Here is a 56,170-nt window from a genome sequence, read left to right as displayed (position 1 = left end):
CACACGTGCTGGCCGCCATTGATGTGGATTTCCGAGCCGGACACGTAGGACGACTGGCCCGAGCACAGGAAATAGATGATGTCGGCCACTTCCGAGGTGGCGCCCAGCCGTCTCAGCGGAATCGTCTCGACTATTCTGTCGGTGCCGGGCGACAGGATCGCCGTGTCGATCTCGCCCGGCGCGATGGCGTTGACGCGGATGCCGTGCGGGCCGAAGTCATGCGCCATCTCGCGCGTCAGCGAGCCGAGCGCCGCCTTGGATGTCGCATAGGCCGTGCCGGCGAACGGATGCACGCGCGTCCCGGCGATCGAGGTGACGTTGACGATCGAGCCCTTGGCGGCGGCGAGCTCCTTGAACAGGCCTCTGGCCAGCATGATCGGCGCGAAGAAATTGACCTGGAAGACGTCGCGCCAGACATGCATCGGCGTCTCGATCGAGTTCATCCGGCTGCCGTCCTTCAGCTTCGGCGAGATGCCGGCATTGTTGACCAGCGCGTGCAGCTGGCCGCCATGCGCCTCCAGCCGGTGACGGATCTCCGAAATGGCGATCCCGACATCCTCCTGGTCGGCGAGGTCGACCTTGATGTGGTCCTCGGGGCCGGCCGGCCACGGGCAATCCTCGGCGAAAGCCTGGCGCGAGCAGGTGATGACGCGCCAGCCCTCGCGCGAAAAACGCTTCACTGTCGCATGGCCGATGCCCCGGCTGGCGCCGGTGAGCACGATGGTTTTTCTGCTGTCGGTCTCGGCCATGAGCTTTGTCTCCGGCCGGACATGTAGCCGAAGGCGGCGGTCATTGCGAGAGGGCGAGTTGCCGCCGCAGCCATGATCCCGGAAAGCAGGTTCCGGTTTTCGGTTTCATGATGGAATAAGAAGCTGGTCCGATCCCGTCGGACGACTTCAACCGCCGCCTAATATGTCCAGGATCGAGGTCTGACGCCTTTTCTTCGGTCCGCCGACATCGCCGGGCGGCACCGGATGCTTGATCGAGGCGGTCGATCCGCTGTCGCTCGGCATGTCGAAGCCGCCGGCGTCGACGGTCTCGGCTGGCCGGGCCTGGCGCGCGGGTCCTGGCCGTGCCGGCGTCTGGGCAACAGGCTGCGATTGAGCGGCGGGCTGCGACTGGCCGACAGGTGCGGGCGGCGCGGGCGGCGGCTGCGAGGCGTCAGCCGACGGTATCTCGTCCGGCACGATCGTATCGGAGGGCGTCGACTTCCAGGTGCCGGGCAAAGGCCGCACAGGCACGCCTTCATGCGCGGCCACCATGAATTCGTGCCAGGCCTGCGCAGGCAAGGCGCCGCCGGTGACTTTCTTCATCGGGCTGCCGTCGTCATTGCCGAACCACACGCCGGTGGTGAGATTGGCGGTGTAGCCGACGAACCAGGCATCGCGCGAATTCTGGCTGGTGCCGGTCTTGCCGGCCGACGGCCAGTTGAACGCCGCCTTCTTGGCGGTGCCGACCTCGACGGTGCCGGTCATCATCGAGTTCATCATGCCCACGATATCGGCCTTGATGACGCGCGGCGCGCTGCCAGTGCTGCCCTCGTAAAGCACCTTGCCGTTGGCGGTCGTGATGCGCTGGATGAAGTGGATGTCCGGCTTGTAGCCGCCATTGGCGAAAGGCACATAGGCCGAGGTCAGTTCCAGCGGCGTCACTTCAGAGGTGCCGAGCGCGATCGAGGTGTTGGCCTGCAGGTCCGACTGGATGCCCATGCGATGCGCGGCCTCGACCACCGCGTCGGGGCCGACCTCCATGGTGAGCTGTGCCGCCACCGAGTTGAGTGACTTCGCGAGCGCCGTCGCCAGCGTGACCTTGCCGTAATATTTGCCGCCGTAATTGTCGGGCGTCCATTTGCCGATCTTGATCGGCGCGTCGTTGCGGATGCTGTCCGGCGTGCGGCCGGCCTCCAGCGCCGCCATGTAGACGAAGGGCTTGAAGGCCGAGCCGGGCTGCCGGCGCGCTTCCGAGGCGCGGTCGAACTGGCTGGTCGAATAATCATAGCCGCCGACCATGGCGCGCACCGCGCCGGAATCGTCGATCGACACCAGCGCCCCTTGGGTGACGTTGAGCTTCTTGCCGCTCTCGTCGATCAGCCGGCGGATCGACTGTTCGGCAAGCTTCTGCAGGTTGAGGTCGACCGTTGTGTCGATGACGATGTCGCCGCGCACGTCGCCGATGAGGTCGGGAAGCTCGTCCATCACCGTATCGGCGACGTAGTTTTCCGAGCCGGTCCAATAGGACGGCGCGCGCGTCGCCGGCGCGCTCAGCGCCGTCTTGTATTCCTTGTCGCTGATCTTGCTTGTCTGGCGCATGGCCGCGAGTACGAGCTGCGCCCGCTCCTCGGCCGCCTTCGGATCGCGCGCCGGCGAAAGCTTCGACGGCGCCTTGAGCAGGCCTGCCAGCAGGGCTGCCTCCGAAAGCGACACGTCGCGCGCGCTCTTGCCGAAATAGCGCCGCGAGGCCGCTTCCACGCCATAGGCGCCCGAGCCGAAATAGACCCGGTTGAGATACATTTCGAGGATCTGATCCTTCGTGTGCTTGTGCTCGAGCCAGAGCGCCAAAAGCACTTCCTGGACCTTGCGCTCCAGCGTGCGGTCCGGCGTCAGGAACAGGTTCTTGGCCAGCTGCTGCGTCAGCGTCGAGCCGCCCTGCGAGAAATGCCCGCCGACGAGGTTGGTGACCATGGCGCGCGACAGGCCGATCGGGTCGATGCCGAAATGCGAATAGAAGCGCCGGTCCTCGATGGCGACGACGGCCTCCGGGATATAGGGCGACATTTCGTGCAGGCCGACGGCCTCGCCGCCCGACGCGCCGCGATTGGCGATCAGCGCGCCATCGACCGAGACGATCTTGATGTTCGGCGCACGGTCCGGGACCGACCACGTCGTCGCCGCCGGCATCTTGGCGCCGTAATAGACGACGACGCCGGCGGCCGCGATGCCGCCCCAGATGCACAGCACGAAGCACCAGTAGACCAGCCGGCTGGCGATGCCGAGCAGCCCGCGCCGGTTGCGGTCGCGGCCGCGGCCGCGTGATTTCGCCTTGGCGGATCTGCCCCTGGCAGCGGATTTGCGGGTGCGCGGCACGACGCGATCCTCCTCGCTCACCGAAAAGCTCTCGGAGGATTTCGCCCGCGGCGATCCCTCGAAGCTCGGTTCGATGCGACTGTCCCTGCGGTTCGCCATGCGCTCTTGCTGTCTGTCCCCGATGCCGATGGCGTTCGGTTGAAGACTAGATGCGGCGGTTTAAAGGCGGGTTAAAGCAGGGTTTATGCAGCCTTTTGAAAACCGTTGGGATTTTCTGAATTCGGCTTCTCACTGATCGCCGCGGGCAGCAGCCGACTCACCCGGCGCAGTCTGGCTCCTCACGGCGCCGGCGGCTGGCCACCGTGATCAATTCTGCTGGATCGAAATTCCCTTGTCGTCGATCTTGAGCTCGACGCCTTTCGGCCTTGTCTGCTCGCGATAGACATAGACGCCGAGCGCAATGACGACGACCACGAGAGCGCCGATGATGACATAGAGCATGTTCTGCTTCATGGCGCGTCCCCGATGCCTGCTGGAAGATCAGGCCTGTTTCACCAGCTTGATCAGCACCAGCAGGACCACCGCGCCGATCGTGGCGTGGATGATCGCGGCAAGGATCCCGCCGCCCACGGCAAAGCCAAGCCTTGGGAATATCCAGCCGGCAATCAGGGCGCCGACGATGCCGACGACGATGTTGCCGACCAGTCCGAAGCCGAAACCCTTGACGATCAGGCCGGCAAGCCAGCCGGCGATCGCGCCGATGATGATGAAAACGAGCAGGCTTTCAATTCCCATTGCCAATCCCTCCGTGAGCGGAGGACCAACGAAGCCACGCACCCCGAATCGGCCATCCGATTGTGACGGATGGAACCTATTGGAAAGCGGCCGGCCTCGCCAGCGCCAGCTTCAATCGTCGTCGGCACCAGATGCCGGACGCCAGCTCGTCGGATCGACCCTCTTTTGCGTGTCGCTGTCGGTGTAGACCCACCAGCCGCCATCGCGATACTGGCCGACGGATTCATTGACGACGCCGTCGCCGTCTTTCCACAGGATGGTGACCTTTGAGCCGTCCTTTGGGGCGCTTTCTATCGGTTTGCGCTCTGCCATATCACTCCCTCCACGAACCGGCCCCAACGTCCTTTCGACGCGCCGGGTTCCGTCAGCTATGGGCGAAGATATCTTCCTCGGCCCAGCCCATCAGGTCGAGCTTGGCGCGCGTCGGCAGGAAGCGGAAGCATGCGTCCGCCTCCTTGGTGCGGTTTTCGCGCGACAGGCGCGCCGCCAGCACCTCGCGCAGACGGTGCAGATAGAGCACGTCGGAGGCGGCATAGTCGAGCTGTTCGGGCGAGAGCGTTTCCGCCGCCCAGTCTGAGGATTGCTGCGCCTTGGACAGGCCGATCCCGAGCAATTCGTTGCAGAGATCCTTCAGCCCGTGGCGGTCGGTGTAGGTGCGGACGAGCCGCGAGGCGATCTTGGTGCAGAACACCGGCTCCGCCATCACGCCGAACGCATTGTAGAGCACGGCGATATCGAAGCGGCCGTAATGGAACAGCTTGGTGATCGCGCGGTTGCGAAGCAGGCTGACGAGATTCGGCGCTTTCTTCTGGCCAGGCGCGATCTGGATGACGTCGGCGCTGCCGTCGCCGGGCGAGATCTGCACAACGCAGAGCCGGTCGCGATGCGGGTTCAAACCCAGCGTTTCCGTGTCGATGGCAACCGCCCCGACATTGTAGCGGGTGAGGTCGGGCAGGTCGTTCTTGTGGCAACGGATATCGGTCATTCTCTTCTCCGGATCGCGGCCCGCGGCGCCGCGCATCGCTTGGGATGCGTCAGCAGCAGCGGCGCGTTGCGCTGGTCATTCGTCCTCGCCGCGATCCGGAGAAAAATCAACAGAAAGTTGAATCTCACATCTTGCGAGATTTCCGCCTCACCGGGTCAGAGCATCGAGGATGCGCGCCCAGGACCGCTGTCCCTTGTGGAAGGAGGTCAGTTCGTATTTCTCGTTCGGCGAGTGGATGCGGTCGTCGTCGAGGCCGAAACCGACCAGCAGCGATTCCATGCCGAGATAAGTCTGGAAATCGCCGACCACGGGGATGGAACCCCCACCGCCGGAGGTGATAGCCTGCTTGTCCCATTCGTCGGACAGCGCGTCCTTGGCCTTGGCCAGGAACGGCGAGTCGTAGGAAAGCTGGATTGCCGGCGAGCCGCCATGCGGATGGAATTCGACCGAGCAGTCACCGGGAATGCGCTCGCGCACGAAAGCCTGGAAGGCGGCGCGGATCTTATTCGGGTCCTGCTTGTGCACCAGCCGGAACGACACTTTCGCCGAGGCTTCCGCCGCAATCACCGTCTTGAACCCTTTGCCGGTATAGCCGCCGATGATGCCGTTGAATTCCGCCGTCGGCCTTGCCCAGGTCATTTCGAGCACCGAGCGGCCCTTCTCGCCGGCCGGAATGGAAAGACCGACCGGTCCGAGGAAAGTCTCGGCCGTTTCGCCGAGGCCTTCCCAGGATTTCAGCACTTGGCTGGGCGTCTCCTCGACGCCGTCATAGAAGCCCGGGATGGTGACGCGGCCATCCTTGTCGTGAACGTCGGCCAGCACCTTGGCCAGGATGCGGATCGGGTTGGCGGCCGGGCCGCCATAGAGGCCCGAATGCAGGTCGCGGCTGGCCGCCTTGACAGTAACCTCCTCGCCGACCATGCCGCGCAGCGACACGCAGATCGACGGCGTCTCGCGGTTCCACATGCTGGTGTCGCAGACCAGCGCGAAATCCGCCTTCAACTCGGCGGCGTTGGCTTCCAGGAACGGCTTCAACGACGGCGAGCCGGATTCCTCCTCGCCCTCGAACAGGATGGTGACGCGGCAGGGCAGATTGCCGTGAACCTGCTTCCAGGCGCGGCATGCCTCGACGAAGGTCATCAACTGCCCCTTGTCATCGGCCGAGCCCCGGCCGGTGATCACCTTGCGTCCAGGCTCGATCTCCTTGATCGACGGCGCGAACGGGTCGGTGTCCCACAATTCGATCGGATCGACCGGCTGGACGTCGTAGTGGCCGTAGAACAGCACATGCGGCGCGCCTGCCGGCCCCTCGTGATGCGCCACCACCATCGGATGTCCGGGCGTGTCGCGCACACTCGCGTCGAAGCCGATCAGCTTGAGTTCGGCGACCAGCCATTCCGCCCCCTTGCGGCAGTCGGCGCCGAAGGCCGGATCGGTAGAGATCGACCTGATGCCGAGCAGACCGAACAGCCGCTCCAGGCTCTGGTCGAGATTCTGATCGAGACGCTCAAGGACGGGGGAGATTCTGGACATGCTTTTGGCCTTTCGATTTTGGCCAGACCCTAAAGGGCCACGCCGAAAACGAAAAGCCGTGATTGTTGGACCAACCCGGTCAATCGCTGCCGCAACATAAAAGAAGACCGCCGTGGTGGAGGGGAAACCACGGCGGTCTTTACTCGAAACGATGCGGCAGCCCGGAGAGGGGGATAGGCTGCCGCAGTTTGCCCGGGATAGGCGGGGGACGGGCCTTGCTCCGGACTTCGGCGAAAACTGCCGATGACGTGTATTTGGGTCTGTGAACGTGGCGATTCAAGGGCATGAAAATTACACTTTTGTAACATGCCCGTGAGCGCCCACTTTTCGGCCGGACAGGATCTGTCAGGGGTGTTGCCCGAACGGGTGGGTTCCGCAGCCTTTGGCATGGACCGCGAAGGCTGGCCGCGCTATCCCTGCCGGCATGAAAAAAGGCGACCACCTCTTCCTCGTCGACGGCTCCGGTTACATTTTCCGCGCCTACCACGCGCTGCCGCCGCTCAATCGCAAATCCGACGGCCTGCCGACCAGCGCCGTGCTTGGCTTCTGCAACATGGTTTGGAAGCTGATGCAGGATGCCCGCAACACCAATGTAGGCATCGTGCCGACGCATTTCGCCGTCATCTTCGACTATTCCTCCAAAACCTTCCGGAGCGATCTTTATCCGGAATACAAGGCGAACCGCTCCGCGCCGCCTGAGGACCTGATCCCGCAATTCGGCCTGATCCGCCAGGCGACCGTGGCCTTCAACCTGCCCTGCATCGAGATGGAAGGGTTCGAGGCCGACGACATCATCGCAACCTATTGCCGGCTCGCTTGCGAGGTCGGCGCCGACACCACCATCATCTCCTCCGACAAGGACCTGATGCAGCTGGTCGGCCCTACGGTCGGCATGTACGACCCGATGAAGGACCGCCAGATCGGCATTCCCGAAGTGATCGAGAAATGGGGCGTGCCGCCGGAAAAGATGATCGACCTGCAGGCGCTCACCGGCGACTCGGTCGACAACGTTCCGGGCGTGCCCGGTATCGGCCCGAAGACCGCTGCGCAGCTGCTGGAACAGTTCGGCGACCTTGACGGGCTGCTGGCGCGTGCCTCCGAGATCAAGCAGGACAAGCGGCGCGAGACCATCATAGCCAATGCCGACAAGGCCCGCATCTCGCGTCAGCTGGTGACGCTGAAGAACGATGTGCCGCTGAAGGAGGGGTTGGACGACCTGGTGCTGCATGCGCCGGATGGCCCGAAGCTGATCGGCTTCCTGAAGACCATGGAATTCACCACGCTGACGCGACGCGTCGCCGAGGCGACCGCGACCGAGATCAGCGACGTCCAGGCTTCCGCCGTCATCGTCGAGCGCGCCGATGCCGCGCACGGCCCCGATGTCGGCGCCGGCGCGCCGCCAAGGCAGGCAGTGCCTCAATCAAACGGCGACGCGAAACCCGCCTCGCCAGCCACGAGGGGCGAGGACGCGCCGCCGCAGGGCGACACCCCATCGCTCCTCTCCGCGCTGCGGCTGGAACAGGCGGCGGCGCGCAAGATCGATCCTTCAGCCTATGGCGCGATCCGCGACACGGCCGCGCTGAAGGCCTGGATCGCCGAAGCCCGTGACGCCGGCATCCTCGCCTTCGACGCCGAGACCAGCTCGTCCGACCCGATGCAGGCCGATCTCATCGGCCTGTCCATGGCGATCGCGTCCGGTCGCGCCGTCTATGTGCCGCTTGCCCACAAGAACGGCAATGGCGACCTGCTTGGCGGCGGCATGCTGGAGAACCAGATCCCGGTCCGCGAGGCGCTGGCGCTGCTCAAGCCGCTGCTCGAGGACCGGTCGGTCCTCAAAATCGTGCAGGACATGAAATATGACATCGTCGTGATGAGCCGGCACGGCATCGAGGTCGGACCGTTCGACGACACGATGCTCATCTCCTACGTGCTTGATGCAGGTACGTCCGGCGGCCACGACCTCGCCTCGCTGTCGGAGAAGTGGCTGGGCCACGCGCCGGCGTCGAAGAAGGAACTGGCCGGCTCGGGCAAGAGCGCCATCGGCTTCGATCAGGTCGATATCGAGCGTGCGACAGCCTATGCTGGCGAACAGGCCGATCTGGCGCTGCGGCTGTGGCAATTGCTGAAGCCCCGGCTCGCCGCCAAGGGCCTCGTTTCCGTCTACGAGCGGCTGGAACGGCCGCTGGTGCCGGTGCTTGCCCGCATGGAGCAGCGCGGCATCTCGGTCGACCGGCAGATCCTGTCTAGGCTTTCGGGCGAGCTGGCGCAGGGCGCTGCCCGCGTCGAGGAAGAGATCTACGGCATCGTCGGCGAGCGCATCAACATCGGCTCACCCAAACAGCTGGGCGACATATTGTTCGGCAAGATGGGCCTGCCGGGCGGCTCGAAGACCAAGACGGGGCAATGGTCGACCTCGGCACAGCTGCTGGAAGACCTCGCCGCCGAAGGCCATGAGCTGCCGCGCAAGATCGTCGACTGGCGCCAGCTCACCAAGCTGAAGTCGACCTATACCGACGCGCTGCCCGGCTTCATCAACCCCGGCACCAACCGCGTGCATACCTCATATGCGCTCGCCGCGACGACCACTGGCCGCTTGTCATCCTCCGATCCCAACCTCCAGAATATTCCGGTGCGCACCGCCGAGGGCCGCAAGATCAGGACCGCCTTCATCGCCGAGAAGGGCCACAAGCTGGTCTCGGCCGACTATAGCCAGATCGAGCTGCGCGTGCTTGCCCATGTCGCCGATATCCCGCAGCTCAAGCAGGCCTTCGCCGACGGCGCCGACATCCACGCCATCACCGCGTCGGAAATGTTCAACGTGCCGGTCGAGGGCATGCCTTCGGAGGTGCGCCGGCGCGCCAAGGCGATCAATTTCGGCATCATCTACGGCATCTCGGCCTTTGGCCTCGCCAACCAATTGTCGATCCCGCGCGACGAGGCCGGCGCCTACATCAAGCGCTATTTCGAGCGCTTCCCCGGCATCCGCGACTATATCGAGGAAACCAAGGCCTACGCGCGGGAAAACGGCTTCGTGGAAACCATCTTCGGCCGCCGCATCCACTATCCGGAGATACGATCCTCCAACCCGTCGGTCCGCGCCTTCAACGAGCGCGCCTCGATCAACGCCAGGCTGCAGGGCACCGCGGCAGACATCATCCGCCGCGCCATGGTGCATATGGAGGAAGCGCTGGAGAAGGCGAAGCTCTCTGCCCGCATGCTGCTGCAGGTGCATGACGAGCTGATCTTCGAAACGGTGGAAGCGGAAGTCGAAGCGACTATTCCCGTCGTGCGCCGGGTCATGGAAAACGCGCCGATGCCGGCAGTGTCGATGTCGGTGCCGCTGCATGTCGACGCCCGGGCGGCGGATAACTGGGACGAGGCGCATTAGGCGGCATGCCGAGAGGCGCCGGCGTCAACCGGCTAGCTGATACTTACGCCGCCTCGGCCCTGCACTTCGCGCACACGCCGCGAAACTCGATCACCGCCTTCTTGGCCGCAAAGCCCGTCGAGCGCACCCATTCGTCCAACCGATGGCCGACGTCGTGGTCGGACATCTCGGTGACCTGGCCGCAATTGTCGCAGATGGCGAAGGCGGTCATCGAATGGCTGTGGTCGTGCGGCTCGGCGCAGGCGACGAAGGAATTGAGGCTTTCCAGCCGGTGCACGAAACCGGACTTCACCAGCGTGTCGAGCGCCCGGTAAACCTGCAGCGGCGCGCGAAAACCGCGCTCGCGCAACTGGTCGAGCAGCATGTAGGCGCTGAGCGGCCCGCTGGACGCCTCGAGCTTCTCGAGCACGCAGAGCTGGTTCTTGGTCAGCGCATCTCTTGCCGTCATCTTGTTCGCCCAATCGACGCTTGCACGCGCGACCGCATGCCGAGGACTTCAATTTCCCCTGAGATAGCGACCAACGAGCGATTTTGCCACTGTTTCCGCAGGCCCCTGCTGCTGGGTGCCGACGATCCGCCGGCTAGCCGCTACTTGCGCGGCGGCCCTTTGCGTTCGGCGGAGGCGGCCCACAGGTTGATGTCGGACTCGCGCGCGTAAGTATCGATCTCGGCAAGTTCGGCATCGGAGAACTCGAGCGCCTTGAGCGCGCCGACGCAATCCTCGACCTGCTCCGGACGGCTGGCGCCGATCAGGGCCGTGGTCACGCGGCCCTTGCGCAAGACCCAGGCCAGCGCCATCTGCGCCAGCGTCTGGCCGCGCTTCCTGGCGATTTCGTTGAGCGCCTTGATGTTGGCGATCGACTTGTCGTTGATGAAGGCCGGCCTGAGCGACTTGCCCTGGGATGCACGGCTGCCTTCGGGAATGCCGCCGAAATATTTGTCGGTCAGCATGCCTTGCGCCAGCGGCGAGAAGACGATCGAGCCGATGCCCAGCCCCTCCAGCGTGTCGAGCAGCCCGTCCTCCTCGACCCAGCGGTTGAGCATCGAATAGCTCGGCTGGTGGATGAGGCAAGGCGTGCCGAGCTGTCGCAGAATATCGGCCGCCTCGCGCGTGCGCTGCGAATTGTAGGACGAGATGCCGGCATAAAGCGCCTTGCCGGAGCGCACCGCGTGGTCGAGCGCGCCCATCGTTTCCTCGAGCGGCGTCTCGGGATCGAAACGGTGCGAGTAGAAGATGTCGACATAGTCGAGCCCCATCCGCTTGAGGCTCTGGTCGAGGCTCGCCAGCACATATTTGCGGCTGCCCCATTCGCCATAGGGACCCGCCCACATCTCGTAGCCCGCCTTGGTCGAGATGATCATCTCGTCGCGATAGGCGGCGAAATCGGTGCGCAGGATCTCGCCGAACGCGGTCTCCGCCGAGCCGGGCGGCGGACCGTAATTGTTGGCGAGATCGAAATGCGTGATGCCGAGGTCGAAGGCCTTGCGCACGATCGCCTGCTTTGTCCTGTGCGGCGTATCGTTGCCGAAATTGTGCCACAGCCCGAGCGAGATCGCCGGCAGCTTGAGGCCGGAGCGGCCGCATCGGTTATAGATCATCTTTTCGTAGCGGTTCTCGGCGGCGACATAGGGCATGGGAAAAATCCTCGGGATCCAAGCGGCGCCGCGAGCGCCGCTAGAGCATGAAGCCGAAAAGTGCGGAGCGGTTTTCGGGCGACTTCATGCTCGGCTCAGGGGTCAATTGAATCGATGCTTGCCCCTAACCCTTACCCCTCCCCGCCGAAACGGGGAGGGGTTGCCACCTAGTTTTTCTTGGCCAGCAGCGCCTTCGCGTCCTTGACGCCGAGCGCGGCCGGCCGCTCGCAAGTCGTCTGCATAGCGATGTATTTGCCGCTTTCGCCGGAACGCAGGATGCCGGTCATCACGTCGACGGCGTGCAGCGCCAGCTCCATCGAGCAGCGATGCGGCCGCCCTTCGGAGATCGCGATCGCCATGTCGGCCAGGCCGGCGGTGCGGTAATTGGCCATCATGCCCTGGCCGTGCATCTCGTTCGGCACGCCGAAGGGGTGGTTCCACTTCGGCAGCTTCTTCACCGGCTTGGCCGCGTCGGTGAAGCGCACCTCGCCGCCGAAGAAATTCGGATCCGGCACGAAGACGGTGCCCAATTCGCCATAGAGCTCCATCGGCGCGTGGCCATGGCTCCAGACGTCCCAGGAGGTGTTGAGCGTGATCACCGCGCCGTTGGCGAATTCGAGCAGCGCATGGATCGTGGTCGGCGTGTTGACCGGGATTTTTTCACCTGCCCGCGGTTTCGACGAGATCGTGCGCTCCTTCGCCGGGGTCGTCGCGAAGGCCGCCACCTGCTTCACCGGTCCGATCAGCTGGATGAGGTTGGTGACGTAATACGGACCGATGTCCAGCACCGGACCGGCGCCCGGCTGGAAGAAGAAGTCCGGATTGGGATGCCAGTGCTCCATGCCGTGGCCCATCACATGGCAGGTGCCGCTGGTAATCTTGCCGAGCTTGCCGCTGTCGATCAGCTCGCGCGCCAGCTGGTGCGCGCCGCCAAGGAACGTGTCCGGCGCCGAACCGATGCGCAGACCCTTCTTCTCGGCCCGATTCTTGAGATCGAGTCCTTCCTCGATCGACAGCACTAAAGGCTTTTCCGAATAGACGTGCTTGCCGGCGTCGAGCGCCTGCTTCGACACTTCGTAATGCACCGCCGGAATGGTGAGATTGACGATGATGTCGATCTCGTCGTCCTTGAGAAGGTCGTCGACCGTCTCGGCGCGCAGCTTGAACTCCTTTGCCCGCGCCTTCGCCGCATCCATGTTGATATCCGCGCAGGCGCGCATCTTGATGCCGCGGAACAGCGGCGCCAGCGAGAAATATGCCTTCGATATGTTGCCGCAGCCGATGACGCCGACGCCAAGCTTGTCTGCCATTTCAATTACTCCTGCCAGCTTTTGGCTGCCGCGATCGAGCGACGGGCATAGCGCTCGATGTCGTTGGGGTTGTCTTGTTCCATGATGAAATACCGCGCCGCGCTCTTGGCGCGCAATGTCTTGAAAAGGCTTGCCCAGTCGATCGTGCCGTGGCCGACATCGGACCAGCCGTCCTCGTCCAGCCCCTCGCCGGGCTTGGCGATATCCTTGACGTGGACCGCGACTATGCGCTTGCCGTGTTTTTCGATCCAGGGCAGCGGATCGGCGCCGCCGCGCACCACCCAGGCGACGTCCATTTCCCAGCCGATGTCGGGTGCGGCAGACAGGATGTGGTCCTGCGGCAGCGAGCCGTCGGCAAGGGCCTTGAACTCGAAATCATGGTTGTGCCAGGCAAAGCCGTAGCCAGCCTTTTTCGCCGTCTCGCCCACCTTGGCCAGGCGCTCGCCGAAACCGCGCCAGCCGGCGCTGTCGGATGGGCGCTGATCGGGCATCAGATAGGGGCAGACCAGCAGCGTGATGCCGAGCGCGTCGGCGATCTTGCGCACGCCGTCGAAGTCGTTTTCCAGCGCGTCGATCGAGAAATGCCCGGTCGGCATTGCAAGACCGTTCTTGTCGAGCTCGGCGCGGAACGCTTTCGGGTCGTCATAGACGCCGCCGAAACCCTCCACTTGCTTGTAGCCGAGCTCGCCGAGCATTCTCACCACGCCGTCCCATGGCTGGAAATTGCGGGCGCTGTAGAGTTGGAATGACCAGTTCATCTGTCCTGTCCGTTCGGTTGGTCCTGGGAGATTAAATTCGGTTGCCTGTTTGAGCGTCGAAGAGCGAGGCGCGCATCGGATCGAAGCCGACGCTGACCGGATCCCCGTTCTTCGGCGTGCGTTCGGAGGTGACGCGCACGGTGAAGTTCTGCCCGCCGAGTTTCAGCCACACCAGCGTATCGGAACCCATGGGCTCCACGACCTCGACATTAGCCGTCGCGGCGAAGGGCCAGCCCGTACCGCTGTTGAAGGCGACATGCTCGGGCCGGATGCCGAACACCGCGGGGCCTGGCGCCGGCTCCTTCTCGAAGGCATAGGTCGCAAGCGGGATGCGCACGTCCTCCACGGCAAAGTGCCAGTCGCCGCCGTCCTTCTCCAGCCTGCCGTCGATGAAATTCATCGCCGGCGAACCGAGGAAGCCGGCGACGAAGCGGTTGACGGGACGGTTATAGATCGTCTGCGGCGCATCGAGCTGCTGGATCACGCCGCCCTTCATCACCGCGATGCGATCGGCCAGCGTCATCGCCTCGATCTGGTCGTGGGTGACGTAGATCATCGTGTTCTGCAGGCGGCGGTGCAGCAGCTTGATCTCGACGCGCAGTTCCGAACGCAGCTTGGCGTCGAGATTGGAGAGCGGCTCGTCGAACAGGAAGACATCGACGTCGCGCACCAGCGCCCGCCCGATCGCAACGCGCTGGCGCTGGCCGCCCGAAAGCGCTGAGGGCTTCCTCTGCAAAAGCGGCTCGATCTGCAGGATCTCGGCGGCGCGAGCGATGCGTTTGGCGATCTCGTCCTTCGGCACGCCGGCGACGCGCAGGCCGAAGGAGAGGTTGCTCTCCACCGTCATCTGCGGATAGAGCGCGTAGGACTGGAACACCATGCCGATGCCGCGATCCTTCGGTTCTTCCCAGGTGACGTTCTTGCCCTTGATGAAGATGCGGCCGTCCGAAACGTCGAGCAGGCCGGCGATGCAGTTGAGCAAGGTCGACTTGCCGCAGCCGGACGGTCCGAGCAGCACGATGAACTCGCCCTCGGCGACATCCAGGTTGAGCGTCTGCAGCACCGAGACGGCGCCAAAATTGAGCGACAGGTCCTGGATCGAAACGCTGGGATTGGCGATGTCCATCATCATCCTTTCACCGCGCCGGCGGCGATGCCGCGCACGAAGAGCTTGCCGGAAACGAAGTAGACGATCAGCGGAACCAGTCCGGTCAGGATGGTTGCGGCCATGTTGACGTTGTATTCCTTCACGCCTTGCACCGAATTGACGATGTTGTTGAGCTGCACCGTCATCGGATAGGTGTCGGGGCGCGTGTAGACGACGCCGAACAGGAAGTCGTTCCAGATGCCGGTCACCTGCAGGATGATGGCGACGACGAAGATCGGCAGCGACATCGGCAGCATGATGCGCAGGTAGATGCCCCAGAAGCCGGCGCCGTCGACGCGCGCGGCGCGGAACAGCTCCTCCGGCATCGATGTGAAATAGTTGCGGAACAAGAGCGTCAGGATCGGCATGCCGAAGATCGAATGCACGATCACCAGCCCGGTCAGCGAGCCGTAGATGCCGATCTCGCGCAGGATGATGACGATCGGGTAGATCATCACCTGGTAGGGGATGAAGGCGCCGACGATCAGGATGATGAAGAAGGTGTCGGCGCCCTTGAAGCGCCAGTTGGCCAGGGCATAGCCGTTCACCGAGGCGATCGCGATCGAGAGCAGCACCGACGGCACGGTGATGCGCACCGAATTCCAGAAGCCGCGCGACAGCCCGTCGCAATTGAGCCCGGTGCAGGCAGTCGCCCAGGCCTTCACCCAGGGCTCGAAGGTGATCTCCATCGGCGGCGAGAAGATGTTGCCGAGGCGGATCTCGGGCATGCCCTTCAGCGACGTGACGATCATCACGTAGAGCGGCAAAAGATAATAGAGCGCGACAACGATGAGCGTGCCGTAGAGGAAGATGTTGCGGCGCGACAGCACATGCCGCGGCTTCGGCCCGCTCGGGCCGGCGGCACCGGGCCTGAGCGCCTCGGCGCCGGGGGATAGGGAGGCGACGTCAGCCACGTTTCTTGCCTCCGAATTCGAGATAGGCCCATGGCACGATGACGATCACCACCGAAAGCAGCATCATGGTCGAGGCGGCGAAGCCCTGACCGAGATTCTGGGCGAAGAACATGTAGTCGTAGACATATTTGGCCGGCACTTCGGAAGCGATGCCGGGACCGCCGCTGGTCTGCGCCACGACGAGGTCGTAGACCTTGACGATGCCGGCGGCGATGATCACCAGCGTGGTGATGAAGACCGGCCGCATCATTGGGATGATGATGAAGAGATAGGTCTTCCAGGTGGGGATGCCGTCCACTCTCGCCGCCTTCCAGACGTCTTCGTCGATGCCGCGCAGACCGGCGAGCATCAGGCACATGATGAGCCCCGTGCCCTGCCAGAGCGCGGCGATCGAAATGCCGTAGATAACGATGCTGGAATTGTAGAGCGGGTCGAAGCTGAAGCTCGTCCAGCCGAGGTCGCGCACGACGCGCTGCACGCCGAAATCCGGATTGAGCAGCCACTGCCAGACCAGCCCGGTGACGATGAAGGACAGCGCGAAGGGATAGAGGAAGATGGTGCGGAACGTGTCCTCGAAGCGGATCTTCTGGTCGAGAAGCGCCGCCAGCAGGAAGCCGATGACCAGCGAGAACACCAGCGAGATCGCGCCATAGATCAAGAGGTTCTCGATCGAGACCAGCCAGCGCGATGTCGACCAGAGCCGGTCATATTGGTCGAGCCCGACGAAGTTGAGCCGCGGCAGGAGCTTCGAATTGGTGAAGGAATAGAGCACCGTCCAGGCCGTGCCGCCGACGAACACCACCAGAGCCGTCAGGATCATCGGGATCGACGCGATCTTGGCGTTCAGATTGCGGAAAAGCTGGTTGGGGCGTTCGCTGTTGCTCATCTCGGCAGCCGGGCAATGAGACGTCAGGCTCCCGGCCCCGGATAGGCTGGGGTCGGGAGTTGGCGGGGGCGCCGTCGATCAGTCGGCCGACGCGATGATGTCGGCGAAGCGCTTCTGCGCGTCTTCGAGCGTCATGTCGGGCTTGGCGAAGAATTCGGAGAACAAGTCCTCCTTCTGCTTCTGGCTGTCCTGCGAGAGCAGCTGGTCGGTCCACGGCATGACCGCGCCCTTGGCGAGGATGGCGAGACCCTTCTTCATGCAATCGTTCGCCGCGTTGAGGTCGACGTCGCCGCGCACCGGCAGCGAGCCCTTCTTGAGGTTGAAGGCGACCTGGGTTTTGGGATCGAGCAGCGTTTCGGCCAGCACTTCCTGAGCCTTGGACTTGTCGGCGTCCTTGAGCAGCGGGAAGTAGAAGGCGTCGCCGCCGGTGGCGATCACCTCGTTCAGGCCGAGGCCGGGCAGGCAGGTATAGTCCTTGCCGGCGGTCTTGCCGGCGACCTGGAATTCGCCCTGCGCCCAGTCGCCCATGATCTGGCCGCCGGCCTTGCCGGTGATGACCAGATTGGTGGCCTGGTTCCAGTCCTGCACATTGGTGTTCTTGGCCATCTTGCGGGCGTCGTCCGCCGCCTTGAACACCTTGGCGATCTCGGGACCGGCGGCGAATTTCGCGTCCTTGTCCTTGTACACTTTCAGGAAGGCGTCGGTACCGCCAACCGCGGCCAGCAGCACGTCGAAGGCGCCCGATGCCTGCCAGGGCTGGCCACCGACCGCGAGCGGTATGATGCCGGCTTTCTCCAGCGCCGGAGCGGCGGCCACGAATTCATTCCAGTCCTTCGGCGTCGGCACGCCGGCCTTCTGGAAGGCCTCGTTCGACAGCCACAGCCATTGCCAGGAATGGATGTTGACCGGCACGCAATAGATCTTGCCCTCGATGGTGCACGAGTCGAGCAGGCTCTTCGGCCGCACGATCTCGGTCCATTTGTCCTTGGTGGCGATGTCCGTGAGGTCGCGCATCAGCCCGGCCTGCACCAGTTCCTCGGCCTGGCGGCCGTGGTTGAACTGGGTGGCGCCCATCGGGTCACCGCCGGTGATGCGGCTGATCATGATCGGCCGCGCCGTGCCGCCGGAGCCGGCGATGGCGCCGTCGACCCAGTGATTGCCCGTGGCGTCGAATGCCTTGGCAAGCTCGGCCACCGCCGCCGCTTCGCCGCCCGAAGTCCACCAATGGGTGACTTCGAGGTCAGTCGCGGCCGCCGGACTGGCGAAGTTGAGCGCAACCGTCGCGGCAAAGGCGGCAGTCAGGAATTTGTATCGCATTTCGGCTTCCTCCCAGAATCTGAAACGTTACAGATTTTCGATACGGCAAATGTCCGGCATAGGCAACCCCCTGTCTCAAGGCAACCTCACATTTTTTCGAAGCACGAACAAAATCCTTCCCTCAAGGCGCCAATGCCGGCGCCAAAGCGACCGATCGTGGCTGAAATCGGCCCCAGATCGATATTTCTTTTTGATTCCAGGGACTTTTGCGCTCATCTCCGCACGCGGATCGGAAAGTCGCGACCCGGCCAATCACGAAGATTGGCAATCTGTAACGTTTCAGTATACTGGCGCTCGTCGCGGGCAGAAGTCGCGCAATCGTCAACGCCGCACGATTGCCGGTCGGCCGCGCGGCTGCTATGCGCCTGGCGGGCGGGACGAATGGATAGACGGGTAACGAAGAAGGGCAACGACGACGCGTCGGGCAAGGAGCGGCCGACGCTGAAGACGCTCGCCTTCATGACCGGGCTTGGCGTCACGACGGTGTCGCGCGCGCTCAAGGATGCACCCGAGATCGGCGCCGAGACCAGGCGCCGCGTCCAGCTCGTCGCCAAGCAGATCGGCTATCGCCCGAATCGCGCCGGCGTGCGCTTGCGGACCGGCAAGACCAACGTCATCTCGCTTGTGCTGAACACCGAGCACGAGCTGATGAGCTTTGTCTCGGACATCATCTACGGCGTCACCGAGGTGATCGCCGACACCCCCTACCATCTGATCGTCACGCCCTATTCGCGCTCGCAGGATCCGCTCGACCCGGTGCGTTATCTGGTCGAGACGGGCTCGGCCGACGGCGTCATCATCTCGCGCACCCAGCCCAACGACCCGCGGGCGCGCTACATGCTGGAGCACGGCGTTCCCTTCGCCACACATGGCCGCACCGACATGGGGCTGGTGCATCCCTATCACGACTTCGACAATTACGCCTTTGCTGGCGAAGCCGTCCGCGCGCTCGCCGGCAAAGGCCGCAACCGGCTGGCGCTTGTGACGCCCCCGGTCGGCCTCACCTATTTCCGCTATACGGTGAACGGCTTTGCCGATGCGCTGAGCGAGGTCGGCGCCTCGGAGGTGCCGTTCAATACCGTCTCCATCGACCATACGATCGAGCAGATCAGGATGCGCACCGCCCAGCTCATGCGCCGGGACGACCGCCCGGACGGCATCATCAGCAGCGCCGCCGCGGCAACGCTCGCCGTTGTCGCCGGCATCGAGGATGCCGGCCTGAAGCTCGGCCGCGATGTCGACGTGGTGTCGAAACAGTCCTCGGAGGTGCTGCATCTATTCCGCCGGGAGCTGCTCGTCGTCAACGAGGATTTCCGGCTGGCCGGCTACGAGCTCGCCCGTGCCGTGCTTGGCTGGATCGGCGGCGCCGACCCAGGCACGCTGCAGTCGCTCAGCACGCCGAGCGAGGTTCTGCCCTATCGCGGCTAATGCCCGGCGCCACTCCCCCACGGGCCATGGAAGGCGCCCTCTTCCCCGATGCGCTCGAAACCATGCGCGCCGAAGAAGTCGCGCTGTGCCTGGATGAGGTTCGACGTGCCGCGTCCCTGGCGGTAGCTGTCGAAATAGGCCAGCGCCGAGGACAGCGCCGGCACCGGAGAGCCGGCCTCGGACGCCCTTGCTACGATACGCCGAAGCGACGGATGCGCTTCCTTCATCATCGCGATGAAGGCCGGCGCCATCAGAAGATTGGTGGACGCGCTGCCCGAGCCGAAGGCCTCGGCCATCGTGTCCAGCATCTGCGAGCGGATGATGCAGCCGGCGCGCCAGATCTTGGCGATGGTCGGCATCGGCAGGTTCCAGTTGAACTCCTTGGATGCGCCGCTCATCACCGCGAACCCTTGCGCGTAAGCCGCGATCTTGCCGGCGAACAATGCCAGCTCCAGATCCTTGAGCAGCGCGGTCTTGTCACCGGAGATCTTCTCTACGCCGATATTCCCATAGGCCTTTTCCGCCGCCTGCCGCTCTTCCTTGATCGAGGAAAGCACCCGCGCCGCGACCGCGGCTTCGATAGCGGTGGCCGGAATGCCGAGCTGCTGCGCTTCGATCACCGACCATTTGCCGGTACCCTTCTGTCCGGCGCGGTCGAGGATGATGTCGACCATCGGTTTGCCGGTCTTGGGATCGTCGGCGGCCAGCACCTTGGCGGTGATCTCGATCAGGTAGGAGTTGAGGCGGCCCTTGTTCCATTCCTCGAAGACCTTGCCGATCTCCTTGGGCGCCATGCCGAGCCCGTCGCGTAATATGCCGTAGATCTCGGCGATCATCTGCATGTCGGCATACTCGATGCCGTTGTGGATGGTTTTTACGAAATGGCCGGCGCCGTCATGGCCGAGCCAGGCCGCGCAAGGCTCGTCCTTGAATTTTGCCGAGATCGCCGTCAGCACCTTCTCGACGCGCTTCCAGGATTCTTCGGTGCCGCCGACCATGATCGACGGCCCGTGGCGCGCGCCTTCCTCGCCACCGGACACGCCCATGCCGATGAAGGTCAGGCCCGAGCCGGACAGCTCCGAGAAGCGGCGCATCGTGTCGCGGAAATTGGCGTTGCCGGCATCGATGACGATGTCGTTGTCGGAGAGCACGCCGCGCAGTGCCGCGATCTGCTCGTCGACCGGCTTGCCCGCCAGCACCATGATGATGATCGGCCGCGGGGGCCGGATCGCCGCGGCGAGTTCCTCCAGACTGTAGCAGGGAACGACCATGTCCTTCAGCGGACCGGCGCTCTCGACAAAGGCGTCGGTGCGCGACGGCGTGCGGTTGAAGACGGCGATGCGGTGCCCGTGCTCGGCGATGTTGAGCGCCAGGTTGGAGCCCATAGTGCCAAGGCCGATCAGGCCGATTTCGGCTTTTTCCATCGTTTCTTCCCTGCTTTCGAATGCTTGTTGTGGCCGCGTTCGGGGGCGATGCCCACTGTTTCGCAAGATGAATGACGGGCCTTGGCGGCGCCGTCAACCGCCTCGCCGTATTCTATATGGACTGGATCTCAATCGGATCGGATGTCGATCGGCGCCTCGATTTTTACCGCCTCGAAATCCGAAACGAGGATATCGAGCCGGGCGTTCCATCGGCCGGGCAGCGGAATCAGGAGATTGTCGACGCGCCAGGTGCCGTCGCCGGGTTTCCTTGCCGGCCGCTTGATCGGCTCGATGCCGGAATCCGGCTTCGACAGCACCAGCGTCACCTGCTTGGCGTCGAGCGGTCCGAAATCGCCGGTCATGATCACCATCGAAGCAGCAACCTCGCCGGTATGTCCAGGCGTGATGCTGAGATCGGCCATTGCTTCCAGGCTATGGATATGGATCGACACCGGCTGCGCCGCGGCGATCGCCAGCGCGCGCGGCGGCGGGGTGAAGCGCCAGCCGGCGGCGACACCGAAAATGGCGAGCACGATCAGCATCTCGATGCCGATCGAGCGCACCAGCCGTCGTTGCACCTCGGTGTCACCGGCCTCGGCGGGCGCCGTCAGCGTCCACCGATTGACCGCCGCAAGCGTGAACACGAAAAGCAGCAGCGCCAGTTTCAACAGCAGCAGCCGGCCATAGGACGTGTTGATCAGCGCTGCCGGTTCCTGCACCTGGATGATCGCGAGCACAATGCCGCTTGCGGCAAGCATAATGACGACCGGCAGGATCGCCCGGGAGAAGCGGCGCAGGAAGACTTTTGCTTCCGCCGGCTCCCGCCGCAATGCCAGGCCGAGCGGCGCCAACGCGCCAGCCCAGAAGGCGATTGCCGCACCATGCAGGAAAACCAGCGGCCGCGTCAGCCATTGCGGCTCAGCGGCACTGGCGTGGCCGCTCGCGGCAAGGGCTGCGCCGACACAAAGCAATGCCGCGCTCGCCGACAGCTTGCGAAGATCTGGCGGCCCGGCAAGCGAAAGCAGCGCCAGGCCAAGCGCGATCAGGCCGACCAGCACGGTCCACACGAAGCTGGTCTCCAGTGCGGTCTTCCACACGACCGGCGTCGCAAAGCGCGCCAGGGGCGCGCCAAGTCCATCGAGCCCCTGCAGGCCGAGCGACACCGGCGCTGCGACGAGCCCCAGAAGCAGCGCCGCCGCGACAAAGCGCCGGCCGCGGCGCCCGTCCCCGGCCAGCACGGCGAGCGCGAACGCGCCGCCGACGCCGAGGAAGAGCCCGGCATAGAAAAACAGCCTGGCGGCCCAGATCGCCGCGCGCAGCGTCCAGTCCACGGCGTCGCCCGGGATCGGCGCCGCACTTGGCGCGCCGATGGAAAACAGCGCCGAACCGCCGACCGGATGGCCATCGACCGACACCACCCGCCAACTCAATACATGCGTACCGGATTTGAGCGTTTCGGGATTGTCGATCTCGACCGTCTGGTCGTTGAGACGGAAGGATGTCAAAGCAAGCTGCGAGCCATCGGGCCGGACAAGCGTGAGCACCAGCGGCGAGACGGGCTCGCTGAAGGTCAGCGAAAACTGCGCCGGGCTTTGCTCCAGCACGGCGCCGTCGGCCGGATCGGTCGCGACCAGCGCCGCATGCGCGAAGGCGCGGCCGGGCATGGCCAATACCGCAACCGCCATGAGCACTGCGACCAGCCAGGCAATCGGGCCGGTATGCAGGCGCATCGTCGGGGAAGATTGTGCTGCGTTCATGCCGTCTTACAGGAATGGTGGCGCGCCCGGATGGAGCGCGCCAAGAAAAGATCATTTCTTCGGCAGCAATTTGATGCCGGGCGCTGGACTTTCCAAGGCGTCCTCATCCTGGCCTGCCGCCGGGATCTCGATCCAGCGATCGGTGGCGTCGCCGCATTCCTGCTCCACCGGGAAATAGAGTATCTGGCCGGCCGGCAGGTCGGCCGCCAGCGAGGCGCGGAAGACGAATTCGTCATAGAATTCGTCCGGCAAATTGCCGCCGCTCCAGTCCACTTCCTTCACGCCGGTGGTCAGCGTCTCGCCATAAAGCTGGTAGGATTTCTCGTATTTGCCCTTCTTGATCTGCAGCGTCCAGCCGGGCTTGGGCATCGGCTTCACCGCGATGACGCCTTCGGGGATCTGCACGCGCACGGCCGTCGTCGCCTTGCCCTCGCAGCCATGCGGCACGCGCAGGACCGCTTTGTAGGTGGAGCCGACAGACGCTTCCTGCGTTTCGAGCGTGATATGGGCGAGCGCGGCATTGGTTCCGAGCGCGCAAAGCGCGCCCGCCAGAAGATACTTCTTCATGAATTGTCCCTCTGATTTCGATTTGGCGGATTATTCGGCGTGGTCCATGTCCATGTCGCCACTGCCGGTCTCGCCCATGCCTTCGACGGCAAACTCAACCTCGACGCTGCCGGCCTTCTCGAAGGTCAGCGTCGCCGGGAATTTCTCGCCCTGCTTCGGCTGCCGCTTCAGGCCGGTGAACATCAGATGGTAGGCGCCGGGCTTCAGCGCGACCTTGCCGCCGGCCGGGATCTCGAGCCCGCCCTCGACCGGCCGCATGGTCATGACGCCATCCTTGACGCCCATCGCATGCAGTTCGGCCTTGTCGGAGATGTCGGAGGTAATCGACACCAGCCGGTCCGGCGCGCTGCCCTTGTTGACCACGGTGAAATAGCCACCAGCCACCTTGGCGCCAGGCGGCGTCGCCCGCGACCAGGGATGCTCGATCTCTAGGTCGCCGACCTTGAACTCATGCGCGAGGGCGCCGGGAACGGAAGCCAGGAGAAGAACAATGAAAAGCGCGGCGAAGGCGAGACGCCGCTGGAAGTCGAGCTGCTGCGTGGCGCCAAGGGCATAGGTACGAGCTGTGCAGAGAAGATTGGACATGGTTGCTCCATGAATATGAGGATCGCGCCGCTTCGCGTCCGCGAACAGTCTGGTCTTTGGATGGATGCCCGCGAAAAGTTTCGCGGATCAGACCATTGCCGGCGGCGCGCGCGGATTGGCTGGCGAGCGGTCGCGGGCGAAATCCTGGTGCCGGAAGGCGGGAAGCTGGAAGGCGACGGTCTCGAAAACCCGGTTTCCGGCCAGCGCGCCCGCTTCCGGCGGCGGCAGATGCGCTGGCGAAACCATGCTGCAGCCGAGCGAGCAGCAGGCCGGCATATGCTGCTGGTGCGGATCGCCGCCGGGGAGTTTTGCGGCCCCTTCATGCGTGCAGATGACGTTGCCGAAGGCATCGAGCTGCGACGGCGCGCCAAAGGCGAAAGCGCCGAGCGAGGACTGAAGCAACAGGAGCAGCGCCGCGACGAACGCGGCCGGCGTGCTCCATCGTCTCAGCCGGATATGCAACGCAAAGCCTCTCCCGGAAATTCGATCGACCGTAACACGGACGATAAGGCGGGAAAATCGGCAAAACCGCGCTGCGGCAACGCAGCGCGATACCCGTTCATGCCCGGGCAAATGTGCCTGTCAACGTGCCGTCGGCGGGCTGCGCCTGCCGTCCCTCGGGAATCGAGCTCAGCAGCGTCTGGCGCGCCGACTTCAGGTGCTTGCGGCAGGCGATGTCCACCTTGGCGGGATCGCGCGACTTCAGCGCCGCGATATAGGCGAGATGCTCCTGGATCGCGACTTCGTTGCGCTGGCGCTCCTCGGCCTTATTCCACTGATAATGGTAGTGGAAGATCATCGCTATCACGTCGTAGAAGTCGACGATGAAGCGGTTGTGCGATGCGCGGTGGATCAGCCGGTGGAGACGCTCGTCGAGCTCCGAGAATTCGTTGAAGCGCGTGGCGATGTCGCTGGCAAGCTGCCGATGTTCGACCTCCAGCCGGTCGAGATCAGCCCACACCGCGCTGTCGTGCGGCAGGGCGGCGAAGGCCGCCGCCGAACGCAGCTCGAACATCTCGCGGATCTCGGTCAGCTCCAGCGCGAAGGCGCGCGTGAAACCCTTCAGCACCCAGTGGCTGTTGCGCCGCTTCTCGATCAGCCCGAAGCGCGAGAACCGGATCAGGAATTCGCGCACGCTGGTGGTGCCCACCCCGATCTCGCGCGCCAGTTCCAGCTCGTTGATCTGCATGCCGGCCTCGGCGCCGCCGGCAAGCAGCCTGCGCATGAAGGAGCGCTCGATGATCTCGGCCAGCGAGTCTGTCTCTTCCTCGGGGAAGAAATCTTCCGGCAGCGGTCCCCTGAGCACTGTCTTGTTACGCTTGTTCCAGGTAATCAGCCCGGTCTCTTCCATGCGCGAAAGGATGCTGCGCACAGTGGTCCGGCTCACACCGAGCAGCGTGCCGAGTTCCGGCTCGGACGGCAGGCTTTGGGTCTCGTCGAGCAGCCGCAGGCAGCGGTTGAACGCGTCCTTGTAGACGTTGTTGCTCTTCGACATGCCTGTATCCCCCAACGCTTGCGGCGGACAGCCGGAAGCGCGATATGATCGGTGTCTCCTAGCGCACGGCCCCGAAAAGCGGAATCGTTTTTCGCCGGCTTGCCAAACGGGCGGCCGCGCATCGAACAAGGGGCGCCAGCCGCCGCTGATGAAAAAACAATTGACGCAAAAATGTTTTTTCACGATAAAAGACATTACCCCCAAACGGGCGCATGTCAATCCGCCCGCATTCCCAGGATGACCCAGGACAGCCGCTCGTGAACCCCGCAAACACCATTCTTCTTTCTCCCGCCGACAATGTGGCGGTCGCCAATGGCCGCATCGAGATCGGCACGGCGCTGCCGGGCGGCGCCACCGCGATCGCGGTGATCGAGCCTGGCCACAAGGTGGCGATCAGGCCGATCGCCGCCGGCGAAGCGGTGGTGAAATACGCGCAGGCGATCGGCCGGGCCACCCAGGACATCGCGCCCGGCGACCATGTCCACTCGCACAATCTGGTCTTCGAGAGCGGCCGCCTGCCGGTGGTGCCGCCGAGCGAGGCCGAGCATGCCACCGAAGCCGACCGCAAGCGCACCTTCATGGGCTACCGCCGCGCCGACGGGCGCGCCGGCACGCGCAACTTCATCGGCATCATCGCCAGCGTCAATTGTTCGGCCACCGTCTGCCACGCCATTGCCGACGAGGCCAACCGCACGATTCTGCCGAAATATCCCGGCATCGACGGCTTCGTGCCGATCGTCCATGGCCAGGGCTGCGGCATGAGCGGCACCGGTGACGGCATGATGGTCTTGCACCGCACGCTTGCGGGCTATGCCCGCCATCCGAATTTCGGCGGCGTGATGATGGTGGGGCTCGGCTGCGAGGTCAACCAGCTCACCCTCTACGGCCAGAAGGGTGTGGCGGCGGGAAAACGCCACTTCAACATCCAGGAGGCCGGCGGCTCGCGCAAATCGGTCGAGAAGGCGATGGGCGTGCTCACCGAGATCGCGGAGGAAGTCGGCCATCTCAAGCGCGAGCCCATCCCGGTCAGCGAGATCGTCGTCGGCCTGCAATGCGGCGGCTCGGACGGCATGTCGGGCATCACCGCCAATCCGGCGCTGGGCGCCGCTGTCGACATCCTGGCTGGCGTCGGCGGCATCGGCATCCTGTCGGAGACGACCGAGATCTACGGCGCCGAGCACCTGCTCGCCTATCGAGCCGCCTCGCCCGAGATCGCCGCCAAGCTCGACGGCTTCGTGAAATGGTGGGAGGAGCATACCGCCAAGCACGGCGCCTCGATCGACAACAACCCCTCGCCCGGCAACAAGCGCGGCGGCCTGACCACGATCCTCGAGAAGTCGCTGGGCGCTGTCGCCAAGGGCGGCCAGACGCCGTTGAATGGCGTCTTTGGCTATGCCGAGAAGGTTTCTGGCCACGGCCTGGTGTTCATGGATACGCCCGGCTACGACCCGGTCTCGGCCACAGGCCAGGTGGCGGGCGGCGCCAATGTCATCGTCTTCACCACCGGCCGCGGTTCTTGCTTCGGCTGCCGGCCGACGCCGTCGATCAAGGTCGCGACCAACTCGACCATGTACCACCAGATGGAAGAGGACATGGACGTCAATTGCGGCGTTATCGCCTCTGGCGAGAAGACCATTGCCGGCATGGGCCGCGAGATCTTCGAGCTGATCATCGAGACGGCGTCCGGCCGCAAGACCAAGAGCGAGGCCTTCGGCTACGGCGACAACGAATTCGTGCCCTGGCATCTCGGCGCGACGCTTTAGAGCAATTTCAGGAAAAGTGTGAAGCGGTTTTCCGTCCGAAATTGCGGAAAAACAAAGAGATAGTGCATTTCGCCGTTTCCGTGAAACGATGAAATGCACTAGTCCGAAGTCAATATTGCGGTGGAAGCCAAGAACCCCTGCCTTCACACCTGCGGCCTTGATATGGAATAGGTATTCCGTATTGACATATCAATGGAATTATTGTTCCGTGACAATAGGGAGGAACGGGAAGCATCCATGTGCCGCCAAGGGGAGCCGGTAGGGCAGAACGGACCCACCCGCGTCACACAAACGGCAACAGACACCGCTTGCATCGGCCATGGCAATGCTCTATCAAAAAACGGCATCTGTTTTTTATTGATAAAGTTCTGTTTGGGCCGCGCCTATCCAGATGGAGCTTCCGCAACCTTCACCAGGCGACTTAGGGAGGAACCTAATGAAATTCGTGACCAGCCTTCTCAACCGCCGTGCTTTCGTGGCCCTGGCCGCTGCTTCGATGCTTGCCGGCGCCATGCATTCCGCGCCCGCCTCGGCGGCCGACGTGACCATTCCGATCATCGTCAAGGACACCACTTCCTTCTACTGGCAGATCGTGCTGGCCGGCGCCCGCAAGGCCGGCAAGGACCTCGGCATCAACGTGCCGGAGCTCGGCGCCCAGGCCGAAACCGACGTCAACGGCCAGATCTCGATCCTCGAGAACGCCGTCGCCAGCAACCCGGCGGCGATCGTCATCTCGCCGACCGAGTTCAAGGCGCTTGGCAAGCCGATTGATGAGGCGGCCTCCAAGGTCAAGGTCATCGGCATCGACTCCGGGGCCGACTCCAAGGCCTTCACCTCCTTCCTCACCACCGACAACGTCCAGGGCGGCCGCGTCGCCGCCGACGGTCTCGCTGCCGCGATCGGCGCCGCCAATGGCGGCAAGGTTGAAGGCAAGGTCGCGCTGATCACGGCCCTTCCCGGCGCCGGCTCGCTTGAGCAGCGCAAGCAGGGCTTCATCGAACAGATCAAGGCCAAGTATCCGGGCCTCGAGCTCGTCGCTGACAAATACGCCGACGGCCAGGCCACCACCGGCCTCAACATCGCCACTGATCTGATCACCGCCAATCCGGACCTCAAGGGCATCTTCGCCTCGAACCTGATCATGGCGCAGGGCGTCGGCCAGGCCATCGCCGAGAACAATCTCGGCGGCAAGGTGGCGCTGATCGGCTTCGACAGCGACGAGAAGCTGATTAAGTTCCTTAATGACGGCGTCATCTCCGGCCTCGTCGTCCAGGACCCGTACCGGATGGGCTATGACGGCATCAAGACCGCGCTCGCCGCTTCCAAGGGCGAGAAGGTCGAGGCCAATGTCGACACCGGCGCCAACCTCGTCACCAAGGACAACATGAAGGACCCGAAGATCGACGCGCTGCTCAACCCGAAGCTCAATTGAGCAGCCTGATCTTATCCGTTTCCGGGGCGGTGTCGCCCCGGAAACATCCATCGGGCGATTTGGAAATTCGCCCGCCTGATTTAGGCTCCTGCTTCAAGATGCGCGTCAGACGCATCGCCGCGTACCCAATGGTTGAGACCAATCTGGGAGGATTGTCATGACGTCGACGGCGCAGGAACTGCACCCCGCCCCCACGCTGGCCCCGGGCAGGACGATCCTCGAGCTCAACGGGCTGGAAAAGCGCTACCCCGGCACGCATGCGCTGAAGCCGGTGCATCTCGCCTTCAAGGCGGGCGAGATCCACGCCATCGTCGGCGAGAACGGCGCCGGCAAGTCGACGCTCATCAAGCTGCTCACCGGCGTCATGCCGCGCACCTCGGGCGAGGTCATCTGGGAAGGCAAGCCGGTGGCTCTGGCCACCCCGCATGAGGCGATGGCGCTGGGCATCAACGCCGTCCACCAGGAGGTGGTGCTGTGCCGCCATCTCACCGTCGCCGCCAACATGTTCCTCGGCGAGGAAGAATCCCGCTTCGGCCTGCTGCAGCAGCGCGCCATGGTCAAGGACGCGCAGAAGATCATCGACGGGCTGGGCTTCGACCTGCCGGCGCATGTCGTGCTCGGCGATCTCACCATCGGCCAGCAGCAGCTGATCGCCGCAGCTAGGGCTACCGTGCGCGGCACGAAATTCCTGATCTTCGACGAGCCGACCGCCTATCTCACCCGCAAGGAGGCCGACCAGCTGTTCAAGCTGATCCGAAGGCTGAAGGGCGAAGGCGTCACCATCATCTACATCAGCCACCGTATGGAGGAAGTGTTCGAGCTTGCCGATCGCGTTTCCGTGCTGCGCGACGGCACGTTGGTCGGCACCCGCAACATCGCCGAGACCGACGAGGCCGAGCTGGTCAAGCTGATGATCAACCGCTCGATCGAGCAGATCTACCACAAGGAGCATTTCACGCTTGGCGCCATGATCGTCGAGACGAAGAACCTTTCCGGCAAAGGTTTTGAGAACGTCTCGGTGACCGTCCGCGCCGGCGAGATCGTCGGCCTCTACGGCCTGATCGGCGCCGGCCGCAGCGAGTTCGTCACCACGCTTTACGGCCGCCACAGGAAATCGGCCGGCCAGATCCTGTGGGAGGGCAAGGAGGTCCAGGTCAATTCCGAGCATGACGCCATAAGGCTCGGCATGGCCCTTGCCCCGGAAAGCCGCCGCGACCAAGGCCTGTGCCTCAACCTGTCGGTCGGCATGAACCTCAACCTGCCGATCTACAAGCGCATTTCCAGCAACGCGCTCATCTCGGGGGCCAAGGAGAAAGCCGAGGCCGATCGCCAGATCGCCGACCTGCGCATCAAGACGCCGACGCGCAGCGCGCTCGCCTCCAGCCTCTCAGGCGGCAACCAGCAGAAGATCGTCATCGGCAAATGGCTGGCGCATGGCGCCAAGCTGTTCATCTTCGACGAGCCGACGGTCGGCGTCGATGTCGGCACCAAGGCCGAGATCTACCGCCTGTTCTCGACGCTGCTGTCGAAGGGAGCCGGCATCATCCTGATCTCGTCCTATCTGCCGGAAGTCTACGAGCTTGCCGACACGCTGCATGTGTTCCGGCGCGGCAAGCTGGTCGCCACGCATGGGTTCCGCACCGCGAGCCACGAGGACATCCTGGGCCAGGCGCTGGCCGAGAAACAAGAAAAGTCGGGAGGACAAAAATGAGCACCGAGGCGATCCCCGCCGAAAAACCCAAGCGCAATTTCAACGCGCTCTTCGGCCTGACCCTGCTTGGCCTTCTGCTGCTGATGTGGATCGTGCTGGCTGTCGCCACGCCCTCCTTCGCCACGGCGCTCAACATTACCAATCTTCTGCGCCAGGGCTCGCTGATCGCCATCCTCGCCGTCGGCCAGACCTTCGTCATCATCACCGGCGGCATCGACCTGTCGGTCGGCGCGGTGGTCGGCTTCACCACAGTTGTGGTGGCGCTTCTGATCAATGCCGGCTGGCCGATCTGGGTAGCGGTGCTAATCACCTTGCTGGTCGGCGTCGCCATCGGCCTCTTCCACGGCTTCGGCATCGTCAAGATGGGCCTACCGCCCTTCATCATCACCCTGGCCACCATGACCTCGCTGCGCGGCATCGGCCTCCTGATGACCAACGGCAACTCGATATCGATCAACAGCGATCCGTTCCAGGCATTCTCCCGCGGCTCGCTGTTCGGCATCCCCTATCTGTTCTGGATGGTGATCCTGGTCGCCATCCCGTCCTACATCTTCCTGCACCACACGCGCTGGGGCCGCTATCTGTTCTCGGTCGGCTCCAACGCAGAGGCCGCGCGCCTGTCCGGTGTCAACGTGCCGCGCACCATCTTCATGGCCTATATCCTGTCAGGCCTGCTCGCCGCCTTCGTCGGCGTGCTCTTGGCCTCGCGCATCGGCATCGGCAATCCGACGCAGGGCGACACCTATGAACTGCAGGCCATCGCCTCGTCGGTGATCGGCGGCACCTCGCTGTTTGGCGCCATCGGCTCCGTGCACGGACCGCTGATCGGCTCCTTCATCCTTTCGACGATCAACAACGGCGCCAACCTGCTCAACGTCAACACCTTCTGGCAACGCGTCATCACCGGAGCACTGATCATCGTCATCGTTTACTTCGACGGCCTGCGCCGTCGCGGCAAGTGACTCCTCCCCGAAACGTCCGCGCCGGCCCCGCTCAAGCGAGGCCGGCGCTCTTTTGCTTTGGATTTGCGACATGAAAGCCGTCGTTTGCCGCTCGCCCGGCGAGCTTGTCCTCGAAGACCGCGCAGCGCCCGGGGCGCCGCAGCCCGGATGGGCGCGCGTCGCCGTCAGCCATGTCGGCATCTGCGGCACCGACTATCACATCTTCGAAGGCAAGCACCCATTCCTCGCCTATCCGCGCATCATGGGCCATGAGGTTTCCGGCACCATCGTCGAGAAGGGAGAAGGCATCGATCTTGCCGTCGGCGAACCGGTCATCATCAACCCCTATCTTTCATGCGGCCAATGCATCGCCTGCCGACACGGCAAGCCGAATTGCTGCGTCAAGATCGAGGTGCTCGGCGTCCACCGCGACGGCGCGATGTGTGACGAGATCCTGGTGCCGGCGCAGAACCTTTATCCGGCAAATGGCCTGTCGCTGGCCGACGCCGCGGCCGTGGAATTCCTGGCGATCGGCGCGCACGCCGTGCGCAGATCGTCCGCAACGCCCGGCCAGCGCACGCTAGTCGTCGGCGCGGGCCCGATCGGGCTCGGCACGGCGATCTTCGCCCGCATCGCCGGGCTGGACGTCAGCCTGCTCGACATGAGCAGCGAGCGCCTCGGCTTCGCTGAAAAGGAACTCGGCTTTCCCCCGCTCGACACCTCCAAGGCATCGGCCGCCGACCTGGTGCGGCAGGCGACCGGCGGCGAAGGGTTCGACCTCGTCTTCGACGCGACCGGCAACACGGCGTCGGTGCAATCGGCCTTCGCCCATGTCGCGCATGGCGGCACATTGGTGCTGGTCAGCGTCGTCAAGGACGACATCACCTTCTCCGACCCCGAATTCCACAAGCGCGAGATGACTTTGGTCGGCAGCCGCAACGCGCTGAAGGCCGACTTCGAGCATGTCGCGGCCTCGATCCGCAACGGCGCCGTGCCGTTGGGCAAGCTCGTCACCCATCGCACCACGCTCGCCGCAACGCCGCGCGATCTGGCGCGATGGACGCATGAGAAATCGGGGCTGATCAAGGCCGTTATTGAGGTAGCGTGAGCTATCGATCCGACACGAACATTCGGTGCGTGACGCTGCGGGATTTGGCAGAGTGCGCACCTTTGCGATTAGCCGAAGCGCTTGTCCATTCGTCATCCACGGGCGGAGCAAGGAGCGAAGCGACGCGCGCAGACCCGAGGATCCATTCCGTGAAGTTGAGGTGTTGCCACGATGCAGAATTCTGCTCCGCAGCACCCTACGATTAGAGTCACGGAATGGATCCTCGGGTCTGCGCTCCGCTTCGCGTCGCTCCGCCCGTGGATGACGACCTCATTGGGCTATCGTCGTGGATGAAGGCTAGCTAATCGCCAGCCGACAACCTCAACTCCACCCGCTCCGCCGGGAACCTCGACTCCGCGAACTGGATCGGCTGACCGTCGAGCGTGACGTTGACGGCGACGGTAACCAGCACGATGGCGCCGGGCTGCAGATCCAGCGCTGCGAGGTCGTCGGCGTCGGCATGGCGTGCCGACAGCACCGTCGAGTGCCGCAGATAATCATTGACGCCGAAGCGCTTCAGCGAGGCGGTGATCGATCCCGTTTCCGCCATTGCCGCCTCGATGCCGGCGAAGCGCTTGACGTCGAACCAGGTCGTCGCGCGCGACACCGCGTGACCATCGGCCTCGCCGCGCGTCTCCAGGCGGATGACGGCAGCGCCCTTGGCGACGCCCAGCGCCTCGGCGATGCGCCGGCTGGCCGGCTCCGTCGATGACGACAACAGCGCGATGTGCCGCTCGCTCGTCTGCCCCTGCAGGCCGGTCGAGAAGCGCGTGCGCGCGCCGATCGGATAGGACAGCCGCTTGCGCGACAGGACGAAGGTGCCACGGCCCTGCTCGGCCTTCAGCACGCCTTCCTGGACCAATGCGGCGATGGCGCTGCGCACCGTGTGGCGGTTGACACCGTAGCGCTCGGCCAGCGCGACTTCGGGCGGCAGCGCCGCGTTCTCGGCGAAATCGCCGCTCGCGATCCCCTGCAGGATCCGGTCGGCGATCTGCCGCCAGAGCGACACGCCGTTGCGCCTTTCAATGCTGCTCGCCAGTCCGGTCATTCATCGCCCACCATTTCTTCGGCAGCCCGGGCAATTTTCCGGGCCTGTCATCCACCCGTCATGGACTCCCGTTAGGAGATAGGTATAATTTGTATAGTTGTCTATATCAATAGACAAATTTATGCATGCAAGGAGCAATGCCATGCGAGGACAGGAAGCGCGCGAGCAGGCCGGGCGGAAAGCCTTGATGGCGACGCTGGCGCATGCCGAAGCTGACGAGATCGCGCGCCTGTGGAACGAGTCGGGTCTGCCCTCCGAGGCCGAGCTTTTGCGCGGTCCGGAAACCGGACTGGTGACGGTGCGCGGGCGGATCGGCGGCGGCGGCGCGCCCTTCAATGTCGGCGAGGCGACCGTCACCCGCGCCACGGTGCGGCTGCCCTCCGGCCAGGTCGGCCATTCCTATGCGCTCGGCCGCGACAAGGACAAGGCCAGGCTCGCGGCGATCGCCGACGCGCTCTGGCATGACCCGGTGCACCGCGAAACGGTCGAGACGAAGCTCGCCGCGCCCTTGCGCGCGGCGATTGGGGCGGCGCGCGAGACAAAGCGGGTCGAGACGGCGGCCACGAAAGTGGATTTCTTCACCATGGTGCGCGGAGAGGACTGATGGATATCGCCACGCAATCGATCGACGGCGGCTTCGCCGAGCCGGTCTTTAACGCCCAGGCCGTGTTCCGCGCCATCATGGACGCGATGGCCCGCCCCGGCACTGTCCACGACCTGGCGTTGCTCGCCCGTCCGCCGGCGCCGCTGTCGGCGACGGCAGGCGCGGTGGCGCTCTCGCTCTGCGACAACGACACGCCGGTCTGGCTCGATCCGCCGCTGCAGGCGGAAGCTTCGGTCAAGGCATGGCTCGGCTTCCACACCGGCGCGCCCTTGGCCAACACGCCTGCCGACGCGCATTTCGCCCTGATCGCCAATCCTAAGGAGATGGCCGCGCTAGATGGCTTTGCGCAAGGCACGCAGGAATATCCCGACCGCTCGACGACGCTGATCCTCCTGGTCGACGACCTCGCCTCGGGCCCGTCGCTGCTGCTCGAAGGTCCCGGCATCGAAAAGACGTCGATGATCGCGCCTCCGGGCATGCCGCGCCATTTCGTCGAGCAGTGGAAGCAGAACAACCAGCGTTTTCCGCGCGGCGTCGACATCATCCTGGCGGCGCCGGGCAGCCTCGCCTGCCTGCCGCGCACCACCCGCGTCAAGTCGATGGAGGCATGAGATGTATGTCGCGGTAAAGGGCGGCGAAGCCGCCATTGCCAATGCCCACCGCCTGCTGGCCGACCGCCGCCGCGGCGACCGCTCGGTGCCGGCTCTGCGCCTCGACCAGATTGTCGAGCAGCTGGCGCTCGGCGTCGACCGGGTGATGAGCGAAGGCTCGCTCTATGATCGCGAGCTCGCGGCTCTGGCCGTCGTCCAGGCGCGTGGCGACATGATCGAGGCGATCTTCCTGGTGCGCGCCTACCGCACCACGTTGCCGCGCTTCGGCTACACCAATCCGGTCGACACCGGCGCCATGCAGGTCGAGCGTCGTGTCTCGGCCACCTACAAGGACCTACCCGGCGGCCAGGTGCTCGGCCCGACCTTCGACTATACCCACCGCCTGCTCGATCCGGAGCTTGCCGCCGGCGCCGAGGTCGAGACGCCGGCGCAGCGCCCGGTCGAGCCGGAGGCCATGCCCCGCGTCTCCGCGATCCTCGCCCATGAAGGGCTGATCGAGGCCGATGGCGAGATGCCGCTCGACCATGTGCCCGGCGACATCACCCGCGAGCCGCTGCAATTCCCGATGGCGCGCGACATCCGCCTGCAGGCGCTGTCACGCGGCGACGAAGGTTTTCTCCTGGCGCTCGGCTATTCGACGCAGCGCGGCTACGCCCGCAACCATCCCTTTGTCGGCGAGATCCGCATCGGCGAAGTCGAGCTGGAGCTGGATGTGCCGGAGCTGCCCTTCGCCGTGCCGCTGGGCTCGATCCGCGTCACGGAATGCCAGATGGTCAACCAGTTCAAGGGCTCGGCCAAGGCGCCGCCGCAGTTCACCCGCGGTTACGGCCTGGTCTTCGGCCAGAGCGAGCGCAAGGCGATGGCGATGGCGCTATGCGACCGGGCGCTGCGCGCCGGCGAGCTCGGCGAGGATATCGTCGCCGCCGCGCAGGACGAGGAATTCGTCATCTCGCATTCCGACAATGTGCAGGCGACCGGCTTCGTCGAGCATCTGAAACTGCCGCACTATGTCGACTTCCAGGCCGAGCTCGGCCTGGTCCGCCGCATGCGCGCCGAATATGAGGCCCGCGAAAACGAGGACAAGGCCGCCGAGGAAAAGCGGGAGGCGGCGGAATGAGTTCAGTGTCCGCTACCGGAATGTCCACCGCCGCCATCGAAAGAGCCGCCGCCCGAGCCATAACCACTGGCGCCGGCAACGGTCTCGCCATGCGGAGGCTCCTTTGGCGCGGGGAGAAACATCTTCCGCAACGCGAAAGCCGCAACGCCGGCGAACACCAGCAAAAGCACGCCAAGATGCATCCAACCGGTGGAGTCCATCGGGCTCTTCTCCCGCGTCTCGAGCGCCAAATCCTTAGCACAGAGCGGACGTGATCGCCATGACCGACATAGCCACCTACAACTTCGCCTATCTCGACGAGCAGACCAAGCGGATGATCCGCCGCGCCATCCTGAAGGGCATCGCCATCCCCGGCTACCAGGTGCCTTTCGCCTCGCGCGAGATGCCGATGCCTTATGGCTGGGGCACCGGCGGCGTGCAGGTCACCGCCTCGATCATCGGTCCCGATGATGTGCTGAAAGTCATCGACCAGGGCGCCGACGACACCACCAACGCCGTCTCGATCCGCGCCTTCTTCAAGAAGGTCGCCAAGGTCGAAGTCACCACGGAGACGGCGAAGGCGACGATCATCCAGACCCGCCACCGCATTCCGGAGCAGCCTCTGACAGCCGGCCAGGTGCTGGTCTTCCAGGTGCCGATCCCCGAGCCGCTGCGCTTCCTCGAGCCGCGCGAGACCGAAACGCGCAAGATGCATGCGCTGGAGGAATACGGCCTGATGCATGTGAAGCTCTACGAGGACATCGCCAAGCATGGCCGCATCGCCACCACCTACGCCTATCCGGTCAAAGTCGAGGGCCGCTATGTGATGGACCCTTCGCCGACGCCGAAATTCGACAATCCGAAAATGCATCGTTCGCCGGCTTTGCAATTGTTCGGCGCCGGCCGCGAGAAACGCATCTATGCGGTGCCGCCCTTCACCGAGGTCGTCAGCCTCGATTTCGAGGACCATCCCTTCGAAGTGCAGACCTTCGACCAGCCCTGCGCGCTCTGCGGCGCCGAGAATGTCTATCTCGACGAGGTCATCCTCGACGACCATGGCGGCCACATGTTCGTCTGCTCGGACACCGACCATTGCGAGAAACGGCGTGAGCCCCCTACCTCCCCCTCGTGGGGAGGTCGCGCCGAAGGCGCGGGTGGGGGGAACGGCCAATCTTCTCTTTCTTCAACCCCCACCCCGGCGCTGCGCGCCGACCCTCCCCACAAGGGGAGGGTAAGGAGGCCGAATGACCGACGAACCGCTGCTGCGCGTTTCAGCGCTGTCCAAATTCTACGGCTCGCGCGTCGGCTGCGAGAACGTCACCTTCGACCTCTGGCCGGGCGAGGTGCTGGCTGTCGTCGGCGAGTCCGGTTCCGGCAAGACGACGCTGCTCAACTGCCTGTCGACCCGGCTGCTGCCCTCCTCCGGCACCGCCAGCTACCGGATGCGCGACGGCCAATGGCGCGAGCTCTACCGCATGAGCGAGGCCGAACGCCGCTTCCTGATGCGCACCGACTGGGGCTTCGTCCACCAGAACCCGGCGGACGGGCTGCGCATGACGGTGTCGGCCGGCGCCAATGTCGGCGAAAGGCTGATGGCGGTCGGCGACCGCCACTATGGCAGGATCCGCGCCACCGCCGTCGACTGGCTGTCGCGCGTCGAGATCGACGAGGACCGCATCGACGACGAGCCGCGCGCCTTTTCCGGCGGCATGCGCCAGCGCCTGCAGATCGCCCGCAACCTGGTGACCGGGCCACGGCTCGTCTTCATGGATGAGCCGACCGGCGGCCTCGACGTCTCGGTCCAGGCGCGCCTGCTCGACCTGTTGCGCGGGCTGGTCACCGATCTTGGGCTGGCGGCGATCGTCGTCACCCATGACCTCGCCGTGGCGCGGCTTCTGTCGCAACGTATGATGGTGATGAAGGACGGCCGCGTCGTCGAAAGCGGCCTCACCGACCGCGTGCTCGACGATCCGCGCGCGCCTTATACGCAATTGCTCGTTTCCTCGATTTTGCAGGTGTGAGGATGGCTACGCCGCTCGTCGTTTCCGATGTCGCGAAGAGCTTCACCATGCATCTGCGCGACGGCGTCACGCTGCCGGTGGTGGCGGGCGTCTCCTTCTCGATCCGCGCCGGCGAATGCGCCGTGCTCGGCGGTCCGTCGGGTGCCGGAAAAAGCTCGATCCTGAAGATGCTCTACGGCAACTATGCCGTCGACGAGGGCCAGATCATCGTCCAGCATAGGGGCGGGCTGATCGACCTCGCCTCCGCCAGCCCGCGCACCGTGCTTTCCGTGCGCCGCCACACGATCGGCTATGTCAGCCAGTTCCTGCGCACCGTGCCGCGCGTTTCCGCGCTCGACGTCGTCGCCGAGCCGCTGGTCGAGCGCGGCGGGGATCGCGAGACCGCGCGGGCGAAGGCTCGCTCCTTGCTTGCGCAGCTCAACCTGCCCGAAAAGCTCTGGGCGCTGCCGCCGGCGACCTTCTCGGGCGGCGAGCAGCAGCGCGTCAACATCGCGCGCGGCTTCATCACCGAGCATCCGATCCTGTTGCTCGACGAGCCGACCGCTTCGCTTGACGCCCGCAATCGCGATGTCGTGGTCGAGCTCATCGCCGCCAAGAAGGCGGCGGGCGTTGCGCTGCTCGGCATTTTCCACGACCTCGACGTACGCGACGCGGTCGCCGATCGCGTCATCGACGTCACCGCCTTCGCCGCCGGAAAGATCGCCGCATGAAGAAGCTGTCGGAGACGCCGCTGATCCATCCGACGGCGCAGGTCGAAAACTCGACGCTCGGCCGCTGGACCGAGATCGCCGAGCGCAGCCGCGTCGCCGAATCCGAGCTCGGCGACTATTCCTACATGATGCAGGACTGCGCCGTCTGGTGCGCCACCATCGGCAAGTTCTCCAACATCGCGGCAAGCGTGCGCATCAACGCCACGAACCATCCGGTCTCGCGGCCGACGCTGCACCACTTCACCTACCGCGCCTCGGACTATTGGGACGACGCCGAGCATGAAAGCGAGTTTTTCGCGCAGCGCCGCGCCAAACACGTCACCATCGGCCACGACACCTGGCTCGGCCACGGCTCGACCATCCTGCCCGGCGTCACCGTCGGCGACGGCGCAGCGGTCGGCGCCGGCGCGGTGGTGACGAAGGATGTCGCGCCCTACACCATCGTCGGCGGTGTGCCGGCGAAACCGATCCGCGAGCGCTTCGACCGCCGCACCGCCGAGCGCTACCAGGCTCTTGCCTGGTGGCACTGGGACCATGCAACACTGCGCGCCGCGCTCGACGATTTTCGCGAGCTGTCGGCGGAGGCGTTTCTTGAAAAACATGGCGGCTGATTTCGGTGAATGGTGAATGGTCAATAGTGAATGGCAACGAAGCCCTCTTACTCACCAATCACCAATCACCAATCACCAATCACCAATCACCATTCACCATTCACACCCTTGACACATGACTCGGACAAGAGCCGGTCTCCCCAGGAGATCGCCATGCTCGACACCGTCAGACCTTCGCTCGCCGGATTTTTCGAAGGCACCAATCCGACGCCGCCTAGCCATCTCGGCACCCGTTACGACGCGTCGGGCAACTTCCTCCCTGAACCCGGCAACACCATCGTCTGCCATCTAGTCGAAGGCTCGCTTTCGCAAGCAGCCATTGTCGAGGTGCGTGAGCGGATGCGGGCCATGCCGGATGCCGATCGGCTCGCCTTCACGCCGATCTCCAGCCTGCATATGACGCTCTTCCAGGGCATCATCGAATACCGCCGCCGCCTTCCCTACTGGTCGTCGGACGTGCCGCTCGACACCAGCATCGACGATATGACCCGCCTCTATCTCGAGCGCCTGCAAGGCTTCGAGGGCCACGGTCCCTTCAAGATCAAAATTGCCGAAGTCGTGCCGACGGGCCTCACCGTCGCCGGCGCGACCGAACAGGATCGCCGGATCCTGAAAGCCTGGCGCGATGCGCTGTCTGTGCCGTTCGGCTACCGCCATCCGGACCACGACACCTATGTCTTCCACATCACCTTTGCCTATCAGCTCCGCCGCCTCGCCGACGAGCGGGCCGCGGCCTGGCAGGAATTGTTCGATGACTGCTTGTCGTTCTTCGAGCGCGAGGCTCCGGTGATCGAGCTGAAGGCTCCTGCCTTCTGCAGCTTCAAGGACATGAAGCATTTCGAGGAATTGCTGGTGCTTGGCTGACGCCGAGCAGCGACACAGACCAGCATTCCCCGCCAAGCCTGTGACTCGTAACAAAACTGACATCAATCCGACACCCCAGCTTCATCCGCCTGCGCTAGCGAGGGCTAATAGGCCTGCAAAACCGCGACGGACTGGAGTCTTGGTATGTCAGCATCATCGGCCACGCTCGAAATCCGCGGCGTAACCCGACGATTTGGCAAGAACACCGCTGTCAGCGACATCAACATCTCGATCCCGCGCGGTCAGATGGTCGGTATCATCGGCCGCTCCGGCGCCGGCAAGTCCACGCTGCTGCGCATGATCAATCGTCTCATCGATCCCAGCCAGGGATCGATTTTTTTTGACGGCGCCGAGGTCTCCAGCCTGCAGGGCTCGCCGCTGCGCCGCTGGCAGCGCGACTGCGCCATGATCTTCCAGCAGTTCAACCTCGTGCCGCGCCTCGACGTCTTGACCAACGTGCTGCTCGGCCGCCTCAACCATCGCTCGACGGTTTCCAACCTGCTCGGCATGTTCACGCGCACCGAATGCGCCGAGGCGGTGGCCGCGCTCGAGCGCCTCGACATCGCCCGCACCGCGTTGCAGCCGGCCGGCACGCTGTCCGGCGGCCAGCAGCAGCGTGTCGCGATCGCCCGCGCCATGATGCAGCAGCCGAAGGTGCTTCTGGCCGACGAGCCGATCGCCTCGCTCGACCCGCTCAACGCCAAGGTGGTGATGGATTCGCTGCGCGACATCAATCTGCGCGAAGGCATCACAGTCGTCACCAATCTGCACACGCTGGACACCGCCCGCGCCTATTGCGGCCGCATCATCGGCATGGCCGCCGGCAAGGTCGTCTTCGACGGCGCCCCGCAAGACCTCGACCGCGACGCCGTGCGCATCGTCTACGGCGCCGACGCCAGCGGCGCCGAGATCTCCGAGGCCATCACGTCGACCAGCGTGACCATCAGGCCGAAGATCACCGCATCCGCCGGACCGCTCGAACCCGCCTTTCCCGGCTACTGAGTCCATCGCCCCGACCCCCGTCGGTCTGGGCAAATCTTGGATTTCGGCAGAGCAACCCGGATCGCCCGCCAGCGTCAAAGGCAAGACTTGAAAAATCAGAACGCCGCCGGCGCGCAGCCGGAACAAAAGGAGAGAGAGCAAATGTTCAGGAAGATGGTTTTTGGAGCGGTTTCGCTGCTCGCCATGGCGGCCAGCGCCGCGCACGCCGCTGACATCAAGGAATTCCGCGTCGGCATCCTCGGCGGCGAGAATGAGACCGACCGTCTGCGCAACTATCAGTGCCTCGCCGACCACCTGAAGTCGGAATTCGGCTTCGAGAAGGTTTCGCTGTTCCCGGCCGCCGACTATGATGGTGTCATCCAGGGCCTGCTCGGCGGCACGCTTGATTTCGCCGAGCTCGGCGCGTCCGGCTACGCCAGCGTCTATCTGAAGGACCCGAAGGCGGTCACCCCGATCCTCACCACCAAGCAGACCGACGGCTCGACCGGCTATTATTCGGTCGGCCTGGCGCTGAAGACCTCCGGCATCACCGACATCAAGTCGGCCAAGGGCAAGAAGCTCGGCTATGCCGATCCGGATTCGACCTCGGGTTACCTGATCCCGCTGACCCAGATTCCGAAGGACACCGGCGCTTCCAACGAGACCTACTTCGCCTCGACCCAGTTCAACGGCGGCCACGAGAACAACATCCTGGCCGTGCGCGACGGCAAGGTCGACGTTGCGGTGGATGATTCCTCCGGCATCGGCGACTTCAAGAACGGCTACACCTCGGGCACCTTCCACAAGGAAGTCGCCAAGGGCGCCGTCGATCCGAACGACTTCGTCGAAGTGTGGCGCTCGGGCCTGATCCCGAACGGTCCGCTGGTTGTCCGCACCGCGCTGGGCGACGACATGACCGCCAAGCTCACCGCCTTCTTCACCGCGCTGCCGGCCAAGGACAAGGCCTGCTTCGAAGGCGTCGAAGGCGGCGATTTCACCGGCTACGTGCCCGTGAAGCCGGACTTCTACAACGTCATCGTCGAGGCCCGCAAAGCCGCCATCGGCGGCTGACGGCATCAGGAAAAGGGCGGCGTCGCAAAAAAACGCCGCCCTTTTTGCATTCACAATCATGACCCTTTCGACAACGATCCATTCCGACGCCACCCGCCAGCAGGCAGATGCCTGGCGGCGCCAGACGTCGCTGCGCCGCTTCTACACCGCGCTTGGCGTCGGCCTGCTGCTTGTCGCCATGTTCGCGACCATGTGGTTCGCCGACGAGGCCAATGCCGGCCACTTCTTCGACCGCCTGCCGCATATCCTCGATTTCCTGAGCTGGCTGATTCCGAAGGACTGGAACGATGTCTGGCGGGCGCTGTTCGACATCGCCTCGCCCAGCGACAAGGGCACGCAGGAGTTCAACTTCCCGCTCGGCCGAGTCTACATCTGGGGCGGCTTCTACATTCCCGAATATTTCGAGCTGATGCTGACGACGGTGAACGTGGCGCTGGTCTCGACCTTCATCGGCTTCGTCTTCGCCGTACCTTTCTCCTTCATCGCCGCGCGCAACCTGACGCCGAGCCCGATCCTGCGGCTCGTCGTCAAGCGCTTCATGGAACTGCTGCGCGCCTTTCCCGAGATCGTCATTGCCGGCCTGTTCGCGGCGATCGTCTCGATCGGCCCGGTCGCGGCAATCATCGCCATCGGCCTGCATTCGATCGGCGCGCTGGGCAAGCTCTTCTACGAGATCAACGAGAACATCGACATGCGCCCGGAAGAGGGCCTGCGCGCGGTCGGCGCCAACTGGTTCGAGCGCGTGCGCTTCGCCGACCTGCCTCAGGTGCTGCCCAATTTCATGTCCTATACGCTGCTCCGGATCGAGATCAATGTGCGCATCTCGACCATCATGGGCGCGGTCGGCGGCGGCGGCATTGGCGAGGAGCTGAAGCTTGCCATCTCGCGCGGCTTCGGCGCCAAGACGCTGGCGCTGGTGCTCCTGCTCTTCGTCACCATCATCCTTGTCGACCAGTTCTCCGCCTGGCTGCGCCGCAAGCTCGTCGGCGAGCAGGCTTTCCTGATGAGCGCCTAGACCATGATCCCGAAAAGTGGACGCCGGTTTTCGGACAAGATCATGGTCAACCTAAAAGGTGACCTATGGCCATGACCGCCGACGAAATCAGCGCCATCGAAAACCGCCACCCGCAGATCTTCCAGCGGCCGGCCTACAAGCGCTTCTGGCCGCTGCTGCTGGTCGCGGGCACGGTGCTCTATCTTGGCTACGCCTTTTGGTTCTTCAGCCTGCCGCAGGTGCTGCGCGAGTCGCACTGGGAGCGCCTGCCGCTCTTCCTGTCGCAATGGATCAGCTACGACCTGCAGCCGGAATTCCGTCTCGACCAGCCCGAGATCACGCCGAAATATCCGCGCTTCTCGGCGCTTGGCGAGAACCCCGATCCCGATTGGGTGATCAAGAATCCCGACGGCACTTACACCGTCCAGATCGACGGCGACGCCAAATCCGCCACCTTCGACAAGACCAAAGCGGCGATCACGGCCAACGGCGTGACCGTGCCGATATCGCTGACTGGCGGCAAGCCTGTGATCACAGGTCCGGTACCCGACTGGGTGACCGTCCATGACGACGAGATCGTCGCCAAGCTGGGCTTTGCCGGCGAGGTGCGCGTCACCGTGGACCGCGTCAAGGTGCGAAAACGCTTTCTCGGTTGGGCGAATTTCGTCTTCGATACGCGCTCGCCCTTCTTCGGCAAACCCTATAGCGAAGTCATCTCGCTGATCGTCTCCGGGCCGGAACTCAAGCCCGGCACCTCGAACCTCGCTTTGGCCGCCGACAATTTCTGGAACAACGCCCAGTGGCAGCACGGCGATGTCTGGACGAAGCTCTTGCAGACCATCGTCATGGCGTTCCTCGGCACGCTGCTCGGCGGCATCGTCGCCTTCCCGCTCGCCTTCTTCGCCGCCCGCAACATCACGCCGAGCGGCGTTCTGAGCCAGGTGCTGAAGCGCTTCTTCGATTTCATGCGCTCGGTCGACATGCTGATCTGGGCGCTGTTCTTCACCCGCGCCTTCGGCCCCGGACCGCTGGCCGGCAGCGCCGCGATCTTCTTCACCGAGATCGGCACGTTGGGCAAAACCTATTCCGAGGCGCTGGAGAACATCGACGACAAGCCGCGCGAAGGCGTGCTCTCGACCGGGGCCAACGAGATTTTGGTGCAACGCTACGGCGTTCTGCCGGAGGTGGTGCCGGTCTTCATCAGCCAGACGCTTTACCAGTGGGAATCGAACACCCGCGGCGCCACCATCATCGGCGCCGTCGGCGCCGGCGGCATCGGCCTGAAACTGTGGGAAGCGATGCGCACCAATTCGAACTGGGCCAACGTCTTCTACATGGTGCTTTTGACGCTGCTCGTCGTCTTCATCTTCGACAACATCTCGAACTTCCTGCGTCGAAGGCTCAGCCGCACGCTGCATGACTACAACCGGCTGCAGGCTGAGTAGGGGTAGCCCTACCTTCGTCATCCTCGGGCTTGACCCGAGGATCCATTCCGTTCCCTGAGCCGTAGAATGCAGCGGTGCAGAATTCTGCATTGTCGCGGAGCGTCGACGTCACGGAAGGGATCCTCGGGTCTCCGCGTCCGCTTCGCTGCCGCTCCGCCCGTGGATGACGAACGGAGAGGCGCCTACGCGGCAGCCTTCCACCCATCCCTGATATGCCTATACCCCTCGCGATAAACCGCCTCCGGGCTCTCCGCGAAATCGCGCCACACCTTGGTCGCCGCAGCCAAATCCTTCAGCGAGCGTCCGAATGACTCGATCGTCAGCCAGTCGTCATAGCCGCTTTTGCGGATGGCGGAGAAAGTCTCCTTCCATGGAATGTTGCCGCGCCCCGGCACGCCGCGGTCGTTCTCCGAAATGTGAACATGGACGATATTGCGGCGATGCTTCGTATAGGCGCCGATCGGATCGGCCTCCTCGATATTGGCGTGGAACGTGTCATACATTGCCTTGATGTGGGGCCGATCGATCGCGTCGATATGCTCGGACAGGTCGGCCATGGTGTTGACCAGATAGCATTCGAAGCGGTTGAGCGCTTCCAGCCCGATGGTCACACCCTTCTTGCCGGCATGGTCGCCGATGGCGCGCTGCGAGGCGACCGAGCGCTTCTTCTCGGCAGAAGTCGGCCCGCTGCCGGAAAAGGCGCCAAGCGTCGAATGCAGCGGCCCGCTCAGCGTGTTGGCGCCGAGCGCCGCACTGCAGTCGATCGCCCATTTCATGTAGTCGATGCCGGCCTTGCGCGTCGCGGCATCCGGCGAGATCAGGTTCATCGCCGGATCGCCCATGGCCGAGACCGCGGTACGCTCCAGGCCGATGCGGTCGAGCATCTCGCCGAGTTTCTTGTAGTCGTCAGGCGCGCCCGCGAAGACCGGTATCTCGACGCCGTCGAAGCCTGTCGCCTTGATGTCCTTCAACAGCGTCTCGTGCTTCTTCGAGACGCTGGTGGTCCACAAGAACATGCACATGCCGATTTTCATCGACACCCCCTCCCCTCATCACCTTCGATCAAGGGGTGATGAGATTCAGGTCAGGCCGAGTCGAGAACGGTGGCTTCCGAGAACCGGAGCGGAGCGTACTTAAAGTACGTGAGCACCGGAAGCGCAGGAAGCCGCCGTTCGCAGGCCGGCCTCACCTGAATATCGGCACCCCTATAGCTTCGTCCACGCCCCATTCTTCTTCGACGACTTCACGCAGGCCTCGATGAAGGCCATGCCTTCGACGCCGTCCGCGATCGTCGGGAAGACCACATCCTTGCCCGGTTTGCCGCCCTTCCGGCGCGCTGCCCGAATTGCGCGGGCGGCCTCCTGGTAGATGTTGGCAAAACCTTCCAGATAGCCTTCCGGATGGCCGGACGGCACGCGGCTGACGCGCGCCGCGACCGGCATCGCGCCGGCGCCGGCCCGGGTGAGCAGCTGCTTCGGTTGGCCGAACGGCGTGTACCAGAGATAGTTCGGGTCGGCCTGCACCCACTCCAGCCCGCCCTTCGAGCCGTAGATGCGCAGCTTCAGCCCGTTCTCATGGCCGGGCGCCACCTGGCTGGCCCAGATCATGCCCTTGGCCGGATGCTTGTTGCCGACCGGCTTGAAGCGCAGCATGACGTTGACATTGTCGTCGAGCTGGCGGCCCGGCACGAAGGCGTCGAGGTCGGCCGACAGCGAATCCAGCTCCAGCCCCGATACGAAGCGCGCGAGGTTGTAGGCATGCGTGCCGATGTCGCCCAGCGCGCCGCCGGCGCCCGCCTGCTTGGGATCGGAGCGCCACGAGGCCTGCTTCTGGCCGGTGGCGGCGAGGTCCTCGGTCAGCCAGTCCTGCGGATATTCCGACTGCACGATGCGGATGTCGCCGAGCTGGCCCTTGGCCACCATCTCGCGCGCCTGCCGGATCATCGGATAGGCGGTGTAATTGTGGGTAAGCACGAACACCTTCCCGGTCTTCTCGACCAGCGCCGCAAGCTTCTTCGCCTCGGCGAGCGACGTCGCCAGCGGCTTGTCGCAGATGACGTGGATGCCTGCCTCGAGGAAGGCCTTGGCCGCCGGGACATGCACATTGTTGGGCGTGACGATCGCCACCGCCTCGATGCCGTCGGGACGCTTGGCTTCGGCCTTGGCCATCTCCGCATAGGAGCTGTAGCTGCGTGACGGATCGAGCCCCAGTTCGGCGGCGGAAGCCTTCGCCCGTTCCGGGTTCGACGACAGCGCACCGGCGACCAGCACGAAATCATTGTCCATGCGAGCCGCGATGCGATGCACCGCGCCGATGAAGGCGCCCTGCCCGCCGCCAACCATGCCATAGCGGATCGGGCCGCCTCCCGTTTCCGACTTCGATGCGCCGACCATTTCTCGTCCTCTCCTCTAGGTTGTCACCTCCCCCTCGAGGGGAGGTCGATCCGCGCAGCGGATCGGGTGGGGTCGCCCGGCGTGAAGCTCGGCATGAACCGACCCCTCCCGGCCCTTCGGGCCACCCTCCCCTCAAGGGGGAGGGAAAGGCAAGTGTCAAATCCCCATCATCGCCCGCAGCAGCTTCTTGTCGGTCGTGCCGGCGGCGAAATCGTCGAAAGCCTTCTCGGTCACCCGGATGATATGGTGCTGGATGAAGGGCGCGCCTTCGGCTGCGCCGTCCTCGGGATGCTTGAGGCAGCATTCCCATTCCAGCACCGCCCAGGAATCGTAATTGTACTGGGTGAGCTTGGAGAAGATGCCGCTGAAATCGACCTGCCCGTCGCCCAGCGAGCGGAAGCGGCCAGCCCGGTTCACCCAGCCCTGGTAGCCGGAATAGACGCCCTGCCGCCCGGTCGGGTTGAACTCGGCGTCCTTGACGTGGAAGGCCTTGATCCGCTCGTGGTAGATGTCGATGAACTCGAGATAGTCGAGCTGCTGCAGCAGGAAATGCGACGGGTCGTAGTTGATGTTGCAGCGCTTGTGGCCGCCGACCGCGTCGAGGAACATCTCGAAGGTTGCACCGTCGAACACGTCCTCGGAAGGATGGATCTCGTAGCCGACATCGACGCCATTGTCCTCATAGACGTCGAGGATCGGCTTCCAGCGTTTGCCGAGCTCACCGAAGGCTTCCTCGATCAGTCCGGCCGGCCGCTGCGGGAACGGATAGAGGTAAGGGAAGGCCAGCGAGCCGGTGAACGACACCGAGGCGTTCAGCCCGAGATTGCGCGACGCCTTGGCGCCGAACTTCATCTGTTCGACGGCCCATTGCTGGCGCGCCTTGGGATTGTTGTGCACCGATGGCGGCGCGAAGCCATCCATCTGCGCGTCGTAGGCGGGATGCACCGCCACCAGTTGCCCTTGCAGATGCGTCGACAGTTCCGTGATCTCGACGCCGGCGTCCGCGCAGATGCCTTTCACCTCGTCGCAATAGGCTTTCGACGAGGCCGCCTTCGCGAGGTCGAACAGGCGTCCGTCCCAGGTCGGGATCTGCACGCCCTTGTAGCCGAGCCCGGCCGCCCATTTAGTGATCGAAGCCAGCGAATTGAACGGTGCGGCATCGCCCGCGAACTGCGCCAGAAACAGGCCGGGACCCTTCATCGTCGTCGGCATCGGCATCCTCCCTCTCTTGTTTTCGTGACCAAGCATAGCGCCAATTGGAGCGAGGGCCAGCCTGTTTGGTCAGTCCTGGCGGCATCTGAACGCCATGTCATTCTGGTATTACCAAATCCCGTAGTTCGGTCAAGCGCCTGAAAAGCTGGAAGAAGCCGCTGACCCGCAATTGGAAATGTGAAATTATCTTATTAAATCATAGCATTGTCAGACGCGTCCGGCTTCCTCTGCCCACTTCTTGCCGCGCGTGAAAATTTGCTGTAGACGTCATGCCAGGCCCAATTGGTCGAACCAGTTTCGAGGAAAACCTGGCAACGCCTTGGGGAGGAAACGTGCGGCCGCCTCTGTTCGAGGCGTCGCGGGGTAAAATGTGACAGGCGAATTCTGGGAAGGATAGACCATGCATCTTTCGACGCACAATTGGATGCGGGCGGAGCCGCTGGAGGTGACGCTGAAGCGCATCAAGAAGTTCGGCTACGAATCGATCGAGATTTCCGGCGAGCCCGAGCAGTACAAGACCAACGAGACGCGCGCGCTCCTGAAGGAGTATGGCATCCGCTGCTGGGGTTCGGTGACGTTGATGCTCGGCGAACGCAACCTCGCCGCCAAGAACCAGGGCCAGCGCGAGCGGTCCGTCCAATATGTCAAGGACGTGCTCACCATGGTGAGCGAGCTCGACGGCGAGATCATCACGCTGGTGCCCGCGACCGTCGGCAAGGTGGTGCCGGACGGCACCGAGGCGGAGGAATGGGGCTGGGTGGTCGACGCCACGCGCGAGTGCTTCACCCATGCCAAGAAGGTCGGCGTTCGGATCGCCATCGAACCGCTCAACCGCTTCGAGACCTATCTCTTCAATCGCGGCGCCCAGGCGCTCGCGCTCGCCGATGCGGTGAGCCCCGAATGCGGCGTCTGCCTCGACGCCTACCACATCCACATGGAGGAATTTAACGTCTATGACGCGATCCGTCAGGTTGGCAAGCGCCTGTTCGACTTCCATGTCGCCGACAACAACCGCTTCGCCGCCGGCCTTGGCCAGATCGACTGGCCGAAGATCGTGCGCACGCTGAAGGAAGTCGGCTATGACGGCGCGCTGACCAACGAATTCGTCGCGCCCGTCGACCGCACGCCGGCCGCGCCCTATCCGGAGATGGTCGAGCGCAATCCGGTCGACATCTCGCCCGAGCAGCTCAAATTCATCCAGGACCACGGCTCCAGCGTGCTTACGGAGAAATTCTACACCGACCAGATGCGCATCACCGCCGAAACGCTGCTGCCGCTGATCAAGTAGACCTCCGATCAAAGCTTGTCCCTTCCGCCTGGCGGGCGGAGGGGCCGAAGGGAAAACATGCGCATCAAAAGCGTTCAGGCCTGGTGGGTCCGTGTCCCGATCGAAGTCGCGAGGCAGCATCGCAGCGACTTCGGGCAGGTGACGACGTTCGACGCCGCCATTCTGCGCATCGAGACCGACGACGGCCTGGTCGGCTGGGGCGAAGGCAAGAACGCCGCCGGCAGCGCCGGCAGCTATGGCGCGCTCGTCCATATGCTTAACCACGAGATCGGTCCGCAGCTCATCGGCCGCGATCCCGCCGACATCGGCATCATCTGGGAAATGCTCTACAACGGCGTGCGGCACGAGACGGCGGCGCATGCCGGCCATGCCATGCCGCAGCTGGCGCGGCGCGGCATGAGCGTGGCGGCGATCAGCGCCGTCGACATCGCGCTGTGGGATATCCTCGGCAAGTCGCTCGGGCAGCCGGTATGGCGCCTGCTCGGCGGCCGCAAGGTCGAGCGCATGCAGGCCTACGCTTCGGGCGGCTGGGCCTCGCCCGACGCCATCGGCGAGCAGTTGAAATCCTACATCGCCAAGGGCGGCTTCAAGGCGCTGAAGATGCGCGTCGGCGCCATGGACGGCGCGCCCCATCTTTCGGCCGCGCGCGTGCGCGCCGCAAGGCAGGCAATCGGTCCTGACGTCGATCTGATGGTCGACGCGCACGGCACCTACACCGTCGCCGAGGCCAAGCGCTTCATCCAGCTCACCGCCGATCTCGACCTCGCCTGGTTCGAGGAACCGGTGATCGCCGACGACAAGCCGGGCATGGCCGAAGTGCGCGCCTCGGGCTCGACGCCGATCGCCACCGGCGAGAGCGAGGCGACGCGCTACGCTTTCCGCGACCTGGCGGTGCTGAAATCGGCCGACATCTTCCAGCCGGATCCGGCGTTCTGCGGCGGCATCAGCGAGGCGATGAAGATCGGCACCATCGCCAGCGCCTTCAACCTGCGTTTCGCGCCGCATCTGTGGGCCGGTGCGCCCTGCTTCTTCGCCGGGCTGCATGTGTGCGCCGCCTCGCCCGCCTCCTTCATCATCGAATATTCGCTCGGCGCCAATCCGATGATCCACGACCTGGTCGAGGAGACTGTCGAAGCGAAGGACGGTATGATAGCGATCCCTGAAAAGCCTGGATTGGGTTTCACCATCTCCGAGCGATTCCTGGAGGCGCACGCGCAACGTATTTGACGATGAAAGAAAAGAACCTTCTCGCGGAACTCGCCGCCTATCTCTTCTCCAACTCGGACAAGGAGTCCGGCCGCACGCCGTCGGAACGCGAGCTGGCGGAACATTTCGCCGTCAGCCGCGGCCAGATCCGCGAGGCGCTCGCCATCCTCGAAGCCATGCGCATCGTCGAGCGGCGCGCCAAGTCCGGCATCTATATCGACACCAAGCAGGCGAGCGTCGAAGCGCTGGCGCTGTTCGCCCGCGCCGGCCTGCCGCTCGATCCGGTGCAGATTTATGAGACGGTAGAACTGCGCAAGATCCACGAGATCAAGGCAGCCGAGCTTGCCTGCTCGCGCGCAACGGAAGAAAACTTCGAACGCCTGCGCGAGATCCTGAAAGCCTCCGAAGAGCGCATCGCCGCCGGCGAGGGCCTCGCCAAGGAGGACCGCGAGTTCCACCTCGAGATCGTGCGCGCCACCAAGAACAGCGTCTTCCATAACATCTGCAGCGTCTATTACCTGATGGGCGAGCAACGCCTGCCGATCTATTTCAATGATCCCGAACGCTCAGTGCGCTCGCATGCCGAACACATCCAGATCTACGAGGCGCTGCTTCGCCGCGACGGCAATCTCGCCCAGGCTCTGATGAGCGCCCATTTGCAGGGCGCCGAGAGCTACTGGAAAGGGATCATCGAAGGCCATGGGATAGAACCGAAAAGCGCGGCGCTCGAGAAGGTCTGAGTGCAATGCGCAAGATCCTGTCGACGCATCCGCTGCATCCCCGCGCCACGGCCATGCTGGCCGGAGCCGGGCGGCTGGTCGTCGCTTCCGCGCTCGATCCAAAGACATTGACCAATGAGGCCCGCGACGCCGACATCGTCATCGTGCGCGCGCCGCTGCCGCCCGAACTGTTTGCGGGTGCTTCGAATTTGCGCGCCGCGATCCGCCACGGCGCCGGGCTGGACATGATCCCGGTCGAGGCGGCGACCGCCGCCGGCGTGCTGGTCGCGAACGTGCCCGCGGTCAATGCCCGCTCGGTGGCCGAGCATGTGATGTTCACCGCGCTTGCCCTATTGCGGCGCTTCCGTGTGATGGACCGCGACCTGCGCGCCAAGGGCTGGCTTGCCGGGCGCGAGCACGCCAATTCGACCAGCGAGCTTGCCGGCAAGACGATCGGCATTGTCGGCCTCGGCGCGGTCGGACAGGCCGTCGGCCATATCGCCGCGCACGGTTTCGACCTCAATGTCGTGGCAACGACGCGCAGCCTGCGCCCAGCGCCCGAGCGCGTTGGCTTCCTGTCGATCGACGCGCTGGTCGAGCAGAGCGACATCATCGTGCTCTGCTGCCCGCTGACCGAGGAGACGCGCGGCCTGATCAGCCGCGAGCGCATCGCACGCATGAAGCCCGGCGCGCTGCTGATCAACGTCTCGCGCGGTCCGGTGGTCGACGACGAGGCGCTGATCGAAGCCTTGCGGGATGGCCGCATCGGCGGCGCCGCGCTCGACGTCTTTTCAACGCAGCCGCTGCCGCCCAACCATCCCTATTTCGGCTTCGACAATGTCATCGTCACCCCGCATATGGCCGGGATCACCGAGGAATCGATGATGCGCATGGGCGTCGGCGCGGCCGGCGAGGCGCTGCTGGTGCTTGCCGGCAAATTGCCCGTCAACCTGCGCAATCCGGAAGTGATCGAGCACTACCGGCGACGTTTTCCAGCTGGCGATTAATTCGCCGAGACCATTGCGACGATGCAGACCGGAGACGCCGGCGGGGCGCGAAGGAACGCAACGGTAATTTTCCTGATCCCAATTTGCCTCGGTTCGAAGCGCGCCTATCAACGGCTAAGCAGCGCCTCCACTGCCGCTGCAATCGCCAGCAAACGGCGATCATCCCCGTGCCTGCCCGCCAGCATCAGCCCGGCCGGTAGCTTGGTGCCCGGCATCGGCAGCGAGATCGCGCAGAGGTCGAACTGGTTGGCGACCTGCGTGTTGCGCAAGAGCAGCCCTTCGGTCCTGTCGCGCAATGCCTCGTCGCCGGCCATGGCGGCAATGGAAGGCGCGACCATCGGCACGGTCGGCAATGCCAGGACATCTACAACGTCCAGCCGTTCCGCCATCGCCGCCGCAAGCTCGCCGCGACGGCGGATCGTGCGGATATAGGCCGAAGCGGGAACCGCCAGCGCGCGCGACAACGGACCGGTGACATGCGGATCGACCGGCACGGAGGCGCCGCTCGCCAGCCAGTCGGCATGCACTTCGGCGCCTTCCATTGAGGCGATCGTGCCGCGTCTGGTCGCCGCCCGCATCTCGGCGATGAGATCGTCGATGGGCAAATCGGCGACGCGGGCGCCGGCCTGACCGATCCTGTCGATGCAAGCCTCGAAAGCTTCGGCGACCTCGGCTTGCGTTTCGTCGAACAGAACGCCGCGCGGAATGCCGATGCGCAAGGCCGCCAGCGGGACCGGCTGAAGGGCCGCCGGCTCATCTGCGGCCATGATCGCATCGGCGATCGCGCAATCGGCGACGCTGCGGGCAAGCGGGCCGATCGAATCCAGCGTCATCGACAGCGGAAAAGCGCCGGCCAAAGGCACGCGCCGCGCCGTCGGCTTGAAGCCGACGACGCCGTTGAGCGAGGCCGGGATGCGCACTGAGCCGCCGGTGTCCGAACCGATCGAGATATCGCTCGTGCCCTCGCCGACCGCAACGCCCGCCCCCGATGACGAGCCGCCTGGAATCAGGCTCGTATCGGCGGCATTGCCCGGCGTGCCGTAACGCAGATTGTCGCCGACCGCGGTGAAGGCGAATTCGGTCATGTTGGTCTTGCCGAGGATAACGGCGCCGGCCTGGCGCAGCCTTTGCACGATCGCCGCATCTCGCACGGCAGGTGCCGCTTCGGCGCGGATCAACGAGCCCGCCGTGGTCGGCTCGCCGGCGACGTCGAACAGGTCCTTGATCGAGACGATACGCCCGTCGAGCGGGCCAAGGCTGACGCCGGCTTTGCGGCGGGCATCTGACGCATCGGCGGCTGCCTGCGCCGCCTCGGTATAGACCTTCGTGTAGACCCGCTCCTCGGCCGAGCGACTGGCAAGACGTGACAGGATGGTTTCGAGACGGTCGCGGACGGATTGCATTTTCGATGTCGGGCCTTGCAAAGTTGCAACGTCTTTTAAACGCGCGGCCTGATGTTGGCCGGCAAAGAGATAACCCGGCAAGCGTGCCTTTGCACCCTGCCAGCGATGGGAAGATGCTGATGCTGTACAAAGGCAGTTGCCACTGCGGCAAGGTGGCATTCGAGGTCAAGGGTGAGATCGGCGGCGCGGTGCGCTGCAACTGCTCGATCTGCGCGCGCAAGGGCGCGCTGCTGTGGGCCGTGCCGCATGAGAAGCTCAGTCTGGTCGCCTGGGGCGACGACCTCGGCCGCTACACCTTCGGCAAGGCTCAAATCGCGCATCGCTTCTGCCGGACCTGCGGAATCCACCCCTTCGCCGAGGATGTCGGCGAAAGCGGCGAACGCACGGCCTATATCAATATCAACTGCCTCGACGACGTCGACGTCGCCAGCATCGAAGTGTTCGAGTTCGACGGTCGCGCCGCCTAGGCGGCGGGTCGATCAAAGGCCTTGATTGAGATCAAGGGCTATTCCCGAGCCGCCGCTATCTTGCCTGCGAGTTTATTCGAGAGGGCACGATGAACAGGCGAACGATGCTCGTGGGCGCAGGCGCCGCGCTTGTCACGGCGGGCACCGGTGTTGCCGGTTGGCGATCGGCCGTCGGGTCCATGGCCCAGTATGAGGCCTTCGCCGCCGGATTGCGTGACCGCCTGACGCCCGATCTTGAGGCCATCGTCCGTTACGCAACCTTGGCGGCCAATAGCCATAATACGCAGCCCTGGCGGTTCCAGCTTGAAGGGCAAGCGATCGAGATCCGGCCTGACCTTCAGAGGCGGACCCCGGTCGTCGACCCTGACGATCATCATCTCTATGTCAGCCTGGGATGCGCCGCGGCCAATCTCATGCTGGCCGCGGCGGCGACTGGCCGAACCGGCGAGGCTTCGCTCACGGCCGACGGCAACGGAATCCGTTACGACTACCTCATGGGCGAGGCGAAAGCGGACCCGTTGGCCGACGCCATTCCGAAACGCCAATCGACACGTGCCGAATATGATGCCCGCGCCACCCCTGCCGCGGATCTAGCCGAACTTGAGCGCGCAGCCGCGATACCGGGTGTGAGCCTGGCGCTTGTCACCGATCAGGGGCGGATGAAGCAGGTGCGGGATCTCGTCCTCGCCGGCAATGAAGACCAGATGAACGACCCCGCATTCATGCATGAGCTGAAGCAGTGGATCCGCTTCAACCCGCGCAGCGCAATGGCTCGAGGCGATGGGCTCTTCTCAGCCGCGAGCGGCAGCCCGGTGCTGCCGACCAGCCTTGGCCGGATCGCCCTGGACCGGCTGTTCAGCGCCGCCCAGGAGAATGAGAAATACGCTCGTCAGATCGACTCGTCGGCAGGGGTGGCGATCTTCTTTGCCGAGCGGCCGGACCACGACCACTGGATCAGGGTCGGCCAGGCGTGCCAGCGCTTCGCTTTGGCCGCGACGAGCCTGGGACTTAAGCTCGCCTTCATCAACCAGCCTGTCGAGGTCGCTCGCCTGCGCGCCGACCTGGCGGGGATTGTTGGGGAGACCCGCAGGCCGGATATTGTGATGCGCTTCGGATATGGGCCGGCCTTGCCGTTTTCGCCAAGGAGGCCGGTGGCCTCGATCATCGCATGATGGTGGATGGCTGAGATGGTCAGAGGCGATTGACCCGTCAGCCAGGCCCGCCGGCTCTCGGCCTGGTCGGGCGCGGCGCGATAAGGAGGCAGGCGAAGTCTGCTATCCCGCATGCCGCAGACTGACGCCGCTGCCCTTGTCGAACAGCACCACCTTGTCGGGATTCCAGGCAAAGCGCACGGCCTGTTCGATCGAAACGTCGGTCCTGGCCGGGACGGTGGCGCGCAGCATCGTGTCGCCGACCCTGAGCGTCAGGATCTTTTCCACGCCATGGTTCTCGACATCATGGACGCGCGCTTCCACCGGCGCGCCGCTCTCCAGATGGACATCCTCCGGGCGGATGCCGAAGACGAGCGGCCGACCGTCGGTCGCGCCGCTCGTCCTGCCCCCGCCAAAACTCTTTGCCCCAGTTGAAAGCGGCAGCTCGAAATTCACCGGCGCCATCACCGCGCGGTCGTTGACCAGCTTGCCGTCGATGAGGTTCATCGGCGGCGAGCCGACGAAGCTCGCGACATAGGTGTCGCGCGGATTGTTGTAGATCTCATGCGGCGTGCCGGTCTGGACGATGCGGCCATGGTTGAGCACGCCGACCTTGTCGCCCATCGACATGGCCTCGATCTGGTCATGCGTGACGAACAGGAACGTGGCGCCAAGCTGCATCTGCAGGTTCTTCAATTCTGTGCGCAGCGCCTCGCGCAGCTTGGCGTCGAGCGCCGACAGCGGCTCGTCCATCAGGAAGACGCGCGGCTTGCGCACGATGGCGCGGCCGATCGAGACGCGCTGCATCTCGCCACCGGAAAGCCGGTCGGTCTTGCGGTCGAGCAGATGCTCGATCCTGAGCGTGCGAGCAGCGCGCGCGACACGATCCTTGATCTCCGCATCCGGCAGCCGGCGGATCTTCGGCTTCAGCGGGAATTCGAGATTCTCGCGCACCGTGTAGCGCGGATAGAGCGAATATTGCTGCAGTACCAGCGCGACGTCGCGTTCGGCAGCGCCCCAGTCGGCGACGTCGACGCCGTCGATGAACACCTGGCCCTCGGTCGGCTTGTCGAGCCCGGCGATCAGGCGCAGCGTCGTCGTCTTGCCGGCGCCGGTTTCGCCGAGCAGCACGAAGAACTCGCCGTCCGCAATGTCGAGATTGAGGCTGGTCAGCGCGGTGTGGCCGCCGAATTTCTTGGTGATGTTCTTGAGCTCGATATGGGCCATGTCTACTGTCTCATTTCCATTTCGAGGGTGATCAGCCCTCCGCTATGGCTCCGGGCGTTCGATTGTTCGAAAGGCCAAATCGTTGGCCGTTCGTGTCCTTCGGCCATCACAATCTCACCCCCAGTGACTTGCCGCTTGC

Annotated in this window: 53 protein-coding genes and 1 pseudogene (2 of these 54 only partly in view); 25 read left to right on the top strand and 29 right to left on the bottom strand. The window is 64.4% G+C overall.

Features of this window, described 5'->3' with window-relative positions; translation table 11 throughout:
* From EJ069_RS30930 to EJ069_RS30900, 7 genes are all read right to left on the bottom strand, one after another.
* Positions 1-749, bottom strand: the 5' portion of a protein-coding gene (locus EJ069_RS30930) for an SDR family oxidoreductase (protein ID WP_126064349.1). 1 nt of this gene lie to the left of the window's left edge; only the first 749 of its 750 coding nucleotides appear in the window; it begins with the start codon at positions 747-749; only part of the stop codon is in view: it crosses the left edge, with 2 bases visible at positions 1-2.
* A gap of 147 nt (positions 750-896) precedes the next feature.
* On the bottom strand, positions 897-3,182 hold the full coding sequence (locus EJ069_RS30925) for a transglycosylase domain-containing protein (protein WP_126064348.1): 2,286 nt from the start codon (positions 3,180-3,182) through the stop codon (positions 897-899).
* Positions 3,183-3,389: 207 nt separating this feature from the next.
* Positions 3,390-3,536, bottom strand: coding sequence for a hypothetical protein (locus EJ069_RS30920; RefSeq protein WP_126064347.1), 147 nt, complete (start codon positions 3,534-3,536; stop codon positions 3,390-3,392).
* Between the two features lie 27 nt (positions 3,537-3,563).
* On the bottom strand, positions 3,564-3,818 hold the full coding sequence (locus tag EJ069_RS30915) for a GlsB/YeaQ/YmgE family stress response membrane protein (RefSeq protein WP_042640778.1): 255 nt from the start codon (positions 3,816-3,818) through the stop codon (positions 3,564-3,566).
* Positions 3,819-3,929: 111 nt separating this feature from the next.
* The gene (locus tag EJ069_RS30910; protein WP_126064346.1) at positions 3,930-4,130 is read right to left on the bottom strand and encodes a hypothetical protein; all 201 of its coding nucleotides are present in this window, start codon (positions 4,128-4,130) and stop codon (positions 3,930-3,932) included.
* A gap of 52 nt (positions 4,131-4,182) precedes the next feature.
* Positions 4,183-4,803: a ribonuclease D gene (locus tag EJ069_RS30905; protein WP_126064345.1), complete on the bottom strand. Its 621-nt coding sequence runs from the start codon at positions 4,801-4,803 to the stop codon at positions 4,183-4,185.
* 147 nt (positions 4,804-4,950) lie between these two features.
* A complete protein-coding gene (locus tag EJ069_RS30900; RefSeq protein ID WP_126064344.1) occupies positions 4,951-6,336 on the bottom strand; it encodes a M20/M25/M40 family metallo-hydrolase in 1,386 nt (461 codons plus the stop codon).
* Between the two features lie 424 nt (positions 6,337-6,760).
* On the opposite strand from EJ069_RS30900, the gene polA reads away from it, so the two are divergent.
* Positions 6,761-9,724, top strand: coding sequence for a DNA polymerase I (gene polA, locus EJ069_RS30895; RefSeq protein WP_189476056.1), 2,964 nt, complete (start codon positions 6,761-6,763; stop codon positions 9,722-9,724).
* 43 nt (positions 9,725-9,767) lie between these two features.
* Here polA and EJ069_RS30890 read toward each other — a convergent pair whose 3' ends face one another.
* The 8 genes from EJ069_RS30890 to EJ069_RS30855 form a co-directional block, all read right to left on the bottom strand.
* The gene (locus EJ069_RS30890; protein WP_126064342.1) at positions 9,768-10,172 is read right to left on the bottom strand and encodes a Fur family transcriptional regulator; all 405 of its coding nucleotides are present in this window, start codon (positions 10,170-10,172) and stop codon (positions 9,768-9,770) included.
* A gap of 140 nt (positions 10,173-10,312) precedes the next feature.
* The gene (gene mgrA, locus EJ069_RS30885) at positions 10,313-11,359 is read right to left on the bottom strand and encodes an L-glyceraldehyde 3-phosphate reductase (protein ID WP_126064341.1); all 1,047 of its coding nucleotides are present in this window, start codon (positions 11,357-11,359) and stop codon (positions 10,313-10,315) included.
* 167 nt (positions 11,360-11,526) lie between these two features.
* Entirely contained in the window at positions 11,527-12,669 is a 1,143-nt protein-coding gene (locus tag EJ069_RS30880) for a Gfo/Idh/MocA family oxidoreductase (protein ID WP_126064340.1), read from the bottom strand.
* A gap of 5 nt (positions 12,670-12,674) precedes the next feature.
* Positions 12,675-13,427 (bottom strand): sugar phosphate isomerase/epimerase, encoded by a 753-nt coding sequence (locus EJ069_RS30875; RefSeq protein ID WP_126064339.1) that lies wholly within the window; start codon positions 13,425-13,427, stop codon positions 12,675-12,677.
* 31 nt (positions 13,428-13,458) lie between these two features.
* Positions 13,459-14,556, bottom strand: a complete 1,098-nt coding sequence (gene ugpC / locus EJ069_RS30870) for a sn-glycerol-3-phosphate ABC transporter ATP-binding protein UgpC (protein ID WP_126064926.1) — start codon at positions 14,554-14,556, stop codon at positions 13,459-13,461.
* Positions 14,556-15,488, bottom strand: a complete 933-nt coding sequence (locus EJ069_RS30865; RefSeq protein WP_126064338.1) for a carbohydrate ABC transporter permease — start codon at positions 15,486-15,488, stop codon at positions 14,556-14,558. Before EJ069_RS30865 ends, ugpC begins: the two co-directional genes overlap by 1 nt.
* Entirely contained in the window at positions 15,481-16,374 is an 894-nt protein-coding gene (locus EJ069_RS30860; protein WP_126064337.1) for a sugar ABC transporter permease, read from the bottom strand. Before EJ069_RS30860 ends, EJ069_RS30865 begins: the two co-directional genes overlap by 8 nt.
* Before the next feature lie 78 nt (positions 16,375-16,452).
* Positions 16,453-17,691 (bottom strand): ABC transporter substrate-binding protein, encoded by a 1,239-nt coding sequence (locus tag EJ069_RS30855; protein ID WP_126064336.1) that lies wholly within the window; start codon positions 17,689-17,691, stop codon positions 16,453-16,455.
* A 381-nt stretch (positions 17,692-18,072) separates the two neighbouring features.
* Here EJ069_RS30855 and EJ069_RS30850 point away from each other — a divergent pair, with 381 nt between their 5' ends.
* The gene (locus EJ069_RS30850; RefSeq protein WP_126064335.1) at positions 18,073-19,119 is read left to right on the top strand and encodes a LacI family transcriptional regulator; all 1,047 of its coding nucleotides are present in this window, start codon (positions 18,073-18,075) and stop codon (positions 19,117-19,119) included.
* Here the strand turns inward: EJ069_RS30850 and gndA are convergent.
* The 6 genes from gndA to EJ069_RS30820 all read right to left on the bottom strand — a co-directional run bounded on the left by gndA (position 19,116) and on the right by EJ069_RS30820 (position 24,947).
* Positions 19,116-20,543, bottom strand: a complete 1,428-nt coding sequence (gndA, locus tag EJ069_RS30845) for an NADP-dependent phosphogluconate dehydrogenase (RefSeq protein WP_126064334.1) — start codon at positions 20,541-20,543, stop codon at positions 19,116-19,118. The two genes, EJ069_RS30850 and gndA, sit on opposite strands and share 4 nt — an antisense overlap.
* 128 nt (positions 20,544-20,671) lie before the next feature.
* Positions 20,672-22,300 (bottom strand): copper resistance CopC/CopD family protein, encoded by a 1,629-nt coding sequence (locus EJ069_RS30840; RefSeq protein WP_126064333.1) that lies wholly within the window; start codon positions 22,298-22,300, stop codon positions 20,672-20,674.
* A gap of 51 nt (positions 22,301-22,351) precedes the next feature.
* A complete protein-coding gene (locus EJ069_RS30835) occupies positions 22,352-22,867 on the bottom strand; it encodes a YcnI family protein (RefSeq protein WP_126064332.1) in 516 nt (171 codons plus the stop codon).
* 30 nt (positions 22,868-22,897) lie between these two features.
* Complete coding sequence (locus EJ069_RS30830) at positions 22,898-23,452, bottom strand: copper chaperone PCu(A)C (RefSeq protein ID WP_245456369.1); 555 nt, start codon at positions 23,450-23,452, stop codon at positions 22,898-22,900.
* Between the two features lie 87 nt (positions 23,453-23,539).
* Positions 23,540-23,914 (bottom strand): hypothetical protein, encoded by a 375-nt coding sequence (locus EJ069_RS30825; protein ID WP_245456368.1) that lies wholly within the window; start codon positions 23,912-23,914, stop codon positions 23,540-23,542.
* 97 nt (positions 23,915-24,011) lie between these two features.
* Positions 24,012-24,947, bottom strand: a complete 936-nt coding sequence (locus EJ069_RS30820; protein WP_126064331.1) for a GntR family transcriptional regulator — start codon at positions 24,945-24,947, stop codon at positions 24,012-24,014.
* A 257-nt stretch (positions 24,948-25,204) separates the two neighbouring features.
* Between EJ069_RS30820 and EJ069_RS30815 the strand changes: the two genes are divergently transcribed.
* The 5 genes from EJ069_RS30815 to EJ069_RS30795 all read left to right on the top strand — a co-directional run bounded on the left by EJ069_RS30815 (position 25,205) and on the right by EJ069_RS30795 (position 31,902).
* Positions 25,205-26,710: an altronate dehydratase family protein gene (locus tag EJ069_RS30815; RefSeq protein WP_126064330.1), complete on the top strand. Its 1,506-nt coding sequence runs from the start codon at positions 25,205-25,207 to the stop codon at positions 26,708-26,710.
* A 436-nt stretch (positions 26,711-27,146) separates the two neighbouring features.
* Positions 27,147-28,142, top strand: a complete 996-nt coding sequence (locus EJ069_RS30810) for an ABC transporter substrate-binding protein (protein ID WP_040987369.1) — start codon at positions 27,147-27,149, stop codon at positions 28,140-28,142.
* 157 nt (positions 28,143-28,299) lie between these two features.
* On the top strand, positions 28,300-29,853 hold the full coding sequence (locus EJ069_RS30805; protein WP_126064329.1) for a sugar ABC transporter ATP-binding protein: 1,554 nt from the start codon (positions 28,300-28,302) through the stop codon (positions 29,851-29,853).
* On the top strand, positions 29,850-30,815 hold the full coding sequence (locus EJ069_RS30800; protein ID WP_126064328.1) for an ABC transporter permease: 966 nt from the start codon (positions 29,850-29,852) through the stop codon (positions 30,813-30,815). The genes EJ069_RS30805 and EJ069_RS30800 overlap by 4 nt, the downstream gene beginning before the upstream one ends.
* A 70-nt stretch (positions 30,816-30,885) precedes the next feature.
* Positions 30,886-31,902 carry a zinc-binding alcohol dehydrogenase family protein gene (locus EJ069_RS30795; protein ID WP_126064327.1) on the top strand — a complete coding sequence of 339 codons (1,017 nt, stop codon included), beginning with the start codon at positions 30,886-30,888 and terminating at the stop codon, positions 31,900-31,902.
* A gap of 301 nt (positions 31,903-32,203) precedes the next feature.
* Here EJ069_RS30795 and phnF read toward each other — a convergent pair whose 3' ends face one another.
* Positions 32,204-32,950: a phosphonate metabolism transcriptional regulator PhnF gene (gene phnF / locus EJ069_RS30790; RefSeq protein ID WP_126064326.1), complete on the bottom strand. Its 747-nt coding sequence runs from the start codon at positions 32,948-32,950 to the stop codon at positions 32,204-32,206.
* 142 nt (positions 32,951-33,092) lie between these two features.
* Between phnF and phnG the strand changes: the two genes are divergently transcribed.
* The 3 genes from phnG to EJ069_RS30775 are packed head-to-tail and all read left to right on the top strand — an operon-like array spanning position 33,093 to position 35,282.
* The gene (gene phnG / locus EJ069_RS30785; RefSeq protein WP_126064325.1) at positions 33,093-33,554 is read left to right on the top strand and encodes a phosphonate C-P lyase system protein PhnG; all 462 of its coding nucleotides are present in this window, start codon (positions 33,093-33,095) and stop codon (positions 33,552-33,554) included.
* Positions 33,554-34,165, top strand: a complete 612-nt coding sequence (phnH, locus tag EJ069_RS30780) for a phosphonate C-P lyase system protein PhnH (protein ID WP_126064324.1) — start codon at positions 33,554-33,556, stop codon at positions 34,163-34,165. Before phnG ends, phnH begins: the two co-directional genes overlap by 1 nt.
* Before the next feature lies 1 nt (position 34,166).
* Positions 34,167-35,282 carry a carbon-phosphorus lyase complex subunit PhnI gene (locus EJ069_RS30775; protein WP_126064323.1) on the top strand — a complete coding sequence of 372 codons (1,116 nt, stop codon included), beginning with the start codon at positions 34,167-34,169 and terminating at the stop codon, positions 35,280-35,282.
* A 2-nt stretch (positions 35,283-35,284) separates the two neighbouring features.
* Here EJ069_RS30775 and EJ069_RS30770 read toward each other — a convergent pair whose 3' ends face one another.
* The gene (locus EJ069_RS30770) at positions 35,285-35,482 is read right to left on the bottom strand and encodes a hypothetical protein (RefSeq protein ID WP_126064322.1); all 198 of its coding nucleotides are present in this window, start codon (positions 35,480-35,482) and stop codon (positions 35,285-35,287) included.
* A gap of 59 nt (positions 35,483-35,541) precedes the next feature.
* Between EJ069_RS30770 and EJ069_RS30765 the strand changes: the two are divergent.
* The 9 genes and pseudogenes from EJ069_RS30765 to phnE (EJ069_RS30725) form a co-directional block, all read left to right on the top strand.
* Positions 35,542-36,372, top strand: a pseudogene (locus tag EJ069_RS30765) (alpha-D-ribose 1-methylphosphonate 5-phosphate C-P-lyase PhnJ); the annotation flags it as partial.
* 133 nt (positions 36,373-36,505) lie between these two features.
* Entirely contained in the window at positions 36,506-37,282 is a 777-nt protein-coding gene (phnK, locus tag EJ069_RS30760) for a phosphonate C-P lyase system protein PhnK (RefSeq protein ID WP_042640728.1), read from the top strand.
* A 2-nt stretch (positions 37,283-37,284) separates the two neighbouring features.
* Positions 37,285-37,992 carry a phosphonate C-P lyase system protein PhnL gene (gene phnL / locus EJ069_RS30755; RefSeq protein WP_126064321.1) on the top strand — a complete coding sequence of 236 codons (708 nt, stop codon included), beginning with the start codon at positions 37,285-37,287 and terminating at the stop codon, positions 37,990-37,992.
* Positions 37,989-38,603, top strand: coding sequence for a DapH/DapD/GlmU-related protein (locus tag EJ069_RS30750; protein ID WP_126064320.1), 615 nt, complete (start codon positions 37,989-37,991; stop codon positions 38,601-38,603). The genes phnL and EJ069_RS30750 overlap by 4 nt, the downstream gene beginning before the upstream one ends.
* Positions 38,604-38,756: 153 nt before the next feature.
* On the top strand, positions 38,757-39,467 hold the full coding sequence (locus EJ069_RS30745) for a DUF1868 domain-containing protein (protein WP_126064924.1): 711 nt from the start codon (positions 38,757-38,759) through the stop codon (positions 39,465-39,467).
* Positions 39,468-39,611: 144 nt separating this feature from the next.
* The gene (gene phnC, locus EJ069_RS30740) at positions 39,612-40,469 is read left to right on the top strand and encodes a phosphonate ABC transporter ATP-binding protein (protein WP_126064319.1); all 858 of its coding nucleotides are present in this window, start codon (positions 39,612-39,614) and stop codon (positions 40,467-40,469) included.
* A 141-nt stretch (positions 40,470-40,610) separates the two neighbouring features.
* Positions 40,611-41,519: a phosphonate ABC transporter substrate-binding protein gene (gene phnD / locus EJ069_RS30735; RefSeq protein WP_126064318.1), complete on the top strand. Its 909-nt coding sequence runs from the start codon at positions 40,611-40,613 to the stop codon at positions 41,517-41,519.
* A gap of 58 nt (positions 41,520-41,577) precedes the next feature.
* On the top strand, positions 41,578-42,534 hold the full coding sequence (gene phnE, locus EJ069_RS30730; protein WP_126064317.1) for a phosphonate ABC transporter, permease protein PhnE: 957 nt from the start codon (positions 41,578-41,580) through the stop codon (positions 42,532-42,534).
* Between the two features lie 65 nt (positions 42,535-42,599).
* Positions 42,600-43,958: a phosphonate ABC transporter, permease protein PhnE gene (phnE, locus tag EJ069_RS30725; protein WP_126064316.1), complete on the top strand. Its 1,359-nt coding sequence runs from the start codon at positions 42,600-42,602 to the stop codon at positions 43,956-43,958.
* 182 nt (positions 43,959-44,140) lie between these two features.
* Here phnE (EJ069_RS30725) and EJ069_RS30720 read toward each other — a convergent pair whose 3' ends face one another.
* From EJ069_RS30720 to EJ069_RS30710, 3 genes are all read right to left on the bottom strand, one after another.
* Positions 44,141-44,992 (bottom strand): sugar phosphate isomerase/epimerase, encoded by an 852-nt coding sequence (locus EJ069_RS30720; protein WP_126064315.1) that lies wholly within the window; start codon positions 44,990-44,992, stop codon positions 44,141-44,143.
* Between the two features lie 171 nt (positions 44,993-45,163).
* Positions 45,164-46,351 carry a Gfo/Idh/MocA family oxidoreductase gene (locus EJ069_RS30715; protein WP_126064314.1) on the bottom strand — a complete coding sequence of 396 codons (1,188 nt, stop codon included), beginning with the start codon at positions 46,349-46,351 and terminating at the stop codon, positions 45,164-45,166.
* Positions 46,352-46,507: 156 nt separating this feature from the next.
* Entirely contained in the window at positions 46,508-47,563 is a 1,056-nt protein-coding gene (locus EJ069_RS30710) for a sugar phosphate isomerase/epimerase (protein ID WP_126064313.1), read from the bottom strand.
* Positions 47,564-47,963: 400 nt separating this feature from the next.
* Here EJ069_RS30710 and EJ069_RS30705 point away from each other — a divergent pair, with 400 nt between their 5' ends.
* The 4 genes from EJ069_RS30705 to EJ069_RS30690 are packed head-to-tail and all read left to right on the top strand — an operon-like array spanning position 47,964 to position 51,783.
* Positions 47,964-48,851 (top strand): sugar phosphate isomerase/epimerase, encoded by an 888-nt coding sequence (locus tag EJ069_RS30705; protein WP_126064312.1) that lies wholly within the window; start codon positions 47,964-47,966, stop codon positions 48,849-48,851.
* Between the two features lie 57 nt (positions 48,852-48,908).
* Positions 48,909-50,078, top strand: coding sequence for a mandelate racemase/muconate lactonizing enzyme family protein (locus EJ069_RS30700; RefSeq protein ID WP_126064311.1), 1,170 nt, complete (start codon positions 48,909-48,911; stop codon positions 50,076-50,078).
* A 2-nt stretch (positions 50,079-50,080) separates the two neighbouring features.
* Positions 50,081-50,797 (top strand): FadR/GntR family transcriptional regulator, encoded by a 717-nt coding sequence (locus tag EJ069_RS30695; RefSeq protein WP_126064310.1) that lies wholly within the window; start codon positions 50,081-50,083, stop codon positions 50,795-50,797.
* Between the two features lie 5 nt (positions 50,798-50,802).
* A complete protein-coding gene (locus tag EJ069_RS30690) occupies positions 50,803-51,783 on the top strand; it encodes a hydroxyacid dehydrogenase (RefSeq protein ID WP_126064309.1) in 981 nt (326 codons plus the stop codon).
* 107 nt (positions 51,784-51,890) lie between these two features.
* Here EJ069_RS30690 and EJ069_RS30685 read toward each other — a convergent pair whose 3' ends face one another.
* Positions 51,891-53,186 (bottom strand): amidase, encoded by a 1,296-nt coding sequence (locus EJ069_RS30685; RefSeq protein WP_126064308.1) that lies wholly within the window; start codon positions 53,184-53,186, stop codon positions 51,891-51,893.
* Positions 53,187-53,305: 119 nt separating this feature from the next.
* Between EJ069_RS30685 and EJ069_RS30680 the strand changes: the two genes are divergently transcribed.
* Both EJ069_RS30680 and EJ069_RS30675 read left to right on the top strand, forming a co-directional pair.
* The gene (locus EJ069_RS30680) at positions 53,306-53,653 is read left to right on the top strand and encodes a GFA family protein (protein WP_126064307.1); all 348 of its coding nucleotides are present in this window, start codon (positions 53,306-53,308) and stop codon (positions 53,651-53,653) included.
* A gap of 89 nt (positions 53,654-53,742) precedes the next feature.
* Complete coding sequence (locus EJ069_RS30675; RefSeq protein WP_126064306.1) at positions 53,743-54,825, top strand: nitroreductase family protein; 1,083 nt, start codon at positions 53,743-53,745, stop codon at positions 54,823-54,825.
* A gap of 102 nt (positions 54,826-54,927) precedes the next feature.
* Here EJ069_RS30675 and EJ069_RS30670 read toward each other — a convergent pair whose 3' ends face one another.
* Both EJ069_RS30670 and EJ069_RS30665 read right to left on the bottom strand, forming a co-directional pair.
* Positions 54,928-56,031, bottom strand: coding sequence for an ABC transporter ATP-binding protein (locus tag EJ069_RS30670; protein WP_126064305.1), 1,104 nt, complete (start codon positions 56,029-56,031; stop codon positions 54,928-54,930).
* A 106-nt stretch (positions 56,032-56,137) separates the two neighbouring features.
* Positions 56,138-56,170: the end of an ABC transporter ATP-binding protein gene (locus EJ069_RS30665; protein ID WP_126064304.1), read on the bottom strand. 1,071 nt of this gene lie beyond the right edge of the window; the window shows 33 of its 1,104 coding nt (coding positions 1,072-1,104); its start codon lies beyond the right edge, outside the window; it ends in the stop codon at positions 56,138-56,140.

This window comes from Mesorhizobium sp. M2A.F.Ca.ET.043.05.1.1 (assembly GCF_003952445.1).
Lineage (GTDB): Bacteria > Pseudomonadota > Alphaproteobacteria > Rhizobiales > Rhizobiaceae > Mesorhizobium.
This window is presented reverse-complemented; position numbering and strand designations above follow the sequence as displayed.

Coding starts and splice junctions, on each gene's coding strand:
- EJ069_RS30925 (WP_126064348.1), bottom strand. CDS start 3,182: ATGGCGAACCGCAGGGACAGTCGCATCGAACCGAGCTTCGAGGGATCG.
- EJ069_RS30920 (WP_126064347.1), bottom strand. CDS start 3,536: ATGAAGCAGAACATGCTCTATGTCATCATCGGCGCTCTCGTGGTCGTC.
- EJ069_RS30915 (WP_042640778.1), bottom strand. CDS start 3,818: ATGGGAATTGAAAGCCTGCTCGTTTTCATCATCATCGGCGCGATCGCC.
- EJ069_RS30910 (WP_126064346.1), bottom strand. CDS start 4,130: ATGGCAGAGCGCAAACCGATAGAAAGCGCCCCAAAGGACGGCTCAAAG.
- EJ069_RS30905 (WP_126064345.1), bottom strand. CDS start 4,803: ATGACCGATATCCGTTGCCACAAGAACGACCTGCCCGACCTCACCCGC.
- EJ069_RS30900 (WP_126064344.1), bottom strand. CDS start 6,336: ATGTCCAGAATCTCCCCCGTCCTTGAGCGTCTCGATCAGAATCTCGAC.
- polA (WP_189476056.1), top strand. CDS start 6,761: ATGAAAAAAGGCGACCACCTCTTCCTCGTCGACGGCTCCGGTTACATT.
- EJ069_RS30890 (WP_126064342.1), bottom strand. CDS start 10,172: ATGACGGCAAGAGATGCGCTGACCAAGAACCAGCTCTGCGTGCTCGAG.
- mgrA (WP_126064341.1), bottom strand. CDS start 11,359: ATGCCCTATGTCGCCGCCGAGAACCGCTACGAAAAGATGATCTATAAC.
- EJ069_RS30880 (WP_126064340.1), bottom strand. CDS start 12,669: ATGGCAGACAAGCTTGGCGTCGGCGTCATCGGCTGCGGCAACATATCG.
- EJ069_RS30875 (WP_126064339.1), bottom strand. CDS start 13,427: ATGAACTGGTCATTCCAACTCTACAGCGCCCGCAATTTCCAGCCATGG.
- ugpC (WP_126064926.1), bottom strand. CDS start 14,556: ATGATGGACATCGCCAATCCCAGCGTTTCGATCCAGGACCTGTCGCTC.
- EJ069_RS30860 (WP_126064337.1), bottom strand. CDS start 16,374: ATGAGCAACAGCGAACGCCCCAACCAGCTTTTCCGCAATCTGAACGCC.
- EJ069_RS30855 (WP_126064336.1), bottom strand. CDS start 17,691: ATGCGATACAAATTCCTGACTGCCGCCTTTGCCGCGACGGTTGCGCTC.
- EJ069_RS30850 (WP_126064335.1), top strand. CDS start 18,073: ATGGATAGACGGGTAACGAAGAAGGGCAACGACGACGCGTCGGGCAAG.
- gndA (WP_126064334.1), bottom strand. CDS start 20,543: ATGGAAAAAGCCGAAATCGGCCTGATCGGCCTTGGCACTATGGGCTCC.
- EJ069_RS30840 (WP_126064333.1), bottom strand. CDS start 22,300: ATGAACGCAGCACAATCTTCCCCGACGATGCGCCTGCATACCGGCCCG.
- EJ069_RS30835 (WP_126064332.1), bottom strand. CDS start 22,867: ATGAAGAAGTATCTTCTGGCGGGCGCGCTTTGCGCGCTCGGAACCAAT.
- EJ069_RS30830 (WP_245456369.1), bottom strand. CDS start 23,452: ATGTCCAATCTTCTCTGCACAGCTCGTACCTATGCCCTTGGCGCCACG.
- EJ069_RS30820 (WP_126064331.1), bottom strand. CDS start 24,947: ATGTCGAAGAGCAACAACGTCTACAAGGACGCGTTCAACCGCTGCCTG.
- EJ069_RS30810 (WP_040987369.1), top strand. CDS start 27,147: ATGAAATTCGTGACCAGCCTTCTCAACCGCCGTGCTTTCGTGGCCCTG.
- EJ069_RS30805 (WP_126064329.1), top strand. CDS start 28,300: ATGACGTCGACGGCGCAGGAACTGCACCCCGCCCCCACGCTGGCCCCG.
- EJ069_RS30800 (WP_126064328.1), top strand. CDS start 29,850: ATGAGCACCGAGGCGATCCCCGCCGAAAAACCCAAGCGCAATTTCAAC.
- EJ069_RS30795 (WP_126064327.1), top strand. CDS start 30,886: ATGAAAGCCGTCGTTTGCCGCTCGCCCGGCGAGCTTGTCCTCGAAGAC.
- phnF (WP_126064326.1), bottom strand. CDS start 32,950: ATGACCGGACTGGCGAGCAGCATTGAAAGGCGCAACGGCGTGTCGCTC.
- phnG (WP_126064325.1), top strand. CDS start 33,093: ATGCGAGGACAGGAAGCGCGCGAGCAGGCCGGGCGGAAAGCCTTGATG.
- phnH (WP_126064324.1), top strand. CDS start 33,554: ATGGATATCGCCACGCAATCGATCGACGGCGGCTTCGCCGAGCCGGTC.
- EJ069_RS30775 (WP_126064323.1), top strand. CDS start 34,167: ATGTATGTCGCGGTAAAGGGCGGCGAAGCCGCCATTGCCAATGCCCAC.
- EJ069_RS30770 (WP_126064322.1), bottom strand. CDS start 35,482: ATGGACTCCACCGGTTGGATGCATCTTGGCGTGCTTTTGCTGGTGTTC.
- phnK (WP_042640728.1), top strand. CDS start 36,506: ATGACCGACGAACCGCTGCTGCGCGTTTCAGCGCTGTCCAAATTCTAC.
- phnL (WP_126064321.1), top strand. CDS start 37,285: ATGGCTACGCCGCTCGTCGTTTCCGATGTCGCGAAGAGCTTCACCATG.
- EJ069_RS30750 (WP_126064320.1), top strand. CDS start 37,989: ATGAAGAAGCTGTCGGAGACGCCGCTGATCCATCCGACGGCGCAGGTC.
- EJ069_RS30745 (WP_126064924.1), top strand. CDS start 38,757: ATGCTCGACACCGTCAGACCTTCGCTCGCCGGATTTTTCGAAGGCACC.
- phnC (WP_126064319.1), top strand. CDS start 39,612: ATGTCAGCATCATCGGCCACGCTCGAAATCCGCGGCGTAACCCGACGA.
- phnD (WP_126064318.1), top strand. CDS start 40,611: ATGTTCAGGAAGATGGTTTTTGGAGCGGTTTCGCTGCTCGCCATGGCG.
- phnE (WP_126064317.1), top strand. CDS start 41,578: ATGACCCTTTCGACAACGATCCATTCCGACGCCACCCGCCAGCAGGCA.
- phnE (WP_126064316.1), top strand. CDS start 42,600: ATGGCCATGACCGCCGACGAAATCAGCGCCATCGAAAACCGCCACCCG.
- EJ069_RS30720 (WP_126064315.1), bottom strand. CDS start 44,992: ATGAAAATCGGCATGTGCATGTTCTTGTGGACCACCAGCGTCTCGAAG.
- EJ069_RS30715 (WP_126064314.1), bottom strand. CDS start 46,351: ATGGTCGGCGCATCGAAGTCGGAAACGGGAGGCGGCCCGATCCGCTAT.
- EJ069_RS30710 (WP_126064313.1), bottom strand. CDS start 47,563: ATGCCGACGACGATGAAGGGTCCCGGCCTGTTTCTGGCGCAGTTCGCG.
- EJ069_RS30705 (WP_126064312.1), top strand. CDS start 47,964: ATGCATCTTTCGACGCACAATTGGATGCGGGCGGAGCCGCTGGAGGTG.
- EJ069_RS30700 (WP_126064311.1), top strand. CDS start 48,909: ATGCGCATCAAAAGCGTTCAGGCCTGGTGGGTCCGTGTCCCGATCGAA.
- EJ069_RS30695 (WP_126064310.1), top strand. CDS start 50,081: ATGAAAGAAAAGAACCTTCTCGCGGAACTCGCCGCCTATCTCTTCTCC.
- EJ069_RS30690 (WP_126064309.1), top strand. CDS start 50,803: ATGCGCAAGATCCTGTCGACGCATCCGCTGCATCCCCGCGCCACGGCC.
- EJ069_RS30685 (WP_126064308.1), bottom strand. CDS start 53,186: ATGCAATCCGTCCGCGACCGTCTCGAAACCATCCTGTCACGTCTTGCC.
- EJ069_RS30680 (WP_126064307.1), top strand. CDS start 53,306: ATGCTGTACAAAGGCAGTTGCCACTGCGGCAAGGTGGCATTCGAGGTC.
- EJ069_RS30675 (WP_126064306.1), top strand. CDS start 53,743: ATGAACAGGCGAACGATGCTCGTGGGCGCAGGCGCCGCGCTTGTCACG.
- EJ069_RS30670 (WP_126064305.1), bottom strand. CDS start 56,031: ATGGCCCATATCGAGCTCAAGAACATCACCAAGAAATTCGGCGGCCAC.